49 protein-coding genes (1 of these 49 only partly in view) are annotated in these 57,165 nt (G+C 65.7%); 29 read left to right on the top strand and 20 right to left on the bottom strand.

Annotated features, from left to right (window positions below):
* The 3 genes from BDW41_RS20480 to mutM all read left to right on the top strand — a co-directional run.
* Window positions 1-451: the 3' portion of a hypothetical protein gene (locus BDW41_RS20480; RefSeq protein ID WP_074551931.1), read on the top strand. The gene continues 56 nt to the left of window position 1, outside the view; the window shows 451 of its 507 coding nt (coding positions 57-507); its start codon lies off the left edge, out of view; the stop codon is at window positions 449-451.
* 122 nt (window positions 452-573) lie between these two features.
* On the top strand, window positions 574-1,983 hold the full coding sequence (gndA, locus tag BDW41_RS20475) for an NADP-dependent phosphogluconate dehydrogenase (protein WP_074551932.1): 1,410 nt from the start codon (window positions 574-576) through the stop codon (window positions 1,981-1,983).
* 76 nt (window positions 1,984-2,059) lie between these two features.
* Entirely contained in the window at window positions 2,060-2,887 is an 828-nt protein-coding gene (gene mutM, locus BDW41_RS20470) for a bifunctional DNA-formamidopyrimidine glycosylase/DNA-(apurinic or apyrimidinic site) lyase (RefSeq protein WP_074551933.1), read from the top strand.
* A gap of 765 nt (window positions 2,888-3,652) precedes the next feature.
* On the opposite strand, the gene BDW41_RS20465 is transcribed toward mutM, so the two are convergent.
* The 4 genes from BDW41_RS20465 to BDW41_RS20450 all read right to left on the bottom strand — a co-directional run bounded on the left by BDW41_RS20465 (window position 3,653) and on the right by BDW41_RS20450 (window position 7,392).
* The gene (locus tag BDW41_RS20465) at window positions 3,653-4,411 is read right to left on the bottom strand and encodes a hypothetical protein (protein WP_074551934.1); all 759 of its coding nucleotides are present in this window, start codon (window positions 4,409-4,411) and stop codon (window positions 3,653-3,655) included.
* 27 nt (window positions 4,412-4,438) lie between these two features.
* Window positions 4,439-5,071 (bottom strand): thymidine kinase, encoded by a 633-nt coding sequence (locus BDW41_RS20460; protein ID WP_074551935.1) that lies wholly within the window; start codon window positions 5,069-5,071, stop codon window positions 4,439-4,441.
* Window positions 5,072-5,169: 98 nt separating this feature from the next.
* A complete protein-coding gene (locus BDW41_RS20455) occupies window positions 5,170-6,510 on the bottom strand; it encodes an NAD(P)/FAD-dependent oxidoreductase (protein WP_074551936.1) in 1,341 nt (446 codons plus the stop codon).
* Between the two features lie 78 nt (window positions 6,511-6,588).
* Window positions 6,589-7,392, bottom strand: a complete 804-nt coding sequence (locus BDW41_RS20450) for a sel1 repeat family protein (RefSeq protein WP_074551937.1) — start codon at window positions 7,390-7,392, stop codon at window positions 6,589-6,591.
* 145 nt (window positions 7,393-7,537) lie between these two features.
* Between BDW41_RS20450 and BDW41_RS20445 the strand changes: the two genes are divergently transcribed.
* The gene (locus BDW41_RS20445; protein ID WP_074551938.1) at window positions 7,538-9,517 is read left to right on the top strand and encodes a UvrD-helicase domain-containing protein; all 1,980 of its coding nucleotides are present in this window, start codon (window positions 7,538-7,540) and stop codon (window positions 9,515-9,517) included.
* Window positions 9,518-9,574: 57 nt separating this feature from the next.
* Window positions 9,575-11,152, top strand: a complete 1,578-nt coding sequence (locus tag BDW41_RS20440; RefSeq protein ID WP_074551939.1) for a sulfotransferase — start codon at window positions 9,575-9,577, stop codon at window positions 11,150-11,152.
* 68 nt (window positions 11,153-11,220) lie between these two features.
* On the opposite strand, the gene BDW41_RS20435 is transcribed toward BDW41_RS20440, so the two are convergent.
* Together BDW41_RS20435 and BDW41_RS20430 are read right to left on the bottom strand one after the other, a co-directional pair.
* Window positions 11,221-14,043, bottom strand: a complete 2,823-nt coding sequence (locus BDW41_RS20435) for a TonB-dependent receptor (protein ID WP_074551940.1) — start codon at window positions 14,041-14,043, stop codon at window positions 11,221-11,223.
* Between the two features lie 396 nt (window positions 14,044-14,439).
* Window positions 14,440-15,468 (bottom strand): AI-2E family transporter, encoded by a 1,029-nt coding sequence (locus BDW41_RS20430; RefSeq protein ID WP_074551941.1) that lies wholly within the window; start codon window positions 15,466-15,468, stop codon window positions 14,440-14,442.
* A 171-nt stretch (window positions 15,469-15,639) separates the two neighbouring features.
* On the opposite strand from BDW41_RS20430, the gene BDW41_RS20425 reads away from it, so the two are divergent.
* The 8 genes from BDW41_RS20425 (at window position 15,640) to BDW41_RS20390 (ending at window position 25,781) form a co-directional block, all read left to right on the top strand.
* Window positions 15,640-16,539 carry an HAD family acid phosphatase gene (locus tag BDW41_RS20425; RefSeq protein WP_074551942.1) on the top strand — a complete coding sequence of 300 codons (900 nt, stop codon included), beginning with the start codon at window positions 15,640-15,642 and terminating at the stop codon, window positions 16,537-16,539.
* 336 nt (window positions 16,540-16,875) lie between these two features.
* Window positions 16,876-17,862 carry a hypothetical protein gene (locus BDW41_RS20420; RefSeq protein WP_074551943.1) on the top strand — a complete coding sequence of 329 codons (987 nt, stop codon included), beginning with the start codon at window positions 16,876-16,878 and terminating at the stop codon, window positions 17,860-17,862.
* A 150-nt stretch (window positions 17,863-18,012) separates the two neighbouring features.
* Complete coding sequence (gene plsB / locus BDW41_RS20415) at window positions 18,013-20,646, top strand: glycerol-3-phosphate 1-O-acyltransferase PlsB (RefSeq protein ID WP_074551972.1); 2,634 nt, start codon at window positions 18,013-18,015, stop codon at window positions 20,644-20,646.
* 268 nt (window positions 20,647-20,914) lie between these two features.
* Window positions 20,915-22,276, top strand: a complete 1,362-nt coding sequence (locus BDW41_RS20410; protein WP_083337799.1) for an amidohydrolase family protein — start codon at window positions 20,915-20,917, stop codon at window positions 22,274-22,276.
* An 88-nt stretch (window positions 22,277-22,364) separates the two neighbouring features.
* Entirely contained in the window at window positions 22,365-23,117 is a 753-nt protein-coding gene (ubiE, locus tag BDW41_RS20405) for a bifunctional demethylmenaquinone methyltransferase/2-methoxy-6-polyprenyl-1,4-benzoquinol methylase UbiE (RefSeq protein ID WP_074551944.1), read from the top strand.
* 36 nt (window positions 23,118-23,153) lie between these two features.
* The gene (locus BDW41_RS20400) at window positions 23,154-24,449 is read left to right on the top strand and encodes an NAD-dependent epimerase/dehydratase family protein (protein ID WP_074551945.1); all 1,296 of its coding nucleotides are present in this window, start codon (window positions 23,154-23,156) and stop codon (window positions 24,447-24,449) included.
* Window positions 24,446-24,922, top strand: coding sequence for a DUF2269 domain-containing protein (locus tag BDW41_RS20395; protein ID WP_074551946.1), 477 nt, complete (start codon window positions 24,446-24,448; stop codon window positions 24,920-24,922). The genes BDW41_RS20400 and BDW41_RS20395 overlap by 4 nt, the downstream gene beginning before the upstream one ends.
* Before the next feature lie 205 nt (window positions 24,923-25,127).
* On the top strand, window positions 25,128-25,781 hold the full coding sequence (locus BDW41_RS20390; protein WP_074551947.1) for a Pr6Pr family membrane protein: 654 nt from the start codon (window positions 25,128-25,130) through the stop codon (window positions 25,779-25,781).
* 7 nt (window positions 25,782-25,788) lie between these two features.
* Here BDW41_RS20390 and BDW41_RS20385 read toward each other — a convergent pair whose 3' ends face one another.
* Together BDW41_RS20385 and BDW41_RS20380 are read right to left on the bottom strand one after the other, a co-directional pair.
* The gene (locus BDW41_RS20385) at window positions 25,789-26,085 is read right to left on the bottom strand and encodes a cupin domain-containing protein (protein ID WP_074551948.1); all 297 of its coding nucleotides are present in this window, start codon (window positions 26,083-26,085) and stop codon (window positions 25,789-25,791) included.
* Between the two features lie 4 nt (window positions 26,086-26,089).
* Window positions 26,090-27,010 carry an EamA family transporter gene (locus BDW41_RS20380; protein WP_074551949.1) on the bottom strand — a complete coding sequence of 307 codons (921 nt, stop codon included), beginning with the start codon at window positions 27,008-27,010 and terminating at the stop codon, window positions 26,090-26,092.
* Window positions 27,011-27,118: 108 nt separating this feature from the next.
* Between BDW41_RS20380 and BDW41_RS20375 the strand changes: the two genes are divergently transcribed.
* The 4 genes from BDW41_RS20375 to BDW41_RS20360 all read left to right on the top strand — a co-directional run bounded on the left by BDW41_RS20375 (window position 27,119) and on the right by BDW41_RS20360 (window position 30,981).
* Window positions 27,119-27,628 carry an Lrp/AsnC family transcriptional regulator gene (locus tag BDW41_RS20375; RefSeq protein ID WP_074551974.1) on the top strand — a complete coding sequence of 170 codons (510 nt, stop codon included), beginning with the start codon at window positions 27,119-27,121 and terminating at the stop codon, window positions 27,626-27,628.
* A 116-nt stretch (window positions 27,629-27,744) separates the two neighbouring features.
* Window positions 27,745-29,100: a diguanylate cyclase gene (locus BDW41_RS20370; RefSeq protein WP_074551950.1), complete on the top strand. Its 1,356-nt coding sequence runs from the start codon at window positions 27,745-27,747 to the stop codon at window positions 29,098-29,100.
* A 151-nt stretch (window positions 29,101-29,251) separates the two neighbouring features.
* Window positions 29,252-30,316: a hypothetical protein gene (locus BDW41_RS20365; RefSeq protein WP_233496969.1), complete on the top strand. Its 1,065-nt coding sequence runs from the start codon at window positions 29,252-29,254 to the stop codon at window positions 30,314-30,316.
* Between the two features lie 212 nt (window positions 30,317-30,528).
* Window positions 30,529-30,981: a VOC family protein gene (locus BDW41_RS20360; protein ID WP_083337800.1), complete on the top strand. Its 453-nt coding sequence runs from the start codon at window positions 30,529-30,531 to the stop codon at window positions 30,979-30,981.
* 144 nt (window positions 30,982-31,125) lie between these two features.
* Here BDW41_RS20360 and BDW41_RS20355 read toward each other — a convergent pair whose 3' ends face one another.
* Both BDW41_RS20355 and BDW41_RS20350 read right to left on the bottom strand, forming a co-directional pair.
* Window positions 31,126-32,928, bottom strand: coding sequence for an alpha-L-fucosidase (locus BDW41_RS20355; protein WP_233496967.1), 1,803 nt, complete (start codon window positions 32,926-32,928; stop codon window positions 31,126-31,128).
* A 276-nt stretch (window positions 32,929-33,204) separates the two neighbouring features.
* On the bottom strand, window positions 33,205-33,984 hold the full coding sequence (locus BDW41_RS20350; protein WP_199535399.1) for an alpha/beta hydrolase: 780 nt from the start codon (window positions 33,982-33,984) through the stop codon (window positions 33,205-33,207).
* A 167-nt stretch (window positions 33,985-34,151) separates the two neighbouring features.
* On the opposite strand from BDW41_RS20350, the gene BDW41_RS20345 reads away from it, so the two are divergent.
* Complete coding sequence (locus BDW41_RS20345; RefSeq protein ID WP_074551951.1) at window positions 34,152-35,636, top strand: HD domain-containing phosphohydrolase; 1,485 nt, start codon at window positions 34,152-34,154, stop codon at window positions 35,634-35,636.
* A gap of 30 nt (window positions 35,637-35,666) precedes the next feature.
* On the opposite strand, the gene BDW41_RS20340 is transcribed toward BDW41_RS20345, so the two are convergent.
* Entirely contained in the window at window positions 35,667-36,803 is a 1,137-nt protein-coding gene (locus tag BDW41_RS20340; protein WP_083337802.1) for an alpha/beta hydrolase, read from the bottom strand.
* On the opposite strand from BDW41_RS20340, the gene gcvA reads away from it, so the two are divergent.
* Window positions 36,781-37,656, top strand: a complete 876-nt coding sequence (gene gcvA / locus BDW41_RS20335; protein WP_074551953.1) for a transcriptional regulator GcvA — start codon at window positions 36,781-36,783, stop codon at window positions 37,654-37,656. The two genes, BDW41_RS20340 and gcvA, sit on opposite strands and share 23 nt — an antisense overlap.
* 22 nt (window positions 37,657-37,678) lie before the next feature.
* Here the strand turns inward: gcvA and BDW41_RS23875 are convergent, their stop codons facing one another.
* The 3 genes from BDW41_RS23875 to BDW41_RS23255 form a co-directional block, all read right to left on the bottom strand.
* The gene (locus tag BDW41_RS23875) at window positions 37,679-37,807 is read right to left on the bottom strand and encodes a hypothetical protein (RefSeq protein WP_255412987.1); all 129 of its coding nucleotides are present in this window, start codon (window positions 37,805-37,807) and stop codon (window positions 37,679-37,681) included.
* 630 nt (window positions 37,808-38,437) lie between these two features.
* Complete coding sequence (locus tag BDW41_RS20330; protein WP_074551954.1) at window positions 38,438-39,097, bottom strand: hypothetical protein; 660 nt, start codon at window positions 39,095-39,097, stop codon at window positions 38,438-38,440.
* A gap of 60 nt (window positions 39,098-39,157) precedes the next feature.
* Entirely contained in the window at window positions 39,158-39,721 is a 564-nt protein-coding gene (locus tag BDW41_RS23255) for a hypothetical protein (RefSeq protein ID WP_146217395.1), read from the bottom strand.
* 38 nt (window positions 39,722-39,759) lie between these two features.
* Between BDW41_RS23255 and BDW41_RS20325 the strand changes: the two genes are divergently transcribed.
* The 4 genes from BDW41_RS20325 (at window position 39,760) to BDW41_RS20310 (ending at window position 41,717) form a co-directional block, all read left to right on the top strand.
* Window positions 39,760-40,446, top strand: coding sequence for an SUKH-4 family immunity protein (locus BDW41_RS20325; protein WP_083337803.1), 687 nt, complete (start codon window positions 39,760-39,762; stop codon window positions 40,444-40,446).
* Window positions 40,447-40,523: 77 nt separating this feature from the next.
* The gene (locus tag BDW41_RS20320; protein WP_074551956.1) at window positions 40,524-40,871 is read left to right on the top strand and encodes a hypothetical protein; all 348 of its coding nucleotides are present in this window, start codon (window positions 40,524-40,526) and stop codon (window positions 40,869-40,871) included.
* Between the two features lie 23 nt (window positions 40,872-40,894).
* Window positions 40,895-41,203, top strand: coding sequence for a hypothetical protein (locus BDW41_RS20315; protein WP_074551957.1), 309 nt, complete (start codon window positions 40,895-40,897; stop codon window positions 41,201-41,203).
* 157 nt (window positions 41,204-41,360) lie between these two features.
* On the top strand, window positions 41,361-41,717 hold the full coding sequence (locus BDW41_RS20310; RefSeq protein WP_074551958.1) for a DUF1428 domain-containing protein: 357 nt from the start codon (window positions 41,361-41,363) through the stop codon (window positions 41,715-41,717).
* Window positions 41,718-41,870: 153 nt separating this feature from the next.
* Here BDW41_RS20310 and BDW41_RS23250 read toward each other — a convergent pair whose 3' ends face one another.
* The 6 genes from BDW41_RS23250 to glk form a co-directional block, all read right to left on the bottom strand.
* On the bottom strand, window positions 41,871-42,188 hold the full coding sequence (locus BDW41_RS23250) for a hypothetical protein (RefSeq protein ID WP_146217394.1): 318 nt from the start codon (window positions 42,186-42,188) through the stop codon (window positions 41,871-41,873).
* Window positions 42,189-42,423: 235 nt separating this feature from the next.
* The gene (locus tag BDW41_RS20300; protein WP_074551960.1) at window positions 42,424-43,488 is read right to left on the bottom strand and encodes a heparan-alpha-glucosaminide N-acetyltransferase domain-containing protein; all 1,065 of its coding nucleotides are present in this window, start codon (window positions 43,486-43,488) and stop codon (window positions 42,424-42,426) included.
* Window positions 43,489-43,493: 5 nt separating this feature from the next.
* Window positions 43,494-45,794, bottom strand: a complete 2,301-nt coding sequence (locus BDW41_RS20295) for a family 20 glycosylhydrolase (protein ID WP_074551961.1) — start codon at window positions 45,792-45,794, stop codon at window positions 43,494-43,496.
* Window positions 45,795-45,825: 31 nt separating this feature from the next.
* Window positions 45,826-47,658 (bottom strand): glycoside hydrolase family 9 protein, encoded by a 1,833-nt coding sequence (locus BDW41_RS20290; RefSeq protein ID WP_074551962.1) that lies wholly within the window; start codon window positions 47,656-47,658, stop codon window positions 45,826-45,828.
* Between the two features lie 104 nt (window positions 47,659-47,762).
* Window positions 47,763-50,534: a TonB-dependent receptor gene (locus BDW41_RS20285; protein ID WP_074551963.1), complete on the bottom strand. Its 2,772-nt coding sequence runs from the start codon at window positions 50,532-50,534 to the stop codon at window positions 47,763-47,765.
* 125 nt (window positions 50,535-50,659) lie between these two features.
* Window positions 50,660-51,682 carry a glucokinase gene (gene glk / locus BDW41_RS20280; protein ID WP_074551964.1) on the bottom strand — a complete coding sequence of 341 codons (1,023 nt, stop codon included), beginning with the start codon at window positions 51,680-51,682 and terminating at the stop codon, window positions 50,660-50,662.
* A gap of 500 nt (window positions 51,683-52,182) precedes the next feature.
* Between glk and pxpB the strand changes: the two genes are divergently transcribed.
* Genes pxpB through pcp form a run of 6 tightly spaced genes read left to right on the top strand, consistent with a single transcriptional unit; the run spans window position 52,183 to window position 57,073 of the window.
* Entirely contained in the window at window positions 52,183-52,965 is a 783-nt protein-coding gene (gene pxpB, locus BDW41_RS20275; RefSeq protein ID WP_233496962.1) for a 5-oxoprolinase subunit PxpB, read from the top strand.
* Entirely contained in the window at window positions 52,962-53,945 is a 984-nt protein-coding gene (locus BDW41_RS20270) for a biotin-dependent carboxyltransferase family protein (protein WP_074551965.1), read from the top strand. Before pxpB ends, BDW41_RS20270 begins: the two co-directional genes overlap by 4 nt.
* On the top strand, window positions 53,942-54,733 hold the full coding sequence (locus tag BDW41_RS20265) for a 5-oxoprolinase subunit PxpA (protein ID WP_074551966.1): 792 nt from the start codon (window positions 53,942-53,944) through the stop codon (window positions 54,731-54,733). Before BDW41_RS20270 ends, BDW41_RS20265 begins: the two co-directional genes overlap by 4 nt.
* Window positions 54,730-55,422, top strand: a complete 693-nt coding sequence (locus BDW41_RS20260; RefSeq protein ID WP_074551967.1) for a DUF969 domain-containing protein — start codon at window positions 54,730-54,732, stop codon at window positions 55,420-55,422. Before BDW41_RS20265 ends, BDW41_RS20260 begins: the two co-directional genes overlap by 4 nt.
* Window positions 55,423-55,424: 2 nt before the next feature.
* Window positions 55,425-56,393: a DUF979 family protein gene (locus BDW41_RS20255; RefSeq protein ID WP_074551968.1), complete on the top strand. Its 969-nt coding sequence runs from the start codon at window positions 55,425-55,427 to the stop codon at window positions 56,391-56,393.
* Between the two features lie 29 nt (window positions 56,394-56,422).
* Window positions 56,423-57,073 carry a pyroglutamyl-peptidase I gene (pcp, locus tag BDW41_RS20250; RefSeq protein WP_074551969.1) on the top strand — a complete coding sequence of 217 codons (651 nt, stop codon included), beginning with the start codon at window positions 56,423-56,425 and terminating at the stop codon, window positions 57,071-57,073.
* Window positions 57,074-57,165 lie beyond the last annotated feature (92 nt).

Here is a 57,165-nt window from a genome sequence, read left to right as displayed (position 1 = left end):
CGCCGCCGCCGGCTGGCAATGGGGGCGCGATGCAGCCGCGGCGCCGGGAACATTGCTGCCGCTCGATCCTTCCGCCATCTCGCGCATCGAGCTCGTCATCGGCCAGGGCGCGCCATCGCACTACGCGCGGCGTGACGGCCACTGGTGGCGCATCGACGGCACGCCCACGCGCGCGGACGACGGCCGGCTGGGCGAACTGGCCGACACGGCCAGCGCCGCCGTTCTGAACTGGCGTCCCGCCAGCGATTTCGACCCGGCCCGCATCGGGCTGGCCGCACCCGTCGCCGTGCTCACACTGGACGGCCAGCGGCTGGAATTCGGCGAAACATCGGTCACCGGGCCGCAGCGCTACGTGCGTGTCGGCGACCGCATCGCGCTGATTTCCCTGCGCTATACGCCGCGCGCGCCGGCGTCGGACAGCCATGCGGTGAACGCCGGCATGACCCGCTGAAGCGTTGCGGGCACGCGCGAACGCCAACGCCCTGCCTTCACCTTATTCTTCGCCCGGCAGCGTACCTTGCACCGACGCGTGGACTCCCCATATGGAATCCAACCCTCCACAGGAGCGAGCAGATGAGCAAGCAGGCGATCGGCGTCGTAGGCATGGCAGTGATGGGCAGCAACCTTGCCCTCAATATCGAAAGTCGCGGCCACGCCGTGTCGATCTACAACCGGCATCGCGACCGTACGGATGAGGTCGTTGCGCAGAATCCCGGCAAGCGCCTGGCGCCCACCTACACGCTCGAGGAATTCGTCGACTCGCTGGAAAAGCCGCGCAGGATCCTGCTGATGGTGAAGGCCGGCGAACCCACCGACGCCACGCTGGCGCAGCTGAAGCCGCTGCTCGACAAGGGCGACATCGTCATCGACGGCGGCAACACGTTCTTCAAGGACACCATGCGCCGCGAAAGCGAGATGAGCGCGGCCGGCCTGCACTTCATCGGCACCGGTGTATCCGGCGGCGAGGAAGGCGCGCTGCACGGCCCGTCCATCATGCCGGGCGGTCCGCGCGAAGCGTATGACCTGGTGGCGCCCATCCTCACCGAAATCGCCGCACGCGCACCCGACGGCGAACCCTGCGTGGCCTACATGGGTCCGAACGGCGCCGGCCATTACGTGAAGATGGTGCACAACGGCATCGAGTACGGCGACATGCAGCTCATCGCGGAAAGCTATGCCGTGCTGCGCGACGTGCTCGGCCTGTCCAACGAGGAACTCGCCGAGGTCTACGCGGACTGGAACAAGGGCGAGCTCGACAGCTACCTCATCAGCATCACAGCCGACATCTTCACCAAGAAGGACAAGGACACCGGCAAGGCGATGGTCGACATCATCCTCGACCGTGCCGCGCAGAAGGGTACCGGCAAGTGGACCAGCCAGAGCGCGCTGGACCTTGGCGTGCCGCTGCCGCTGATCACCGAATCGGTATTCGCGCGCCTGCTGTCCGCGCTGAAGGACGAACGCGTCGCTGCCAGCAAGGTACTGAAGGGTCCGGCACCCCATAAGTTCGACGGCGACCGCAAGGCCTTCATCGAATCCGTGCGCCGCGCGCTGTACCTGAGCAAGATCGTCTCCTACGCCCAGGGCTTCGCACAGCTGCGCGCCGCATCCGACGAATACCAGTGGAACCTGCCCTACGGCACCATCGCGCGCATCTTCCGCGCCGGCTGCATCATCCGCGCGCGCTTCCTGCAGAAGATCACCGACGCGTACGAGCGCGACCCGCAAGTGAGGAACCTGCTGCTCGACCCGTACTTCCGCGATATCGCCGCCGAATACCAGGGCGCGCTGCGCGAGGTGGTCGCCGCCGCGGTAAAGGCCGGCGTAGCGGTTCCGTGCTTCTCCTCTGCCATCGCGTACTACGACGGCTACCGCTCGGAACAACTGCCGGCGAATCTGCTGCAGGCGCAGCGCGACTACTTCGGCGCACACACCTTCGAGCGCGTGGACAAGCCCGGCAGTTTCCATAACGACTGGAGCTGAGGCGGCGACAAGCGTCGCCATCGACACGACGCGGTCGCGCGAAATAGCGCGGCCGCATTTTCCATCGAGATCCGCAGTGCCCGAACTCCCCGAAGTCGAAACCACCCGCCGAGGCATCGCCCCGCACCTGATCGGCCGTCGCGTCACCGCCGTGACCCTGCGCCGCCCCGACCTGCGCTGGCCGATTCCGCCGGAGATCAGCACGCAGCTGCCGGGACAGCGCATCGTCGATGTCGAGCGACGCGCGAAATACCTGTTGCTGCACACCTCCATCGGCAGCGCCCTGCTCCACCTCGGCATGACCGGCGTGCTGCGCGTGCTTCCACCGGATGCGCTGGTCGGCAAGCACGATCACGTGGACATCGCCCTGGAGCCCACTGCGACTGAAGGCCCGCGCGTACTGCGCTTCACCGACGCCCGCCGCTTCGGCTGCCTGCTGTGGCAGCCGGCCGGCGAAACCCACGAACTGCTCGCCGACCTCGGCCCCGAACCCCTCACCGATGATTTCGATGGCGACCTGCTGTGGAAACTCTCGCGCGGCCGCACCGCCGCGGTGAAGCTGTTTCTGATGGACAACGCCATCGTGGTCGGCGTCGGCAACATCTACGCCAGCGAAGCCCTGTTCGCCGCCGGCATCGACCCACGCAAGCCCGCAGGTTCGATCTCACGCGCGCGCTACGCGCGACTGGCCGCCGAGGTGAAACGCATCCTGGCCTGGGCCATCGAACGCGGCGGCACCACCTTGCGCGACTTCATCAACCCCGATGGCGCACCGGGGTACTTCTTTCGCGAGCTGCAGGTGTATGGGCGCGAGGATGAGCCGTGCCGGGTGTGCGGCACGCCGGTGCGGCAGGTGGTGCTCGGGCAGCGGTCGACGTTTTGGTGTCCGAGGTGTCAGAGGTAATTGGGTTGATGGGATTTGGCGTGAGTGACACCGGAACGCGCTTTCCTTGCTGATTTGTGAGTGCGGCATCTCCCGCTTTGCGATGCAAGCGCCAATCACATCGATTGCGCCCAGCTTGGTTTTCATAACCTGGCCTTATCGCTCATGCTTTCATCGTCATTCCTGCGAAGACAGGAGGCGCTCCGCGCCTGCCGCGACGCGATGTGCCGCGCAGCGGCACGAGCCGTCGGCTCATGCTCTTGATCTTCCGGGCCCCGTATGAGGCGGCGGACGGGTGGAGGAATAGCCCGAAGGGTGGCTCGCAGGGATGCGAGCCAGTTTGTCGTCAGGGCAGGATGCCCTGTCGACAAACCCCGCAGCCCGTCCGCGAACCTATCGGGCTTCAGCCCGATAGGCGCCGATTCCGGGGGGCCCTTCTCTTTGGTTACTTTCTCTTGGGCAAGCAAGAGAAAGTAACCCGGCCTCCGGCAGGAGGTCGGAACGCCCGCCGCGTAGGCGGCCAGGTCGCTGAAACGCTGGTAAGAGCCGATCAACCTCTACGCGACAACCGAGCATAAAGTCGCTGGATGACTCGCTTCGCTCGCCCCTTCGGGGCCGCCCTACGGGCGTTCTGCGCGCTTCGCGCTTGTCCTGCCTCCGCAGGGATGACGGCTAAAGAATGAAGCGGTGAGGCGAGCACCCGGCGCTCATCACCGCAAAGGTGGCAATGCCACCATAAAGGCGGAAATGCCCCAACCCTCTCCCCAAAGGAGAGAGGACCCAACATCACTCCGGCCAGCGAAACTCAACAAACGTATTGTTGAACTCCGCATCCTCCACCCCACCCCCCAACGCGGCGACAAACGTCATCCCGTCCGCCTCCAACTCCTGCCCCTCCTCGAAGCGCGCACCCAGCGCCTCCAGTTCCACCAGCCGCTCGCACAGCATGCCCGCCCGATCGCTGTCGGCTTCCGGCACGTTGCGGATGCTGATGTCGGGGCGGCCGAATTTGCGCATGCCGCGCGTGTGCACCCAGTAGTGGCCTTGCTTCTCTTCCGCGTCGCGGAGGATCAGCAGGTGGTTGCGGATGGGCGCGCCATCGCGCACGACAAACTGGCGGCGCCAAGTGTCGGCGTCGTAAAGGTTGAGCGTCTGCGGATCGAGGATGGCCACGCCGCCCACGTCGAGCAGCGCGGCGAGCACGCCCAGGGTGTCGCGCAGGTAGCCGGTGTCGGCGCTGTCGGGAAGACGGCCGCGAATCACCAGCACTTCGGGCGCATCGAGGGCCTGCCGGTAGGCTTCCGGCGAGTCGTCCTTGAACATGCGGCCGACGCTGCCCTTGAGCGGATAGCCTTCCCACTGGCGCAACTGGGTGTGGTTGTGGCTGGTCAGTTCCACGCCTTCGGGCAGGCCTTCGCTACCGTAATCCAGCGAGGGAGCGCGTCCGGACTGGAATTTGCCGAACACGAAGAACTGCAGCAGGATCTCTTCGTTGCTCGATTGCCAGTGCGGGCGTTGCCAGGCGGGAAAGGGGATCTTGGTCATACCGGTCCTTAGGTGAGTGGAAGAGGCTCAGTGCCCCTCGCCCAGCGGCAGCACGGGCTGCTGCAGTTCTATCCTGCCGTGCCCTTCCGTAATGTTCTTGAACTCGGCGCGGCTCACGGAGACATAGCGGTCGTTGCCGCCGATCTCAACCTGGGGACCTTCGGTGACCGCGCGGCCCTGTTCATCCACGCGCACCACCATGGTGGCCTTGCGGCCGGTATGGCAGATGGTCTTGATTTCCTCGAGGTTGTCCGCCCAGGCCAGCAGGTAGCGGCTGCCCTCGAACAGCTCGCCGCGGAAATCCGTGCGCAGGCCGAAGGCCAGCACCGGGATGTTGAGCTTGTCCACCACGTCACTGAGCTGCCACACCTGGGCCTTGCTCAGGAATTGCGCCTCGTCCACGAACACGCAATGCAGGGGGCCGCGCGCGGCCATGTCCGCCTGCACCAGCGCCAGCAGATCCTCTTCCGCGCCGAAGCGGCGCGCGTTGGCCTTCAGGCCGATGCGCGAGGCCACCACGCCGTCGCCGTAGCGGTTGTCCAGCGCGGGCGTGAGGATGACCGTGCGCATGCCGCGCTCGTGGTAGTTGTAGGCGCTCTGCAGCAGCGTCGTGGTCTTGCCGGCATTCATTGCCGAGTAATAGAAGTACAGCTTGGCCATGGAATGTCCCGGTAACGAGCGCACATAGTACTGCGCGCGCCAACTCTGTTCCGACGATTATCCGCGCGGGCCGGTTCCGGCGGGCCCAGCCGCGGCGCTCACTCCTTGTCCAGCGGCGTCGTGCCTCCGGTGAACTGCGTGCGTGCCTGGGCGAGCCGGTAGCGCCGCTCCGCGTTCCAGCGCCGCCAGCCCAGCACCGCCATCACGTTGTATACGGCGCGGAAGGCAAGGATGCGCGACCACACCTTGAACGAGTCGAACACATCGCCGGCGAGCATGGAGATCACGCCCTGCTCGATCTGGAACACGTTGTTCGGCGACCAGAACAGCTCGCGCATGATCGGGCCGTTGAAGCGGTAGATGAAGAACGCGAAGCGACGCATGCCGCGGCGCTGCCGCCGTTCCAGGCGGCGCTGCAATGCTGCTTCGCGGCGCGGTTCGCGCAGCGCCGTGTCGACCACTTCCACTGCCTGCTCGGCGCCGCTCATCGCCAGGTAGACGCCGGAGGAGAACACCGGATCGAGAAAGGCGAACGCATCGCCCACCAGGATCCAGCCGGGGCCGCCCATGCGCGCGGAGTCGTAGGAGTAGTTGCCCGTCACGCGCACTTCGTTGTCGATCAGCTCGGCGTGCTCGATGCGCCGCCACAGGCCGGCGTTCTTCTTCAACGTCTCCCGCAGGAATTCCACGGTGCGGCCGCGTCGCTGCTTGAGGTAGTCCGGGCGGCACACCGCGCCGACGCTCATCACACCGTCGGGCAGCGGAATCATCCACATCCAGCCATGCTCGAAGCGGTAGATGCTTATGTTGCCCGCGTCCGCGCCCGGACGCCGCTCCGCGCCACGGAAATGCCCGAAGATCGCGGCGCTCTGATGTTCGGGGTTCTTGCGCTTGAGCTTGCGCTTGCCGGCGAGAAAGGCATCGCGACCGGACGCATCGACAACGTAGCGAGCGCGAATGGCGTATTGCCTGCCGTCATCCGTGGCGACCTGCACGCGCCAGTCGTGATGGCCCAGTTCTTCCACGCTGCGCACTTCCTGGCCTTCCCGCGCGTCGGCGCCCTGTTCGCGGGCGTGCTCGTAGAGCATGCGGTCGAAATCCTGGCGCCACACCTGGAAGGCATGCGGCGGGCTGCTGCCCAGCGCGCGCGAAAAATCGAAGGTGTTGTAGCCGCGTTCGTTGCCCGCCTCGAAATCCGCGCCAGGCTTGTAGACGCCCAGCGCCCGCACTTTTTCCATGACGCCCAGCCGCTCGAAGATCGGCAGGTTCATCGGCAATAGCGATTCGCCGATGTGGAAACGCGGGTGCCTGTCCTTTTCCAGGGCAATCACGCGATGGCCGCGCCGCGCCAGCAGCGTCGCCGCCGTGCTGCCGGCGGGGCCGCCACCGATGACGATCACGTCGCACTGCTCCGCGACGTCCGGGCTTGTCTCTACCATGCTGCATCCTTACGCATTGAAGAACGGGCACGGATTATGGCGGGCCGCGCCGCCTGATGGCGCAACCGGGCCGCGCGATTACGCGGGCGGTTGCGTCTCGCTGGCGGAAGGACGCACGGCCTGCAGCGGCCCCACCTCGACATTGCCCTGCAGCGGCCCCTTCAGCTGCCACTGGCGATCCTTCAGGCTGAGGTACTGGTCGGCGTTCCAGAGCGTGCTGCCGTAAAGGTCCTGGAGGTTGAACCGGTTGGCATCCAGGTCCAGATGCGCGCCGGAGGCGCGATCCAGGGTCATGAGCGAGCTGTAGGCGCCCGAGGCCATGCCGTTGCCGACGTAGCCGGCGTGGCTGCCCGTGATCCGGCGGCCGCCACGGCCGAGCTGAAGCGCCAGCCGCCGACGGCCTTGCTCGTCCGAATACTCGGCGTAGACCTCCTGTCCGATCTTCAGGGCTTCCTCGCGCTCGGCGTCGTTGAGGCGGCTCCAGTACAGCTCGCGCTGGACGATCAGGTCGCGGTAGCCGCGGTCGGCGGCGAGATCCATCCACGCATAGGCGCGCGGGCGATCGACATCCACGCCATCGCCGTTCCAGTACATGGCGGCGATCATCGCCTGCGAGGGCTTGTCCCCGTAGCGCGACGCCTCCAGCAGCATGCCCAGCGCGCGCTGCTTGCTGCCGCTGCGGTAGGCCTCAGTGCCCAGCTCCCGATAGCGTAGGTCCGGATGGGCCCAAACGATGTCGGGCTCGCTCAGCACCTGCTGCTGGCGCTCCAGCCTGGCCTTGTCCGCGGCAGTCAGCGGGGTCTGGCCTTCCTGGGCCCGTGCAAGGCAAGGCAGGCCGATCAGCAGGCCAAGGGAAACCACAAAGCATGCCGTCTTCGTCATATCACGCGCTCCCTGGTGATGTGGCGCCGCCTGCAAGGCTTGCCAGGGCCGGCGGCCGGGCCCCATCGCAAGAATATACGACACGCTCCGGCCGGGGTATCCGGCTCTGCTACCATCGTGCGCCGCCTTCGCCGACGCGTTTCCTATGCTCAACCCCCAACAATTGGCCGCCGTCGAACACTGCGACGGCCCGCTGCTGGTATTGGCTGGCGCAGGTTCTGGCAAGACCTCGGTGATCACGCAGAAGATCGCCTATCTCATCGCACGCAAGAAGCTCGCGCCCTCGCGCATCGCCGCCATCACCTTCACCAACAAGGCGGCGAAGGAAATGCGCGAGCGCGTGGCCAAGCTGATCAGCACCGAGGACGCCGCCGCGCTGACCGTGTGCACCTTCCACGCGCTGGGCCTGAAGTTCCTGCAGATGGAGCACGCGCGCGCGGGCCTGCGCAAGGGCTTTTCGGTACTCGACGCCGACGACAGCGAAGGCATCATCAAGGAGCTGGCGCCCAAGGGCATCAAGCCCGATGCGCTGTTCGCCATCCGCAACCTGGTCAGCCGCGCGAAGAACGCCGCGCTGTCGCCCGAGGAAGCCCTGGCCGCCGCGCGCAGCCCGCGCGAGCTCGATGCCGCGACCATCTACCAGCTCTACCAGCAGCGCCTGAACGCGTTCAACGCGGTGGACTTCGACGACCTGATCCGCCTGCCGCTGCGCATCCTGGAAACCGACGAGGAATGCCGCACCGTCTGGCGCGAGCGCCTGCGCTACCTGCTGGTGGACGAGTACCAGGACACCAACGACGCGCAGTACCGCCTGCTCAAGGCGCTGGCCGGCGAACGCGGCAGCTTCACCTGCGTGGGTGACGATGACCAGTCGATCTATGCGTGGCGTGGCGCGAACCCGGAGAACATCGACCAGCTCGGCAAGGACTGGCCGAACCTGCGCGTGATCAAGCTGGAACAGAACTACCGCTGCGGCAAGCGCATCCTGCGCGCCGCCAACAAGCTGATCGCCAACAATCCGCATCTTCATGAAAAGAAGCTGTGGAGCGAGCACCCGGAAGGCCCGCAGATCCGCGTGCTGGAATGCAAGGAAAACGAGCACGAGGCCGAGCGCGTGGCCGCCATCGCCGCCACGCTGGCCGAGAAACACAAGGCGCGCTGGCACGACATCGCCATCCTCTATCGCGGCAATTTCCAGGCGCGTCCGCTGGAAAAGGCGCTGCGCCTGGCGCGCGTGCCCTATCACCTGTCTGGCGCGCTGAGCTTTCTCGACCGCGCGGAAGTGAAAGACCTGCTGTGCTACCTGCGCCTGCTGACCAACCCCAGCGATGACGCGGCCTTCCTGCGCGTGGTGAACGTGCCCAAGCGCGAGATCGGCGCCACCACGCTGGAAAAGCTGGGCGAGATCGCGCAGACGCGTCACGCGCCCCTGCTGGAAGCCGCCCGCAGCGATGCAGTGCTACGCCAGCTGTCGCCGCGGCCGGCCTCGGCGCTGGCCTCCTTCACCCAGCTGATGGACGAGCTGCGCAGCGCGTCGCTGCACCAGAGCGCCGCCGATCTGGTGAACACCGTGCTCGAACGCACCGGCTACGCCGCCCAGATCGCCGCCAGCACCACCGATGCCACGCTGCGCGAGCGGCGCCTGGGCAACCTGCGCGAGCTCGCCGAGTGGTTCCGCGCCATGCAGCGCAACGACAACACCACCGGCGACCTTGCCGCCCAGCTCGCCCTGCTCACCCACGCCGACCGCGACGAACCCGGCAACGCCGTGCGCATGATGACCCTGCACGCGGCCAAGGGCCTGGAATTCCGCTTCGTCTTCATCGTCGGCTGCGAGGAAGGCACCCTGCCGCACGACGGCGCCATCGACGAAGGCCGCATCGATGAAGAACGCCGCCTCATGTACGTAGGCATCACCCGCGCCAAGGAAATGCTCACCCTGTCCTGGTCCGCCAAGACCAAGCGCTACGGCGAAGTGCACAGCAACCAGCCCAGCCGCTTCCTCCACGAACTGCCGCAGGACGACCTGCACTGGCAAGGCAAGGACCCGGACGCGGACAAGGAAGTGGTGCGCGAGACGGCGGAGTCGCACATGGCGAAGATCAAGGCGATGCTGGCGGGATAGCGCATTGGCGGCCTGCGGTTACTATCCGGTTTCGCGCGCCCTCCGCCACCGGCAGCCATGACCGACCTAGCCAAGATCTACGATCAGACCCTTTCCGCGTTCAACGGGCGGGAATGGCAGCGCGTGCTCCAACTTGGCATGCCGCTGCTGCGCACAATGTCGGAGAACGCCGGGCTGCACTACATGCTCGGCGTGGCGTCCCTGGAGCTCGGGCAGCTTCAGGCCGCTGCGCGGCACATGGGCTATGCGGCCACGCTGGAACCTGGCAACAGCCTCTACGGCAGCCAGTTCGCGCGGATACTGTCTGCTTGCCATCTCACCGCGGAGGCTCTTGCCGAGGCTGATCGCACATTGGCGCTGGCGCCCGCCGACGCCATGCAGCTCGATACACTGGGCGTGGTCTACACGCTGGCCAACGCGCACCAGAAAGCATGCGAGGCGTTCACCCGCGCCACCACGCTGGCTCCGCATAGCGCGCACTACCACTACAACCTGGCATCGTCACTGATCGCCATGGGGCGCCTGGACGACGCCGAGCGCGAACTGGAAACCTGCATAGCGCTCGATCCGAGCGCCTGGCGCGCGCACTTCACCCTGGCGCACGCGCGGCGACAGACGCCTCAGCGCCATCACCGCGACCGCCTGGAGCAACGGCTTGCCGACGCCGCCGACAATGACTTGGCGCGGATGTACATGCAGCTGGCGCTGGCCAAGGAGTGCGAGGATCTGGGGGACTATGGCGCCGCATTCGATCACCTTTCCAAGGGCAAGGCAGCCGGCGGGCGGGGACGCGGCTATCGCCGCGAACGCGACCGTGCGCTCTTCGACGCGCTGATCAAGGCCTTTCCTGGAACGGATGCCGCCGCCGAGGGACACGACAGCGGCGAGCCGTTGTTCATCATCGGCATGCCCCGCTCCGGGACCACGCTGGTAGAACGCATCGTCAGCAATCATCCTGACGTACAGACGGCGAGCGAGCTGCAGAATTTCGGCCTGGTCCTGAAGCGTCTGTCGGGCAGCCGCACGCCGCTGCTGCTGGATGAAGACACCATTATGCGTGCGCTCTCGGTGGACCCGGCACAACTGGGGCGACATTACATCGCGAGCACACGGCCGGGCACCGGCGCTCGTCCGCGCTTCATCGACAAGCTGCCGCAGAACTTCCTCTATGCAGGCTTCATCGCACGTGCATTGCCAAACGCACGGATCATCTGCCTGCGGCGCGACCCCATGGACACCTGCCTGAGCAATTTCAGGCAGCTTTTCAGCCTGACGACACCGCACTATGACTACTCGTTCGACCTAGAGGACACCGGGCACTACTACGTGGGATTCGATCGCCTGATGGCCCATTGGCAGCGCGTGCTGCCCGGTCGCATCCTCGAAGTCGACTACGAGGCGCTCGTCGACGACCAGGCGGGCCAGTCGCGACGCATCATCGACTTCTGCGGCCTGGACTGGAACGACGCCTGCCTCCATTTCCACGAAAACAGTTCGCCGGTGTCGACCGCAAGCGCCGTACAAGTGCGCGAGCCCATGAACCGTCGGTCGCTGCAACGCTGGAAGCGCTACGGCGCACCCATGGATGCCCTGCGCCTCTTGCTTGAACACGAGGGCATCGCCGTTCGTGACTGAAGATGAACCGTGCAACAAAAAGGCCCCGCACGTGCGGGGCCTTTTTGCATGGCAACGTCGGAAGCGGCTTAGAACTTGTAGTTCGCTTCGACGTAGTACGCGCGGCCGTACACGTTGTAGTTCGTGTCGTTGTACGCCGATGCCGTGGTGCCCGGGTAGCTGTGATCTTCCGGCGGCATCTTGTTGAACACGTTGTTGACCAGGAACGACAGACCCAGGTTCTTGATCGGGTTGTAGGTCACGCTGGCGTTGTAGATGATCCACGGAGCCAGCCTGCCGGTGCCTGCCACCGTATAGTTGTCGGCCACGGTCGCCAGGTAGTTCGGCGTCGAACCGTAACGGTTGAAATACACCGTGCCGCTCCACTGGTCGTTCGGCGTCCACGTCAGCGAGCCGTTGACCTTGGTCTTGAAGTCGGTGCTGTAGTACGGATGGCGCAGCACGTCGATCAGCGGGTCGCCCGGGTACTGCTGGATCTGGTGCTTGAGCACGTCGCTGTAGGAGGTGTCGAAAGACATGTTGCCCAGGCTGCCCATGCTCCAGCCGTAGCTGAACTCGGCAACGAGCGCATTGTCGCGCTCGCTCGCCACGTTCACCTTCGGCGTCAGGATCGACTGGATCTGGCCCAGCAGCGCCGGATTGGTCGAGATGTTGCGGGTGATCTTGGCGAACGCATTCGCGCACGTGGGAGAGTTCTTGTCGAGCGTGCCGATATCGCACAGGTATTCCGCCTGCGAGAGCTTGTCGGCGTCTTCGATCGCCACCTCATTGGTGATGTTGTAGTGGTAGTAGTCCACGCTGAAGGACATGCGTGCGACTGGCGACCACACGAAGCCGTAGCTCCACACGTTGGCAGTGATCGGCTTCAACGCCGTATTGCCCGACTGCTCGCCGTGGTACTGGGTGTTGTCGTACGGCGCCGGGCAGTTGGCAATGTCCGCGGGCGAATGGCCCAGCCGGGCGCAGTTGAGATAGTCGGGAACGAAGGCGTAGTAGCCGCTCTCGCCCTGGAACTCGTCCGACAGCGTGGGCACCTTGAATGCCGTGCCATAGCGGCCGCGCAGCAGCAAGGATTCGAACGGCCGGTATTCCAGGCCCAGGTTGTAGGTGCCATGGCTCACGTCGTGGCCATCGACGCTGTAGCTGTCGTAACGGCCCGCGGCGTCCAGCGTCAGCTGGTTGAGCAGCGGCAGGCGCAACTCGGTGGTGAGCGCGTAGCGCGAGCGGTGGCCACCGCCCTGCACGTCCGAACGACCCCAGATGTCGCCATCGAGCAGGCGCTGGTCGGGAACGTAGGACCAACCCTGGTTGCCGCCTTCGGCCACCACCGCGATACCGGCGTCGCCACCCGGCAGCACGAACAGCGAACTGTTGGTGACCTGGCCGCGGATCATGTTGTCCCAGGTCTTCGCATTGGTCGTGGTGTAGCCGGTCATGGCCTTGAAATCGGCCGGCGAAATGGTCTTGTAGAAATTCGCGTAGTTCGGCGAAAAGACCGGATAACTGTTGTAGTACGGGTCCAGGCCCTGCTGCGGACCCAGCACGTTCTTCTGGAAGTAGGCGTCCATCGCGCCGGCGAAGCGGTCGAAGTTGCGCACTTCCAATTTGTCGTCCGAGTGGGTGAAGCCGAGGTCGTAATCCCAGTTGGACTGGCCGAAGGTGCCCTTGGCACCCAGGGTCAGCATGTAGGAGTTCTCCGTCTGCTTGTCCATGATGTTGTGGAAGCCGCCCACTTCCTCCGGCGCGAATGCGCGCTGCAGCGACACGAAGTCGTCGAGATTCGGATCGTAGAAGGCGTTGCCGAAGTCGCTGCTGCCCCACCAGGTGTACTGCGCACCCGAGGTGAACTTCTGCTCCTGGTAGTTGTAGAGGAAATCACCGTACAGCTGCAGGTTCTCGTTCACGTCGAACGTGGCGTGCGTATAGACGTTGGCCGTCTTGGCGTCGTTCTTCAGCGTGCGGTAGCCCGGCGAATAGAACGTGCCGCAATAGGTGCGTCCGCCGCTGCGATGCTGCAGGCCTTCCGTGCCGTGGAACAGGCTGGTGGTGTTGGAGCAGTTGTCCGGATCTTCAAAGTAGTAGTGACCGGAGAACGGGCTGTACACCAGGAAGTCGCGCGAGGCCGTGGCGGCGCTGGTGCCCTTGGTGAAGTACTGCTTGGTCAGGTCGCGATCGAAGGCCCAGATCGGCTGCGAACTCTCGAACTGTCCGCCGGCGAGAATATTGAGTTTGCCCACGTTCCAGCTGTCGGCGAAGCTGATGCGGCGATCGGCGCCGCCGCCACCGGAATACCAGCCGTAACGGGCATCGATGGTCGGCGCATCGATCTTCTTCTTGAGCACGATGTTGATCACGCCGGCGATGGCGTCCGAACCGTACAGCGACGACTGGCCACCTGGCAGGATGTCGATATGATCGACCATGTCCATCGGGATGCCGCTGAGGTTGTTGAACGAATCGCTGCCGTTGTACAGCGCCGGGAAGTTGCCCAACGGGCGACCGTCGATGAGGTACTTCACGAAGCCCACTGGCAGGCCGAATATGCTGAGCGTCTGCGCACCCTGGGTGAAGCTCGCGGATGTACTGGCGCCCTGCACGCTACCGGTGGCGAACGAGGATTGCTGCAACGCTTCGGCGACGGAGTTGAAGCCGCGCACCTTCATGTCTTCGGCGGTGATCGTGGTGACCGGCGCCGACGTTTCGATCTGCGATTGCGGAATGAGCGAACCGGTGACGGTCACGGCCTCGAGCTTCTTGGCCTTGTCGCTCTGCGCGGTGTCCTGCGAACTCGACGTATCTTGCGGGTCGGGCGTTGCGGTGGCCGCATAAGCGTGCGAATAGGCCAACGCCATGGCTGCCAGCACGGCAACCGTGAGCTTAGACTTCAACATGTTGTCTCCCCAAGTAAAGCAATGATGTCCCGATCGTTGCTGCCGCACTTCAGAACACGTGGCGGCTCCCTCCCGACACGGTTCCGTCGTAGAAAAATCCTTACGACAGCGGCACCCCATTGAGTTACGGCTAGCTGAATTGGCCGCAAGATCAGGTGTAGCACGGAACAAAATTTTTACTCAACCGTTTGTTTTTGCGATATCGCAAGTGCATGATTTTCCGCAAAATTCGCGAGAAAATGTGACAGGAAGCATGTAGGGCTTTTCCTACAATTGCATCTCAAGAGGCTCCGGCGCCTCCTTCTGCGCGCCAAAAGCAAGAAGCCCTGCCACGGAATGGCAGGGCTTCTCTCTCTTGTCAGCTAGGCAAGGCCGCGTGATCGGATCGTCGGCAGATCAGATCAACCGCTCCGCCTCCAGCTCGCTCTTCAGATAGGCGTAGTAGATCGGCGCGGCGATGAGGCCGGCGAGTCCGAAGGCGGCTTCCATCAGCAGCATCGCCACCAGCAGTTCCCATGCGCGGGCGCGGATCTGGCCGCCGACGATGCGTGCGTTGAGGAAGTACTCGAGCTTGTGGATGAGGATGAGGAAGCCGAGCGCAGCGACGCCGACGCCGAGGGAAATGGAAAGTCCCGCGATGGTGATGGCGGTGTTGGAGATGAGGTTGCCGATGACAGGCAGCAGCCCGGCGATGAAGGTGACTACCACCAGCGTTTTCGCCAGCGGCACATGGATGTCCATCAACGGCAGCACGCCGAGCAGGAAGATGGCGGTGAATGCGGTGTTGAGCAGGGAGATCTTGATCTGCGCGAACACGATGTTGTGGAACGCCTCCGCCAGGCGCTGCGCGCGCAGGCCGAGCGCCGCGGCGAGTGGGCCGACCTGGTGCGCGGGCCGCGTGCGGCTGAGCGCCACGATGGCGCCCAGCACCATGCCGATCAGGATGTGCACGAACACGCGCGCCGCTTCCTTGCCGATGGTCTGCAGGCTCACGGAATGCTTGCGGGTCAGTTCCATCGCCATCACGCGCAGATCGTCCACGCTGTCGGGCAGCCAGCCGACGACCGTGGCTGGCAATTGCTCGCGCGCCTTTTCCACCAGCGGCATCAGCTGCTGTTGCCAGAGCAATTCCGGGTTGCCGATTTCGTTGCGCAGGAAGCTCACCGCGCCGAGGATCAACAACACTAGCAAGCCGACCACGATGGTGCCCAGCAGGGCCACCACCAGCACGCGGGCGCGATCGCTGGGTACGCGCTTGCCCAGCAGGGGCGCGGTGGACTGCACCAGTTCGTAGACCAGCAGGCCCGCAAACAGCGCCGGCAGCAGGCGCAGCCCCAGCACCAGGACGAGGGCGATGGCCGCCAGCACGTAGCTCGCGATGCGGATGGCGGGTGACGGCGCGGGAGCGATCGGGGCGGGTTCCATGCAATTTCGTGCGACGGGGGATGGGCGGAGTCTGTCAGCAGCGCCTGAGCGCTGCCAGCCCCGGCTTCTTTCCTACACTTGGCGACGTCGAGCGCCTACGCCAAGGGCATGGACATGCCTCTGTCGTAAACTTGTTCGATTCTGCGCGCTTTGTTTATCCGGGAATCCACCATGTCCGTACGTCTGCCGGCGGCGCTTGCCGCCTTGATCCTGCTTGCCGGTTGCACCAGCGGCTCGCCCACCAAGCCCGCCGCACCGGCCGCCTCCTCGGCGCCAATTACGGTCCCCGTCGCCACCACGCCCGCCGACGACAACCTCAATGCGGTGGCCTGGAGCCAGACGGCGATCGAGCACGACCTGATCTACCTGCAGACCTATCGCGACGCCCAGTCGCGCCTGCTGGCGGCGCTGGCCGACAAGCAGTGGGACGCCCTGCCCAAGGACGACCGCGTCGCCCCGGCCAAGGGCCTCAAGCCGGCCGTGGTGCTCGACATCGACGAAACCGTGCTGGACAACTCGCCCTACCAGGCCCGCCTGGTGAAGAGCGGCGGCGAGTACAACGAAGCCGACTGGGCCGCCTGGTGCAACGAGCAGCGCGCCCGCGCCTTGCCCGGCGTGGTGGCCTTTACCCAGTTCGCCGCCGAGCACGGCATCGCGGTGATCTACATCTCCAACCGCGCCAAGGATCTGGATCAGGCCACGCTGGCCAACCTGCGCAAGGAAGGCCTGCCGGTGTCGGGCCCGGATGCCTTCCTCGGCCTGGGCACGTTTGTCGAGGACTGCGAGCAGATCGGCACGGAGAAGGGCTGCCGCCGGCAGCTGATCAGCCACAAATACCGCGTGTTGATGCAGTTTGGCGACCAGATCGGCGATTTTGTCACCGTACTCGCCAACAACGCCGAGGGTCGCCAGAAGGCCATGAAGCCCTATATGGACTGGATCGGCACCCGCTGGTTCGTGCTGCCCAACCCGACCTATGGCGCATGGGAGCCGGCATTGTTTAATAATGACTGGACGGCCCCGCGCGACGAGCGCCGCCGCCAGAAGATCCAGTCGCTGCGTTTCAACTAATTGCGATTCAATAAAAACAAAGACTTACGCAGCACAAGCTAACGTATTGCTTTAAGTTTAACGGGGAAGTAAGATCCTCCCCGCCAACACCTGCTGACCTTGATAATTCCGCAGGCAAGGCCATTTCCCTTCCGGCTCTGCCGGATTACCCCGCGAGGCCCAACGCCCGCGGGGTTTTCTTTTGGCGCTCCCGCTCCCTGCCCATGAACAGGCTCTAAGGAGTACTTGAGCCGCCTCTCAATCCCGGGTTCCGGCTCTTGTTCACCTGGAGCCGCGGCCCTTACGCTCCGCCGACCGCCCCGCGCAGGCCGCCGGGCCATTCGACAACGAGACCCCATGCGTCGCTCATCCGTCTTCTACGCCGTTGGTGCGTTTATTGCCCTGCTGGCGCTGGCCACGGCCACCGCGTTGTTCATGACCACGCACAAGCCCGGGCCGCCGCCCGTGGTGGTGGGCGGCGACACGCCGGAGCAGTCGGTCCAGCAGTCGCTGGCGCTGATCAAGGTGGGCGACTTCGCCGGCTTCTGGAAGCATGCCCTGCCGCCGGCGGACTACGACACGCTGCGCGCCGACTGGACCCGCCCGCGTCCTGACGAACATCCGCTGACGCCCGAAGAGCGCGCCGACTTCGTCAAGAACATGCAGCAGCTCACCGAACCGGACGCGGAAACCAAGCTCTACGCCCTGGCCCGGCCCAAGCTGGCGCAGTTGCAGGCGCAGTACCAGGACCAGGTGCCGGTGATGATCGGCATCTTCCAGGCCATTGCCGCCACCGGCGTGTCGCAGAGCAAGGAACTCACCAACGTGCAGAAGCAGCAGGCCACGGCGGTGATCAACGTGCTCGCGCCGTGGGCGCAGAAAGTGCCATGGTTCGACCAGGCCCGCGCCAAGCAGGCCATCGGCGTGGCCGTGGCCACCGCGCGCAAGCTCGACCTGAAGACGCCGGAGCAGCTGAAGGCCATGGACTTCGACACGGCCATGCAGAAGTACAGCATCGGCTTCCTCGGCATCAAACAGGCGCTGGCCATCTATGGCCTGTCGATCGACGAGACGCTGGACTCGGTGAAGATCACCACGGTGGACAACCGCAACGGCCATGCCCACGTGCGCATCGACTACACCCTGCTCGGCCAGCCGCTTTCCACCGAGTCGGACCTGATCGAACAGGGCGGCCGCTGGTACAGCCAGGACATGCTGCAGAACGTGCGCGAGGCCCACGAGCGCCTGCTCGCACCGCCGGCACCCGCGGGCAGCGTGCCCGCGCCGGCCGCCACCGCCGCCGCCATCCAGGCGATGACGCCGGCGCCCGCCGGCAAGCACTGAGCCGGGCGGCAGAACACCTTGTTTACGATCGCTCCGGTAAAAGGCCGGAGCGATGCGCGGGCACTCTGGCCGGGTCGCAGGGGGAAACACTTGCAACCCGCAAAAACCGGATAAACCCGGCCCACCAGTTACAATCAGTAAATGCTGAATATGTCGACCACGGACACCTCCGCCCGTAGCCGCGCGCCCTGGTGGTTCAACCTGGCCGGGCAGTTGCTCGAACCCTGGGTGCGCATCCGCCGCGATCCCGCCGAACCCGCCACGCTGCTCGAGCCGGGCGTGCCGGTGTGCTACGTGATCGAGCGCGACGGCCTCACCGACGGCCTGATTCTGGAACGCGCCTGCCGCGAAGCCGGCCTGCCCACGCCCCTGCAACCGCTGGCGGGAACGCGCCGCAAGCGCTCGGTGGTGGCCCTGGCCCGCCGCGACAGCCTGATCCTCGGAAGCAGCCGCAAGCGTTCGCCCACCGACGCGCTGGGCCAGCTGGTCCGCCTGATGGAAGGCGACCCGGAACGCGACGTGCAGATCGTGCCCGTGTCCATCTACGTCGGCCGCGCGCCCACCCGCGAATCGGGCTGGTTCAGCGTGCTGTTCTCGGAAAACTGGGTGGTGGTCGGCCGCTTCCGCCGCATGCTGGCCCTGCTGCTCAACGGTCGCGACACGGTGGTGCATTTCTCCGCGCCGGTTTCGTTGCGCACGGTGGTCAACGAGTCGGGCGACCTGCGCCCGGAACGCCTCACCCGCAAGATAGGGCGCGTGCTGCGCACGCATTTCCGCCGCATCCGCGCGGCCGTGATCGGTCCCGACCTGTCGCACCGCCGCACCGTGGTCGACTCGGTGTTGAACGCCGAACCGGTGCGCGCCGCCATTGCCGCGACCGCCACCAAGGAAAACATCAGCCAGGCCAAGGCGTGGCGCCGCGCGCACGACATGATGATGGAGATCGCCGCCGACTACTCGCACCCGGTGGTGCGTTCGGCGTCGTTCCTGCTCTCCAACTTCTGGAACAAGCTGTACGACGGCATCGCCATGCACCACTTCGAGAAGGCACGCGCCGCCGCGCCCGGCCACGAAGTGGTGTACGTGCCCTGCCATCGCAGCCATGCCGACTACCTGCTGCTGTCCTACCAGCTGCACATGTCCGGCGTGGTGGTGCCGCACATCGCCGCCGGCGTGAACCTCAACCTGCCGGTGATCGGCCCCATCCTGCGCCGCGGCGGCGCGTTCTTCCTGCGCCGCAGCTTCAAGGGCAATGCGCTGTATTCGGTGGTATTCAACGAGTACGTGGCGCAGCTGATCGACCGCGGCGTACCGATGGAATACTTCATCGAAGGCGGCCGCTCGCGCACGGGCCGCCTGCTGGCGCCGCGCGCCGGCATGCTGGCCATGACGGTGCGCGCCTTCCTGCGCGCGCCGCGCCGCCCGGTGCTGTTCCAGCCGGTGTACATCGGCTACGAGAAGCTGATGGAAGGCAAGAGCTACATCGGCGAACTCTCCGGCAAGCCCAAGGAGAAGGAATCGCTGCTCGGCCTGCTGCGCGGCCTGAAGGTGCTGCGCCAGCGCTACGGCCACGTGGCGCTGAACTTCGGCGAGCCGATCGAGCTCAACCCGCTGCTCGATGCCGCCAGCGCCGACTGGCGCGCCGCCATCGACGATCCGGAGGCCAAGCCCGAATGGCTGGGCCGCGTGGTGGATCAGCTGGCCGATAAGATCCAGATCAACATCAACCGCGCCGCGGATGTGAACCCCATCAACCTGCTCGCGCTGGCCCTGCTCGCCACGCCCAAGCACGCGATGGCGGAGAACGACCTGCTCTCGCAGCTGGAACTGATGAAGGCGCTGCTGGAAGAGCTGCCCTACTCCGACCGCATGACCATGACCTCGATGGACCCGGCCGGCATCATCGCCTACGGCGAGCAGATGGGCTGGATCCGCCGCGTGCGCCATCCGCTGGGCGACGTGCTGGTCACCGAGGACGAGCAGGCGGTGCTGCTCAGCTACTTCCGCAACAACGTGCTGCACCTCACCGCCACGGCGGCGTGGGTGGCCTCATGCTTCCTCAACAACCGCCGCATGTCGCGCGCCTCGGTGCTGCGCCTGGGCCGCATCATCTACCCGTTCATCCAGGGCGAACTGTTCCTGCCGTGGGATGCCGATGGCTTCTGCCAGCAGTTGCAGGCGACCATCGACTTCTTCGTGCGCCGCGGTCTGCTGGAAGCCACCGGCGAAGGCCGCGTGCTGGAGCGCGGCCCCGGCCAGGACGATGCGGCCTTCCAGCTCAAGATCATCGCGCGCAGCCTGATCCAGGCCTTCGAGCGCTACTACATCACCATCGCCGCCTTGGTGAAGAACGGCCCGCACACGCTCACTTCAGCGGAACTGGAAAACGCCTGCACGCTCACCGCGCAGCGCCTGAGCCTGCTCAACGAACTGTCCGCACCGGAGTTCTTCGACAAGGCGCTGTTCCGCGGCTTCATCCAGAAGCTGCGCGAAAACCGCATCGTGTGGACCGACGACGCCGGCAAGCTCGACTACGACAAGGGCCTGGAAGACATGGTGCGCGACGCGCGCGTGATCCTGGCCCGCGAAGTGCGCCACTCCATCCTCAAGATCACCCCTGGTGGCGATGGCGAGAAGGAAGCGCCGGCGGAAAAGCCGCTGCCCACTGACGCCACCAGCGAGGCGCTGCACGAACGCCATGTGGCGGCCGAGCATCATGAGCATGCGCTGGTGGAGGCGACGGTGGTGGAGGAAGAGGCCGGCGAGCCGCACGATAAGCGTTAGTCTCCCGCTTCTACGCTCGTCATCCCGGCGCAGGCCGGGATCCAGTAGCGATGCGATTCGGTTTTCGCAGAGCATCCAGCGGTCCGCGCTTTGGCGAAAACCTGGCGATACGGCTACTGGATCCCGGCCTGCGCCGGGATGACGGCTCTTTTGCCGCGCACGGCATATGGAAGCCCGTGTTGTGGGCCTTCCCTCCATAGGCAGTTCGTCATGGGCCCACCCGGCCCCACTGACCCTATGATGGCCGCTCCATCCGGGGAGCCTCATCATGACCAAGCGCGTTGCCTTCGCCATCGCCGCAGCCCTTGCGCTGCCCGCCGCCCTCGCCGCCGAACCGGCCCAGACCGCGCAGCCCGCACAGACCATTACCGTGCTGCAATGCGCGCGCATGCTCGATGCGGCGGCAGGAAAGATGCTGGGTCCGACGACGCTGGTCATCGAAGGCAAGCGCATCAAGGAGATCAGGCCCGGCGCGGACCCCAAGCCCTCGCAGGATGCGGCCGCGGCGACCGGCGCGAACGTCCACGTCGCCATCATGGCCGACGCCACCTGCCTGCCCGGCCTGATCGATTCGCACACCCACCTCACCGGCGAAACCAGCCCCACCGGCTACACCGACCAGTTCCGCTGGAATGTCGCCGACTACGCCATTCGCTCCACCGTCTACGCCAGGCGCACCCTGCTCGCCGGCTTCACCACCGTGCGCAATGTGGGCGACCAGGCCAACGAATCCATCGCGTTGCGCAACGCGATCAATGCCGGCATCGTGCCCGGCCCGCGCATCTTCACTGCCGGCAAGGCCATCGGCACCACCGGCGGCCATGCCGACCCCACCGACGGCTATCGTTCCGACCTCGCCGGCGACCCCGGCCCGAAGGACGGCATCATCAACAACGTCGACGACGCCTACAAAGCCATCCGCCAGCACTACAAGGACGGCGTAGACGTCATCAAGATCATGCCATCCGGCGGCGTGCTCGATGAAAGCAGCAGCGCCGACAACGCGCAGATGACCATCGAGGAGATCAAGGCCATCGTGAGCGCCGCCCACGACTACGGCTTCACCGTGGCCGCGCACGCGCACGGCGCCGAAGCGATCCGCCGCGCCGTGCTCGGCGGCGTCGACTCCATCGAACATGGCACCTTCATGAACGACGAGGACATGAAGCTGATGAAGGAACACGGCACCTGGTACGTGCCCACCATCATCGCCGGCAAATACGTGCAGGAAATGGCCGCCAAACCCGGCTACTACCCGCCCCAGGTCGCCGCCAAGGCGATGCAGGTCGGCCCCATCATCCAGGCCACCGCCGGCAAGGCGTACAAGGCCGGCGTGAAGATCGCCTTCGGCACCGACGCCGCCGTCTACCCGCACGGCCAGAACGCCAAGGAGTTCGAATACATGGTGCAGGCCGGCATGCCGCCGATGTTCGTGCTGCAGGCCGCCACCACCCACGCCGCCGAACTGCTGCACAAGCAGGACCAGCTGGGGCAGATCGCGGTGGGCCGCGTCGCGGACGTGATCGCGGTGCCGGGCAATCCGCTGGACGACATCACCGTGATGCAGAAGGTGGAGTTCGTGATGAAGGAAGGGACGATCTACAAGGAGAGTGGCAGGCCGGCGATGTGACGCGCCGCCGGTCCTTCCGCTGGAGGGGCACGAGGAGAAACAGCCGCCCACCAGGAATCCCATGCCCCCAATCCGTTACCATTAGCCCATGAGCGACCAACCCCAGACCACCCATTTCGGTTTCCGCGACGTGCCCGTCGCCGACAAGCAGAAGCTCGTCGGCCAGGTGTTCACCTCCGTCGCGCGCAACTACGACCTGATGAACGACCTGATGTCGTTCGGCATCCATCGCCTGTGGAAGCGCCATTTCGTGGCGATCAGCGGCGTGCGCCGGGGTGATCGCGTGCTCGACCTGGCCGGCGGCACGGGCGACATCGCCGCGCTGCTCAAGCCGGTGGTCGGCGGCGAGGGCGAGGTGGTGGTGGGCGACATCAATGCCGCGATGCTCGGCGTGGGGCGTGACCGCCTGACCGATCGCGGCCTGGTCTCGGGCCTGCGCTGGGCGCAGCTCAATGCCGAATGCCTGCCGTTCCCGGACAACAGCTTCGACGCGGTGACCATGGCCTTCGGCCTGCGCAACGTCACCGACAAGGACAAGGCGCTGGCGGACATCTGCCGCGTGCTCAAGCCGGGCGGCCGCGCGCTGGTGCTGGAGTTCTCGCGCGTGCAGAGCGACCTCTTCAGCAAGCTCTACGATTTCCATTCGTTCAAGGTGCTGCCCAAGCTCGGCCAGCTCTTTGCCGGTGACGCCGACAGCTACCAGTACCTTGCGGAATCGATCCGCAAGCATCCGGACCAGCAGACGCTGAAGGGCATGATGGAACGCGCGGGCTTCGGCCGCGTGGACGTGCGCAATCTCAGCAACGGCATCGTCGCCATCCACCGCGCGTACAAGTTCTAGCGTTCACCCGCGGTCCTCATTGGAAGAGGCCATCTCATGCGCGTTCTGGTCACCGGGGCTTACGGCTTCATCGGTTCGCATATCGTCGCTGCACTCTCCGCCGCCGGCCACGAGGTGGTGTGCGCGGTACGCGGCGCGCGCGTGGATTCGCGTTTTCCCGGTTTGCGCGCCGTGGCCTGCGACATGTCGCGCGACGTGGCGCCGGAAACGTGGCTGCCGCGGTTGGAAGGCATCGATGTGGTGGTGAACTGCGCCGGCATCCTGCGCGAACACGGCAGCGACCGTTTCGACACGGTCCACGTGCGCGCCCCGCAAGCCTTGTATGAAGCCTGCGTGCGCGCGGGCATGCGTCATGTCGTGCAGATCTCCGCCCTGGGGCACGCCGACGATGGCGAGTTCATCGCCAGCAAGCATCGCGGCGACGCGTTGCTCGCGTCCATGCCCTTGAACGCCACGATCCTGCGCCCTTCGTTGGTCTACAGCGCGCGCGGTTCGTATGGCGGCACCTCGCTGTTGCGCGCCATGGCGGCCATGCCCGGCGTCATCGCCGTGCCGCGCGCCGCCGTGACGCCTTGCGTGCAACCCATCGCGGCGGAGGACGTCGCGCTGGCGGTGGTGGCCGCACTATCACGGCGCGCTGACGGCGCGGAGATCCTGCAACTGGTCGGCCCAAAGGCGATGGGGCTGGCGGAATACCTGCAGCACTGGCGCCGCTGGCTCGGTCTGCGCGCGGCGCGGCTGTGGATCGTGCCGACGTCGCTGGTGCGCATCGCCTGCCGCATCGGCGAGCGCCTTGGACAAGGCCCGCTCGGCGAAACCATGCAGCGCATGCTGGAGCACGGCAATCTCGGTGACGCCGGCGCACTGACAACCATGCGCGAACGGCTCAACCTGTCGCCTCGCACGCTGGAGCGCGCCCTGGCCGAAGCGCCCAGCCATGTACAGGACCGCTGGCACGCGCGCCTCTACCTCGCGCTGCCGCTGCTGCGCGTGACGCTGGCCCTGTTGTGGCTGGCGTCGGGCGTGGTCGGCTGGACGCTTTCGGCCGATGCCGTCGCCGCCTCCGCGCAGGGCGGACCGTTGTCCGCAGAAGCCTCGCTGGTGCTTGCGCGGGCCACCGCCACGCTCGATCTGCTGCTCGGCGCGCTGTGCCTGCTGCGCTGGCGGCCGCGGCTCGTGCTGGGCGGCATGCTGCTGATGCTGCTGGGCTACACCGTCGGCATTGGCGCGATGTGGCCAGCGCACTGGCTCGATCCGCTGGGCGGCCTGCTGAAGAACGTGCCGCTGATGGCGGCCATCGCCGCTCTGCTGCTCACGGAGGAAAAGCGATGACGGCCTATGTGCTGCTGAAACTGGTGCACATCCTGTCGTCCACGCTGCTGTTCGGCACGGGCCTGGGCACGGCGTTCTTCATGTGGTTCACCTGGCGCACCGGCAACGTGCAGGCCATTGCGGCAGCGTCGCGGCTCACCGTGCGCGCGGACTGGTGCTTCACCACGCCAGCGGTGATCGTGCAGCCCATCACCGGCATCGCACTGGTGCACCTGATGGGTTTTCCGTGGAACAGCCCTTGGCTGGTCGCGGCGATGGTGCTGTATGCGCTGACGGGCCTTTGCTGGATACCGGTGGTGGTGCTGCAGATGCGCGTGCGCAATGCGGCCGCGCTCGCCGTGCGCACCGGCCAGCCGTTGCCGGCGTGTTGCGCGGTGTGGATGCGCTGGTGGTTTGCGCTGGGCTGGCCGGCGTTTCTGGCCGTGATGGGCATCTTCTGGATGATGGTGGCGAAGCCGGCGCTGTGGGGTTGAAGCGGCTTGGTCTAAGCGCTTCACCGTTCCTCGCCCGTGTCTCACCTCACCGTCATCCCAGCGAAAGCTGGGATGACGGTGAGGAAACCTGGAGCACTTCAGCCCACCACCACGACGCACCCCAACAACTTCTTGCGATACAGCACCCATCGCCACCCAGTGGCATAGTGCGAATTCACCCCACGCGAGCCACCCCATCGTGAGCATGCGCCATCGCCCTCTTGCCGCCTTCGCCGCCCTGCTTGGCGCGTTCGGGCTGGCGCTGCAGCTGTGGTTTTCCGTTCGCCTCTCGCTGGATCGCGGCGATACGGCGTGGCAAGGCGTATGGGTGTACCTGGGCTACTTCACCATCCTCACCAACGGGCTGGTCGCCGGCGTGCTGACCGCCGCGTCGTTCGATACGCGCAGCGCGCTGCCGCGGTTCCTGCAGCGACCGGGCGTGCAGACGGCGGCGGCGATGAGCATCGTGATCGTCAGCGCCGTCTACAACCTGATGCTGCGCCAGTTGTGGAACCCGTCGGGCTGGATGCTGGTGGCCGACATGATCGTGCACGACATCATGCCGCCGCTCTATCTGCTGTACTGGTGGCTGGCGGTGCCCAAGGGCAGCCTGCGCTGGTCGCAGGTGATCGCCTGGCAAAGCTATCCGGCGGGCTACTTCGCCTACGTGCTGCTGCGCGGCGCCGTGAATGGCTGGTATCCCTACCCGTTTCTCGACGTGAAATCCCTGGGCTACCTGCAAGTGCTGATCGATGCCGTCGCCGTGCTGGTGGCGTTTGTCGTGGTGGCACTGCTGCTCGTCGCGCTTGGCCGGTGGCAGGCGCGACGTCGCAGCGATGCCGTGGTGGAAGCGGCCTGATCGGGCCTCAGGTGTCGAGGATCAGCAGCGTGCCATGGCTGCCGGCCTCCACGCTGTGCGGCGTGCCCGCAGGGATCACGCACAGCTCGCCCGCGCCCACGCGCACGGTGCTGCCGTGGATGCGCAGCACCATCACGCCATCGAGCACGAGCAGGCCTTCGTCATCGTCGTGCACTTCTTCCGGATAGGCCGTTTCGTCCATGCGCACCAGCTTCAGGCGCGCGCCGCCGAACTGCGCGAACACGCGCGAGGACCAGGCTTGCGGCAACTGCGAGGCCGCATCCAGCAAACGGATCGGCGTCATGGCTTCAGCACTGTTTGGCAGGAGTGGCCGCCACGGATGCGGGCGCCGCAGCGCGCCGGCGCGCATTGGCCAGCACCACGCCGCCCACGGTGATCACACCGCCCACCAGGGTCAGCAAGGTCGGGCGCTCGCCCAGCCACACCCAGCCGATCAGCACGGCGATGGGCGGCGAGAAGTAGATGAAGCTGCTCACCTGCGAGGCAGGCGCACGATGCAGCGCGGCGTTCCAGGCGATGTAGCCGATGAAGGTAGGCGCAATGCCCAGCCACAGCAGCGCGGCGATGTGCGCAGACGGTGCGTGCGCCAGCGCCTGCGGTAACCCAAGGCCAAACGGCAGCGCGCCCAGCGTGCCGGCGAAGAAGGTGAAGCCGGTGACGCCCAGCATGCTGTTTCGGGCGAACAGCGGCTTCTGCCCCACGAAGAAGATGGAGCATGCCACCACGCTGACCAGCACCATCGCGGCCATGGGTTCCACCTTCACGTCCTTGCCGCTGGTGAGCACCACCACGACCACGCCCACCAGGGCCACGCCCAGCCCGGTCAGCGTGCGCGGCGACAGGCGCTCGCGCAGCCAGATGGCCGACAGCGCCGCCGTGGTTGCCGGCACCAGCGAGATCAGGATGGCCGCCGTGCCGCTGGCCACGCGGGTTTCCGCCGTATTGAGGCACAAGTGGTACACGGTGAGGCCGATGATGCCGAGCAGCGTCAGCACCGGCCAGTCGCGCCGGGCCGGCAGCGGCACGCGCTTGACCGCCAGCAGCACGGCAAAGCACAGCGAGCCGATGGCCAGGCGCGCCAGCGCCACTTCGCCCGGCGTGAACGAGGCCAGGGCATAGGCGATCGCGGCATAGGCCGACGACCAGGTGAGCAGGGCGATGCCGATATAGGCAAGGGCACGCCCGTCCAGGCGTTCCGGGGTTTGCATGGGACGGTTTTCCGATGGGGAATGCTGCGCATCGTAAGGTTCGGCGCGGTGCGCTTGAATGATGAATCAGCGTAGGATGGCGATGTTTCGCCAACGAACGAAATGTCCATGAACGCTGCCACCTTTGAATCGAAACCGATCTGGGACGCCACGGACTGGCTGCTGCTGGAGGCCCTGCAACAGGACGCCCGCCTGGGCTACGCCGAACTGGGACGCAAGGTGAAGCTCTCCGCGCCGGCCGTGGCCGAGCGCGTGCGGCGGCTGGAAGAAGCCGGCGTCATCGCCGGCTACCGCGCCGTGCTCAACCCGCGCAAGCTGGGCTACGAGATCGACGCGATGATCCGCCTGCGCTGCGACGGCGGCATCTGCGCCCGCGTCGGCGCACTGGTCGCGGATATCCCCGAAGTGCTGGATTGCCGCCGCCTGGCCGGCGAGGACTCGGCCCTGCTGCGCGTGGTCGCCATGTCCATTCCCCACCTGGAAACCGTGCTGGACCGCCTGCTGAAGATCCACGCCAGCATCAGCACGACCACCCTGGTGGTGCTGCAGACGCCCCACGAGAACCGCCCGCTGACCCGCACCATGTGGAACACGGCGCGCGCCCTGCTGGAGGAGTAGTTCCCGTCCTTCCGCGCTGCCCATCGCGGCGCGGAGGGAAGCGGCCAACAGGACGGCACACATCTTGCTGACGCTGGAAACCACCAGCACCCGCAGACTCAGCCGTCCAGACGCCCATGGAACCTGTCGCACTCAGCAAGATCATGGACCTCCTGTGGGACGCCATCTGCGTCGTCGACGCGGAGGGTCGCTACGTGTTCGTCAGCGCCTCGTACGAGCGCATCTTCGGCTACCGGCCCGAGGAAGTGATCGGCCGGCGCATGATCGAACTGGTGCATCCCGACGACCGCGAAGCCACGCTGGAGGTGGCCGCGGCCATCATGGCTGGTCATCCGCAATCGCACTTCCAGAACCGCTACATCCGCAAGGACGGCGCCGTCGTGCACATCATGTGGTCGGCGCGCTGGTCGGAGGCGGACCGCGTGCGCATCGCCGTGGCGCGCGACATCACCGCGCTCAAGCGCGCCGAGTCCATGACGTCGGCGCTGCACGCGATCTCCGAGGCCGCCCACACCGCGGACAACCTGCCGGCGCTCTATGAAGAGATCCACCGCATCATCGGCACACTGCTGCCGGCCAACAATTTCTTTGTCGCGCTGTACGACCCGCAGCACGCGGAACTGAGCTTTCCCTACTTCGTGGACGAGCGCGACCACACGCCGCCCTCCCTCAGCCTGGACTCGGGTACGCTCACCGCACAATTGATTCGCAGCGGACAGGCCTTGCTGGTCACACCGAATGCACCGTCCGATCCATCGCTGCCCATCATCGGCACCGACGCGCGGCACTGGCTGGGCGTACCGCTGTGTTCGCAGGGCGCCACGGTGGGCGCTTTGGTAGTGCAGAGCTATTCCGATGCCACGCGCTACACCGATTCGGACAAGGAACTGCTGCAGTTCGTGTCCACCCAGGTGGCGGCGGCCATCGAGCGCAAGCAGGCGGAAGAACGGCTGCATCACATCGCGCGCCACGACCCGCTCACCGACCTCGCCAACCGCGACCTGTTCCACCAGCAGTTTGAAGCCGCGCTGGAGAACGTGTCGCGCTTCGGCGGCAACCTCGCCCTGCTCTATATCGACCTGGACAAGTTCAAGCAGGTGAACGACCGCTTCGGACACCACACCGGCGACCTGCTGCTGTGCGAAGTCGCGCAGCGCATACGCGGCCACCTGCGCGAAGGCGACGTGGTGGGCCGCATGGGCGGCGACGAGTTCGTGGTGCTGCTGTGCCGGCTGCAATCGATTGCCGACAGCATCAGTGTGGCGGAGAAGCTGCGTGCGGCCATCCATGCGCCTTTCCGGCTGGCCGACCGCACGCTGCGCGCGTCGACCAGTGTGGGCGTTGCCACTTATCCACTGCATGGGCAGAGCACGCGCGAGCTGATGCGCGCGGCCGACGCCGCGATGTACCGCGTCAAGAAAGACGGCGGCAACCGCGTGAACGTGGCGGATGCGCAGGACGGCAAGATCTAGCGCGCAGTAGTGCACGTGCATTCGCAGGTTCTAACGTCACCGGATCAAGGGAACCCTGAAGCAAAGAGCCGGTCTACTCAGGCTGGTCGCAACGCGCGCAGACATGCATGCGCATGTTTCGTGGGGGCAACGGGCTTGGGTCAAGGGTGACATGCAGCGTTCTGGATTGACCCGGCAGCGGCAGGACCGCGATCGCACGCGCGGCCTGGCGTGGCTCGACAGCGAGACACAGGAAATCCTGGGCCGCCGGCGCTGGCGACAACCACCGCTGACCCGCCCGGCGCTGACGCTGGCACTGCTGATCGTAGTGGTGTTGCACGCGCTGTTCGCGCTGGCGCTGTGGTACGAGATGCAACCCCGGGCGCCGCGCATCGTCGAAATGAACAGGGAGCAGGCGTTGATCGTGCGCCTGATCGATCATTCCAGCGAACCGCGCATCGCGCCGCCTCCGGCGCTGCCCGAGCTTCCCGCGCCATCCGCCCCGACACCGAAAGCGCCGGCCGCCCGCGTCGCGCCGGTCACGCATGAGCCGCCTCGCCGCGACGCGATGGTGGTGCAGGATCACCAGGCGGTTCCCGCCACGGCGGCCACCGTGGCAACGCCGTCCTCGATCAGCCTGTTCGCGAAAGACGGTTCCATCCGGATCCCGCCGTCCACCGCATCGAGCACGGCGACCGCAAGCGCGAGCACCGATCAAGCCAAGCCTGCGGACGATCGCCAGATCATGCAACACGACAGCAACCGCATGAAGTACAAGGCCACGCGGTTCGAGAAATACTTCCCGCCGCCGAACGAAACAGCCGGCGGCGCGGTGGGACGCCATATCGGCGATGTGATCAACGAAGTGGTGAAGAGTACCTGCGATCCCGCCAAGCGAAGCACCGCGACCAACCTGCTGTGCGGCGCGCCACCCCTGCCCCCTTCCGAGAAAAACAAGGACGAGCGGCTCAACCTGCCGCCCGCGCCGCTGGTCAGGAATCCGAATCCTCCCGCGACGCCGCCCTTGTCGAGCTGCATCGACGAGTACCGGGCCGGCAAACCGCTGTCCTACGGTTGCCCGGTGGATACGCCCGACCTGGCCTTCAAGGCCGAGATGCGCGAGTGCATCGACCTGTACCGCGCGGGCAAGCGCTTGAAGACATGGTGTCCCGCGGACACCGCCAGGCGCGCCGCGGCCGAGCCGCCTGCGGCAGCGTCGAGCGCCGGAGCGCCTTGAATACGGCATCGTCGTGATGCATGCCGGGCGTCGAGCGAGTGGGATATCCTGCGGGCTTGCCAGGCCGAGCCCTCGGCAAAAACCGATTTGCCGCAATTTCTTGCACACAGCTTTTACCGCTCGTTCGCGCAACCAACCGTCGTCGCGTCCGCCAGCGCCCCGCGCGGACACGAAGCCAGCATGGGGCACTCACACAAACCGGGAGCATATCGATGGAGCGGCGATGGATACTCTTGCTGGGTCTGAGCCTGCTTTCCATGGTCGGCACGGCATCGGCCGACTCCGCGCCACCGCCGGGACACGTCACTGGCGTCGGCGGCATCTTCTTCAAGGCCAAGGATCCCAAGGCGCTCGCCGCGTGGTATCGCGACGTGCTCGGCCTGCCGGTGGAAGCCTGGGGCGGCGCGGCGCTGCACTACGACGCGCCCAAGCACCCGCCCGTGCTGGCGTGGAACGCGTTCCCCGCGACGACGAAATACTTCGCACCCTCGGAGAGCGGCCTGATGATCAACTACGCCGTCGACGACATGGACGCCCTGCTCGCGCGGTTGAAGGCCAAGAACGTCACGGTGATCAAGCGCGATGACAAGGATCCGAACGGCCGCTTTGCGTGGATCCTCGATCCCGAGGGCAACAAGGTCGAGCTCTGGGAACCCAAGCGCTAGAAATGCCCTTCGTAGCCCGGATGGAGCGGAGCGGAATCCGGGAGGGCGAAGCCTGCGGTTGTCTTCGCGCCTAGGCACCATGCACCGCGCGATCCCGGATTCCGCTGCGCTCCATCCGGGCTACGTCGGCTACGGTCGCTACGGTCAACGCGTTGGTGGAAGCTCCACGGCATGGATGGCTACCGGCAAGCGGCTGCCCTGCTCGAACGGCGACGGCGGGGTGATCTCCACCTGCATCACATACGGCTGCGCCGCGCGATTTCGCTGCACATGGATCGCCTGACTGGCGATCTCCTTCGTGCCCGATGCGGCGCCCGGCAGTTCCAGCGGATAGCGCTTGCCGTCGATCCATAGATCCACGCGCGTGCGTTGCGGCAGCGGCGCGTAGCTGACGATGCACGTGTAATCCGATGCCTGGGCATCGATTTTCCACGTCAGCTTGTAGAGCGTGGCGGGATCTTCATAGCCTTCGCCGTTGTAGTTGAGATAGTGCGAGGCTTGTTCGGGCTGCAGACGGAAGCGGCCGTCGCTTGCGGCGGCGATGGCCTTCGAGCGCACGTGCAACGTGCCCTTGAAAGGCAGCACGATGACGGGCATGAAGTAATCCGCTTTCGCGTCGCCGGAATTCGATGGCTCCAGGGCGAAACGATCCAGCGGGATGCTTGCGCCGCCGTCGTCGTGGCGCACGTCCACTGCGGTTTCGGGCGCGCCGAGCCGATAAGCACGGCCGAGTTCGGTGTCGATGAGGCCGGGAAGGCGAAGCTGGTGATCCGCGGGCGGCTTCGCCACGAACAGGTAGATCGCGTGCGATCCCAGCGTCGCGTAGCCAAAATCCAGCGTGTCGAAGGGCTGCTTGCGCGTGTTGTAGATGGCCTCGCCGTTGCGCTTCAGCCACGCGCCGATGCCATGCAGCACCTGCGCTTCATACGGCACCACGGAGCCGTCGCCTTCGGGCCCGATATTGAGGATGTAGTTGCCGCCCTGGCTAACCACGCGCACCAGTCGCGTGATGTTCTCGCGGATCTTGCCGGGCAGATCGTTCCGCTGCTGCCAGGATCGATAGCCCCAGGTCTCGGGGAACATCGACGCGGGCGCCTGCCACGGCAGTTCCATGCCCACTTCGGGCTCGCTGTTGTCGCCCATCACGGCGAAATCGCCGCGGCTGTTCCAGACGCGCCCGGAGATCATCGTCTGCGGCTGCAGGGCGTGCACGGTCTGCGCGAAGTGCGTGCTCTGCGCGGGCGTGGGCTTGCCCATGTCGAACCAGATTTCCGAGATGGGGCCGTAGTGGCTCATCAGCTCCTTCAGCTGCGCAACGTTGAATGCCTCCTGCGCCGGCGTGATCGGATTGCTGTTGCCTTCGATATACGTGTTGCCGCCCGGATGGTGCCAGTCGATCGTGGAGTAGTAGACGCCGAACTTCAGGCCCGCCCGCGCGCAGGCATCCGCCAGCTGCTTGACGATGTCCTGGTGATACGGCGTGCCGTCCACCGTGTTGTACGGCGTCTGCGCCGTCTGGAAAAGATTGAAGCCGTCGTGGTGCTTGGCCGTGACCACGATGAACTTCATGCCCGCGGCCTTGGCGAGCGCGGCGATGGCGTCGGCATCGAAGTTCACGGGATCGAAGCGGCCCGCCAGCGCTTCGTATTGCGCGGGCGGTATCGGCGCGTTCGCGAGAATCTGCTCGCTGTAGCCGTTGTCCACGCGATGGCCGTCCCACATGCCACCCGCGAGCGAATACAAGCCAAAGTGGATGAACATGCCGAACTTGCGGTCCTGCCATGCATCGATCGTCGCGGCGCTGGGTCCGGGGCCGGGTGGCGGTTGCGGTTCGTCCAGCGGGCGCCGCACCGGCGTGGTCCCATCGACCATGGGAGAGGCTGCCGGCGCAGCCGTCACGCCTTGCGACAACACCGCCATGGCCATGCCGGCCAGCAGACACCGCATGACTGCCTTCCTGTCAGCTCTGTTCACCCTTCGCTCCGCTCGCGTTGCCGCAACCCATGGACGCTGGCCGACGTGCGCGAAACACGTATTTGGATCGATCCAGCTTCGATGTCCAAAAAAAGGCCATGTCGTAATGGCCCCGATAACTCGGCTGGACTGTAACCCGGTTTCGCAGCGCGATGCTTGTTGCGTTGCAGAAACGCGCATTCGCCCTTTGCGGTATAGCCGTCCAAACAGGAGAGCGGAGCGCCATCGCGCCCCGCTCCTTCCCTGCGATCACTTCTTGCCGTGCGAGGCCTGCTCGATGAGCTTGGCGACGACTTCCGGCTTGGAGACATAGATGGCATGGCTGCCTGCGGTTTCCACCACTGTCGCGCCTGCGCGCTTGGCCATCATGTGCTGCGCCTGCTGCGGGATCATGCGGTCGTCGCGGGTCACCAGATACCAGCTGGGCTTGGACTTCCACGCCGGCACCGTCACCTGCCCGGCCAGCGCCTGGACACCCCACGGCACCTGCGAATCGGCCATGAAGCTGGCTTCGGCGGGGGACACGTCGCCAGCGAAGGCGGCCGCGAACTTCGCGCGATCCAGGAACAGGAAGCCATCCTGCGGCGGCAGGATCGGCGGCTGCGCTGCGCCCGGCGGCGGGTTGGCGATCAGGCTCTGCACCGACTCGCCCGTATCCGGCGCAAAGGCGGCGATGTACACCAGGCGCTGCACCTTGGGGTCGGTGCCGGCTTCGGACACCACCACGCCGCCGTACGAGTGCCCGACCAGCACCACCGGGCCGTTCTGCTGGGCAATGGCGCGCTTGGTGACGGCGACGTCGTCGGGCAGCGAGGTGGTGGGGTTCTGGACGATGGTGACGTTGTAGCCGTCCTTCCTGAGGATGTCGTACACCTTCTGCCAGCCGGAACCATCCACGAAGCCGCCGTGCACCAGCACGACATTCCTGATGGTGTCCTGGGAGGCGGGCGCCACGTCGGTGGCGGCGTGGGCGGCGGATGCGAGGGTCATGGCGGCCAGGGCGGCGAGACCGAAAGCTTTGATCTTCATCAGAATCTCCAAAGGTTATTTGACGAAAGGAAGCGGGACGTACATCGCGGAAGGCGGACACGTCGTGCGGTCGACCTTGGAGCGCAGCTTGCGCGCCGGTATCCGCGCAAACCATCGGATGAATGACCGAGGCCGTGGCGAGAACCCTGGCGCTATGCTCCCTGCCCATGAACCTGTCCCAATCTGACGCAGAGGTGTCCGCCGTTGCCCTGCTCGACGTGATCCGCTCGATCGCGTTCGTGGGCGACCTGGCCATGGGCCAGCCCACCGATCACTCCCCGCGCGCCGCATGGATCGCCGGGCAACTGGCCAAGGCGGCCGGCGCCGATGAGGAAGCCTGCGCGGAGGCAGCCACCGTCGCGCTGCTGCGCTGGTCCGGCTGCACCGCCAATGCGCCGGAGCTGGCGCGATTGGTCGGCGATGACGTCAGCGCGCGCAAGGCGCTGCTTGCCATTCGCTCGCCCGGCAGCGGCTTTCGCGCCGGCACCAAGGGGAACGGCTCGGCGTTCCACTCGCTGTCGCGTATCCATTGCGAAGTCTCCGGGGACATCGCCAGGGAGCTGGGCCTCAGCGACCCCGCGCAATTCGCGCTGCGCCATCTGTTCGAAAGCTACAACGGCGCCGGCGCGCCGGATGGTTTGCAGGGCGAGCAGATTCCCGCCTCGGTCTACATGGCATCGCTCGCCGGCGACCTGGACGTTTTCCATCGCCTCTATGGTTTCGAGCAGGCCTGCGAGCTCATCGGACAACGCGCCGACGTGCTCTACTCCGTCGGCCTTGCCTCCTTGCTGATCGCCAACGCCGCGCACTGGCTGGCGGAACTGGAGAGCGACCCCACGTTATGCGGCGCCTGTTCGCTCGGCGACGTGTTCGCTGGCCGCACCACGTCGCTGGAAATACTGGCCGACGTCATCGACCTGAAACTGCCGTGGATGACCGGGCATTCCCGGCGCGTCGCGCAGCTGGCCAGGGACACGGCCATCGCGCTGGAACTGGACGAAGCCCGCCAGCAGAAGGTGTACCGGGCCGCGCTTATCCATGGCATCGGCCGCGCCGCCGTACCGAACATGGTCTGGGATACGCCCGGCAAACTGCTGGACCCGGAGTGGGAGCGCGTGCGCCTTGTCCCCTACTGGTCCGGACGCGCGGCGCGCCAACTCGGCAGCCTGGCCGGCGAGGCCGACATCGCGTCCTATGCGTACGAACGGCCGGACGGCTCCGGCTACTACCGGGAAGCCACGAGCGGAAACATCCCCATCGAAGGGCGCATCCTCTCCGCAGCCACCGCATGGGCGGCCTTGCGCGCGGCCCGGCCCTGGCGCGAAGCCATGGATGAAAGCGCCGCCCAGGCCGTGATGCAGGCGGAAGCCGCCGCCGGACGCCACGACGCCGATGTGGTGCGCGCGCTCTTCAAAGGCCCGCGCGCGAACCGAAACAAACCGGCCGTCGCCGCGCTGACCAGCCTGCTGACGCCGCGCGAACGCGACGTGCTGCGCTGGATCAGCCTGGGCGCCAGTAACAAGGAAGCCGCGCGCAAGCTGGGCATCAGCCCCAGCACCGTGCGCACGCACGTCGAAAGCGCCTTCCGCAAGCTGGAGTGCACCACCCGCGCTGCGGCTACCTTGAAGGCGACGCAGTTGGGCTTGCTTTAACATCGGCATCGGTGCACCGGCGTGCCGCGATTATTTCAACGCATCACGATGCGCCGCGAGAAATTCATTCACCAGACCAGCCACCGTATCGGGCGCATCGAGCGTGGCGAAATGCGTGGAGTCGAGGATATGAATCTCCGCCTGCGGTGCATCGCGCTTATAGGCAAACGCGCCCGGCGTGGTGAAGAACTGATCCTTGTTGCCCCACAGGACAAGCACCGGAACGTTCAGCCGCTTGAGCAGTGATTGCCACGCGGGGTAGCGCTTCACGTTGTTGCCGTAGTCGAACCACAGATCGTTTCGCGCATCGATGATGCCTGGTCGCTGCGCGGCGGCGGTCATCTGCATCAGCGCGTCCGGGCCGGCGTGATCCTCGTCGTCCCGGTCGGCGGCGCTGGGATAAGGCAGGGATCGCACATAGGCGGCGCGGCGGCTGTCCACGGCAGCGTTGCGATGCTCCCAATGCTGCCGCAGCTCTCCCTGCGGATCCTGCGCGGAAGGAAAGCCATCGAGGTGAATCACCCCGTTCTGCACCATCACGGCGGCGATGGAGTCCGGATGCATAGTCATCAGGCGGAAGCCCACGGGCACGCCGTAATCCTGCATGTAAAGGCTGTAGCGCGTGATGTGACGCGCCTTCAGAAAGCCGTCCACCGTCTGCGCGAGGTGATCGAACGTATAGGCGTAGCGCTGGTGGTCCGGCGCATCCGAGTAGCCGAAGGACGGATAGTCCATGGCGATGACATGCACGTGGCCGGTACGGGCCAACGTCTCCATCACGTCGACGTACATGAGGGATGACAGCGGGTTCCCGTGAAGAAACACCACCGTCGGGTCGTCGGGATTGCCGCCTTCGCGGTAGAAGATCTGCAGACCATCGACGGGTTGCCAACCCTCGTGCAGCGGCGTGGCCTGCGAGGACGGCGCCAACGCGCACAACAGCAGGAAGGATAGAAGCACGGCAAGTCGCATATAGTCTCCATCGGGCATACGGAATGGCAGGGCGTGACAACGCCATGCGACGTGCCCGCCTCGCGACAAGGCGGCCTGATCCCATGGCGTTGCCAGTATTCGGGTGGCGCGCGCCCGCGTGAATCGATATTTTTTCAAGCGCCGTTGAACGCCCTTCAACCTTGGACACGCCATGCCTTTCGCCTTGCCGCCCATGCACACGCTCCGCACCTTCGAAAGCGTCAGCCGCCTGCGAAGCTTTACCGGGGCCGCGGAGGAACTTCACCTGACCGTCAGCGCGGTCAGCCACCAGATACGCGCACTGGAAGCGTTCTACGGCACCCGTCTGCTCCTGCGAAACCATCGCGACGTCGCCCTCACCAAAGCCGGCGACATGCTGCGGGAAGTCGTTGCCGAGTTCCTCGAGAAACTCTCGGCCACCGGCCGCTCGCTACGCAGCCAGCCTACCAACCGGCTATCGCTCAGCGCACCGCCATCCCTGGTGAGCCGATGGCTGATGCCCAGGCTCGCCGGTTTTCTCGGCGCCCACCCCGACGTGGACTTCAAGCTGCACGCCACAGCCGACCTGATCGACCTGGAAGCCGACGAGGTCGATTTCGCCATCCGCTACGGCAAAGGGAACTGGCCGGGACTGACGTGCGAAGCACTCTTCGACGAAACCGTTTTCCCCGTGGCGTCTCCGGCCTTCCTCGAGAAGCGCAATGTGCGCAGCCTGCAAGACATGACGCAGGACATGCTGCTGCGTGACGACTTCTTCAGCTGGAGCCACTGGCAGGACCAGATCGGCGGCGCCCTTGCAGCAAACCCGTCTGGCCCGCTCTACAGCGACTCCTCCCTGCTGCTGCAAGCGGCGGAGTCGGGCCAAGGCATCGCGCTGGGACGCAGCGTGCTGGTGCAAGACGCGCTGGCTTCCGGCCGGCTGGTGCGTATCGGCTCCCAGGCCATGAAGGCCGATGGCAGCTACTACCTGGTGCGCGCATCGTCGACACCCGCCACCGCGGCGATGGATGCATTCCGGGTGTGGTTGATGGCAGAAGCGAACGGCTAGACGCTCCCTCAAGGAACGCGATTCAGAACCAATAGTCGGTGACGCAACGACCGTCCCGCGGCAGGTCGTCCGTGGTGTCGAGCCCGTCGTGACGCACAATGGGAATCGACGCGACACTTTCCCGATTCGCCATCCGCAGGTTGACTCCCATGGGGCGCTTCCCGTCTTGGGAGCTCGGAGAGAGCACTGAAACCGCACGCCGTGACTGGTGTAGCCGTTGGATTCGCATTTTTCGTTAATGCACCTGGTTATCGATGCAAGATGGGGCAGCATGCATTCGACCACCGGGTTGCTCTTGGGCGCTGGTGTATGGATCCGCTTCCGCGGACAGGGCGGACATCAACAACTGGCTCAGATAGAGCCCAGTGAAACTGCGAGTGCGATTGTATGGTGGCTTCGCTCCACAGGTGTATCGATGGGGCGGAACTCTGCGCTCAGGCCCGCTGAGCCGACTCCGAATAGGCAATGCTAATTACTTGTTTTTGCCGCATTCGCATTCAAGATGCCGATCGACTGCATGCCCTTCTGCAGTGCGGGAAGGTTTCCGCCTTTGGGCCAGCCGATCACGGTGTCCTTCAACACTCCGTCGCGATAGAAATAGAAAACCGGTGTCTCCCAGGTTGATATGCCTTTCCAGGAGTCTCGGGAGTAGGCGATATCGAACTTGATGGAAGCGTGGTTGTCGTTCCACTCTTGAACGGCTTGGTTGTCCAGGTTTCGCGAGGGTGGAGTGATCCAAATAGCGCGTCTACGAAAAACGTCGTTGAGTGTTGGATTGCCTTCAATGACCGCGACAGCATTTTGCGAAAAAAAAATGACAATACGGGTGTCCCACGACGACGATCATGGGGCCTTTACTAACATCAACGTGAGCACTTGAAACAGAGCCGTCGATGGGCGACACCTGGAGCACTTCTTGCTCGCCGGGGCTCATGTCCATTATTGAGAGCTTGGGCAGCGCAGGAACTGTCATGCCGGGGTGCGCATCTTTCAGGCTCACTGCCTTATCGAATTGCCGTAGTTCTATGTATGCGCCGTACAACTCAGCAAAGTCGACGTCCTTGGCTGCGCCACGCGACTCCAGAGCTTGCAAATCAAGCTCCATGTCCGTGACGTACCGCTGTTCAACTAGGTAGAACGAAGCTGTATCTGCGGCCCGGAAGATCAAAGTGAGGTCATCGATGCCCAATTTCGCAAGCTTTCCGGCTATTTGAAATGGCGAGATTTTTTCTTCGTACAACGCAGCGATACGTTGCGCCTTGATCGGCACATCGACGGCGTCGAGATTCAACGCATTAATTTGGTTGTAAGCGTCTTGGATGGTCGTTGTATCGGCGACAGATGCCGGCGCGGCCGTCACCTTCAATGCGGTTCCTGTGGCAAGGGTCAGCGCCAAGACCATGCTGGCCGTTAGCGCATGCTTGGTGAAATGTCGGATCACCGCTTACTCCTGTTTGAAGATGCACGCCAACGAAGCGGCGTGCATCGATTCCATGGGAAATTAGCAGTTACTGGTACAGATCGCCTGCATCGTTTGGAGACAGGTTCCGCGAGACTGACAGCGATACCCATCGTGGTCACAGCCACCACTGCCGGGATCCACGGTGTGGCCCGGGCCGCAGGTCATGGGTGACGCATGAATCAAAGCATCAGTTGCGGTATCGATTCGAGCCCCCTTGGAAGCGGTCGGCGCCAGTCGTTGAACGCCGAATAGGCTCAGCAACTGATAGATATCGCTAGGGGTTAGTTCCCGCTCGATATCGGCGTAGCTAAAGCCTGTGAGGCCATTTTCATTGAAGGTCAAACTGGCCAGGAATCGCTGCTTGGCGGCAGGAGAGAGCTTGTCGAACGCTGTTCCCGATACCTTTGACGAGAGCAATATCCGATTTACATCGAGCACGGAATGTATTGGTGCAAACTGTAACGCAAGCTGGTTGTCCGTGCTTTCGCGTGTCAGGAATTGATTGACCAGTTGGCTTTCGCCAGTAATCGCAGTTTGAGCCAATGTGCTCAGAGAACATGAGCCGAAAGCGAGTCCAGCCGCTACTAATAGCGCAAGTTTCATAGCTTTCTCCATATCCGAACTTGATTGGTGCGCTAACCATGCGCATCCGAGCTCTTCAGACTGTGAGAGACGGTTGGAGCAAGATGTCTCATCGCACTCGTCAGTGCAGTGACTCCTGTCGGTGTCAGTATTCTTATGAAGCGCTGCGGATTGGCGCTGTGGCGACGCGCGGGGCGGATGTCAGCAGTTATGGGTGCAAATCGCGCCCATGGCTTCCACACATGTGCCTGGCGAGGCACATCGGTATCCATCATGGTCTGTCCACAACGGCCGCGGCTTTCCTTCGAGATGTTGGGTTACCCGCATCGGTTGCGCCTTTCCTAGACTTTCGGCCACCCAAGTCAGGTCCCCTCCCAACCGTCGATCAGCTATGGCGATTGAAAGACGGCAAATTCGGCAACTTTTACGTCATTGGCTCCAACGGTTCCGGGGACTCTATCGCCATAGCGCTGTCAGGATCAGTTGTTTATCTGAACCATGACGATGGCTTTCGACCTTGTTATATCAACAAGGACGTCTTGGCCCTGTCCGAGACGCTTTTGCGATTTCGCGAGATGATTCAAGAGGCCGCCAAGCGCAACGGCTCTACTTTCGTATATGGACAGGTGCCGAGGGAGGCAGTGGATACGATGCGCGAACACCTGCGATCCTACGATCCAACGGCTCTCGATGAGGGGGCAATGTGGGCCGATGAACTGGACGAGATCGACAGCGAGCGGACGTAGATCAGCCGTCTGCTTTCGACCTAAAACGGACCTCGGATCGGTGGTCAATCGCCGGATACCCGCAGGAGCTTTGAATAATGGACCCAGTCACCCGCGCTTCCTGGAAAACGTTACCCGCTCCCGAAAAGCGCGAACGCCTGGATGTGCCGGATATTTTCTCGGACGCTGTCGCCGCCCGCATGCGCGGTGGCCATGTTCCCGTCGATATGGATGACAGGTGGTTCATCTACTTCGAGGATGGCTGGCTGCACTTTCATCGCAGTTGGACGGGGGCGCACATCTTTGCCATCAAGCTGGATGGTTGCGCGGCGGGTGTTCGGGTGATCGATGGCTGGGCGAGTCGGGATACGGAGCAATATCGTTCGTCGGGGATTGAGCATGACCGTCAGACGGTGGTGAAGCTTATTCACAGCCACTTCGGTTGATGATGCGGAAGGGGCGATAGGGCGTGGAAAAGGAACGCGGACTCGCATGGAACAAGGTCTGGGGCGTCTTCGTCGCGCTGGTGATGGGGCCTGTTTCGCTGCTGCTTTTTGAACCGCCGCGGTCCTACCTGTTGTCCTGCGCAATGCTGTGCTTCGGATGGTACGAAGTCTTTGGGGCTCTTCCCAACGTGAGTAGCAACGCAACCCTTTCGGACGTCTATCGTGCGTTTCGTGCCATGCCGGCGGGACGTAGTGGCCGGGGCAGCCGCCTTGTCGGCTTGCTGGGTCTGGTGCTGGCTATCGCCGCGCTGCTGGTGCGGCCATGGTGGTAGAGGCGGACGAGGCCGCATCTTCGGTCACCGGGTGTTGCAAGGCAGCGCCGCCAGCGGGCCGCATGCTCCGCAAGGCCCATGTCGATCCCGCAGGCGCCCGTTCGTCGCTTAGGTGAAGGCGGCCCTGTCGGTCGCCGTTTCTGCCGAGGAGAGCGTCATGTCGTACATCGATGGTTTCGTGATCGCCGTGCCCCATGCCAACCGCGAGCGGTTTATCGAGCATGCGCGTACCTTTGACGCCATTTTCATGGAGTACGGGGCCACGCGGGTGGTGGAGTGCTGGGGCGATGACGTGCCCGATGGCAAGCTCACCGATTTCCGCCGCGCGGTACAGGCGCAGCAGGACGAAGCGGTGGTGTTTTCCTGGGTGGAATGGCCGGACAAGGCCACGCGCGATGCCGGCATGGCGAAGTTCATGAAGGACCCGCGCATGGAGGCCGCGGCCGACTGCCCGTTCGACGGCAAGCGCATGATCTTTGGCGGCTTCAAGGCGGTGGTGAGCCTGCCCGCCTAGGCGCGATGGCACGGCTGCTGTCGGGTGCGGGCAAGCGTGCGCTGCGTAGATTTGCGATGTGGCGTGTAGGGGAATCTACCCGTCCGTGATCGCCCCAGGTGTGGCGCATCGACCCGTGAACCGATGCGCCACGGGGACGATCAACGGGCGGGGTTAAGCGTTCACGACGCGCCGATGGGATGGCGCGCCGGCGGACAGCTCGATGCAGTGCACGGCAATATCGAGCGCCGCCGACATTTCACTCGTCAACGACCCGACGATGGGGTCGCCCGGCATGCCCGAGATGACCAGCCATTCACGCTTTTCCAGGCGATCACGCAGGTACGTGAGCACGCGGAGCGCCGTGGTTTGCGGGTCATACGGGAGTGTCGGATCGAGCCCGGAAGCGTCCGGGTCGTGCGGTGAAGGTGTTTGGCTGCCGTCGTCAGCTAACGACGGACGTGGCCCTGCCTTATGATCGCGGTTAGCCATGATCAACTCTGCTTCAGTTGGTTATGGTTAGCGGGTCGTCGGTGTTGGTAGCACCGGCGGCCCGCGCCTCACGGCATCACTGCCGTGGTCACCCGCGCAGCCCGGAAGAAGATGGAGCAGACGGCGCGGGTGACGAGCACAGCTTACGCCCATGTGCCGGGAACAGGCACGCCGGGCGAGGGCTTGAGATGGGTGCGGCGAAGGCCTACGGCGTGCCCGTGAAGGTGGGCACGCCTCAGAGCTTGAGATAGAGCTTACGGCGGTCCATGACCGCCACCACCGCCCACCACATCGCGACGAAGACAACGGCATAGGCCAGGGAGGCGATGTACGGCCCGGCCAGCGGCGTGATCCAGTCGGCGAATGCGTGCTGGTAGAGCGGGCCCTGCACGCCGAGCGCCGGCAGCAGGATCTGCATCAGCTCCGAGCCGGCATAGGCGGCCACGGCGTTCACGCCGAAGCGCCGGCCGATGGCTGGCCAGCCGCGCCGGTCGATCAGCCAGTGGAACAGCAGCAGGGCCAGCGTGGCCCAGCCGGCCGTCCACAGCACGAACGAGGACGACCACAGGTTCTTGTTGAGCGGAAACACCAGCGACCACGCCAAGCCCAGCAGCAACCAGGCGATGCCCGAGAGCATCAACGCGCGGGTGTTGCGCTGGCGCAGCCATTGGCCGGCGCGCAGGCCGAGCAGGCTGGTGGCGAGCGAAGGGAAGCTGCTCAGCAGCCCTTCCGGGTCGTGGCCGCGGCCGGTGATCGGGTCGATCTGGTAGACGGTGTGGCCGAAAAGGGCGAAGTCCGTGCGGCTGGCGATATTGGCGAATGGTTCCAGCGAACCGCCGGCCAGCAGCACGCCCCAATAGCCCAGCAGCAGCGTAGCGATGGCCGCCCATTGCACGCGCGGCGGCGTGTAGATCGCAAACAGCGCCGCGCCGGCGAAACACACGCCAATGCGTTGCAACACGCCAAGCAAGCGCAGGTGCGCGCCCGGCAAGAGCAGCCACGCGATCACGTTGATGGCCAGGCCCAGCAGCACGATGCGCAGCGCACGCTTGAGCGCGGCCTGCATCAGCGCATGCGAATCCGCGCCCTGCTCCACGCGCGGCCCGATGGCCAGCGCGATGGACACGCCGACCACGAACAGGAAGAACGGAAACACCAGATCCGTCGGCGTGCAGCCGTTCCATTCCGCGTGCTTCAGCGGCCAATACGTGTGCACCCAGTCGCCGGGATCGTTGACCAGCAGCATCAACGCCACGGTGCAGCCGCGCAGCGCATCGACGGAGCCCAGGCGCTTGAGCATGGCGTTCAGGGCGCGGCCTTGTCCGCCGGCAACAGCGTCACCGCGCCCACGCCCCAGATGGGGCCGGTGATTGGCGAGGTGAACACCAGGCACAGGTCATGCGTGCCGGCCTGCTTCGCCAGCGCGCCCTGCAAGGTGAAGGTGGCCGGCGCATCGGCGGGCAGTGGCAGCGAGGCGACTTCCCTGCCCTTGCAGCTGTCCAGATGCACGACCAGTTCGCCCTGCGGCGTGCTTGCCTTGTGCGACACCACCAGCTTGGCGTCGTGCGCCAGTGCGTAGTTGCGCGGCAAGGTGGCGGTATCCACGCGGATGCCGGCGATGCCGTCGAGCTTCGCCGCCTTGTAGACGCGGCAGTTGTCGAACACGTTGATGAGGTAGGTGGGCGCCATGCTGGTGGCGTCCGGCGTGGGCTGCACGCGCAGGCGGAAATCGCTGCCCGCGCAGTTCTCCAGCTCGCCGGTGCCGCGCGTGCGCAGCGAAGGCAGGTCGAGCACGCGCGTGCGCGCGGCGGCCAGCGGCGTACCGTCGTCGGCCAGGGCCACGGCCTTGACGGTGGTGGGCAGGTTCACGTTGAACGGGCGCACGTACAGCGGCGAGGACGCGCTCGGCTCGCTGCCGTCGATGGTGTAGTGCACGTTGCCGAACCTGGCCTGGTTGGACAGCGTGACGCTGGCGCGGCCGCTGGCGATGGCGGCGTTGCGATCCACGTCGATGGACGGCGCGAAGGCGCTGTCGGCATAGGCGATGTCCTGCACGCGATAACGCGCGAGCTGCGACGGCATGCGCTCGAGGAAACCGTGCCAGTCGCGCACCTTCACCGGCGTCCATGCCGCTTCGGCCAAGGCATCCATGCGCGGGAAGGCCGCGTACTCCACATGGCGCATCGTGGGCATGTGCTCGGTGAAAATCGTGGCCTGCATGCCGAGCACGTGCTTGGCCTGCGCGGCGTTCAGTTCCTTGGGCACCGCTTCAAACGTGTAGTAGCTCTGCAGCGACATCGACGGCAGGCGGCCGGTGGTTTCGTCCGCGCGGTCGCTTTGCATGGAATCCATGTAAAGCTGCGGCGCAGGCGCCAGCACCACGTCGTGGCCGAGCTTGGCCGCATCGATGGCGCCCTTGGTGCCGCGCCACGACATCACGGTGGCGCTGGGCGGCACGCCGCCTTCGAGGATTTCGTCCCAGCCGATCAGCCGGCGATTGTGCGCGGCGAGGTACTTGCCCATCTGTTCGATGAACCAGCTTTGCATGGCGTCTTCGGTCTTGATGTTCAGCGCACGCATGCGCGCCTGCACGGCGGCGGAGGCTTTCCACTGGTCCTTCACCGCCTCGTCGCCGCCCACGTGGATATAGGTGGACGGGAACAGCGCCATCACCTCGTCCAGCACGTTGTGCAGGAACTCAATGGTGTGGTCGTCGACGTTGTAGAGGTACGGGTTCACGCCCCAATCCGCAGATACCGGCGGACGCGTGCCGGTGACGCCCAGCTCCGGGTAGGAGGCGATGGCCGCCTGCGCATGGCCGGGCATGTCGATCTCCGGCACCACGGTGATGTGCCGCTCGGCGGCATAGGCCACCACGGCGCGGATGTCGTCCTGCGTATAGAAGCCGCCGTAGGGCTTGGGCGCGGGCTGCTTGCCGGTGGTGGGCGGCGTGCGCCATGCGCCGATGCGCGTGAGGTCCGGATAGCGCTTTATCTCGATGCGCCAGCCCTGGTCGTCGGCAAGGTGCCAGTGCAGCACGTTGAGTTTGTGCTGGGCCATCTGGTCGATCAGCGTGCGCACTTCGTCGGGCGTCTGGAAGTGGCGCGCGGAGTCGAGCATCAGGCCGCGCCACGCGAAGCGCGGCTGGTCGCGGATATGCACAGGCTGCACGTGCACGTCGCCTTCGCCGGGTGCGGGCGTAAGCAGCTGCCACGCGGTGATGGCGCCGTAGAACAGGCCGGCCTCGTCGCGGGCGACCACGCGGATGCCTTGCGGCGTGACGTCGAGCGCATAGCCTTCCTCGTTCGCCACCGGCGCCTGCGGATCGCGCTTGAGCACGATGGCGCCGTTCTCCGGCGCGCCGGTTTTCACCTGCAACTGCAGGTGGCGCGTGTGCGCGGTAAGCGAGGCCAGGTATTCCGCCGTGCGGCGCGCGTCGGCGTCGCTGCCGTCGACCACGATGGGCGTCTGCGCGCTGACAGTGAAGGTGTCGCCGGAGACGCTGAGCTGTGCCGGCATGGGGATCAGGTTCACCGGCGCCGCGCCGTGGGCGAAGGCGGTGATGCCGCACAGGGCAAGGGCGAGCGCGTAGCGTGTCTTCTTCATCAGGGTTCTCGCTGCAACGTTCAGTGTTGCCTTAATCATGGGGAAGGCTGATGGCGAACAGATACCACGCATCGTGCGGCAGCCATTGCTCGGTCCAGCGCCAGTCGTCGTCCTTGCCGGTCTGGGCGTAGCCCAGGTCGAAGGCGATGCCGTCGTCGTCGGTGAGGCCGGAGGTGATGCCGTTGATGATCGCTCCGGGCGCGTTGGTGTACGCGTAGGAGTCGAAGAACATGTACGGCGCATTGTTGTGACCGCTGCCCATCAGCATGCTGCTGTCATACGGGTTGCGGCCAAGGATCCAGTGCAGCTGGTTCCACGCATACGCCTGCAGCTGCCGGCGGAAGGCATCGTCGCCTGCGTACAACGGTGCTGCGAGCCGCGCGGCAGCGGCCAGCGACGCGAGGCGCGCGTTCTCGCCCTGCCACCACGGTGCGGCTTCCGTGTCGTGCGGAAAGAAGAACGCCGTGCGCACGCGGCCGTCGCCGTAGCGCACCAGCTGCCGCGCGTAGCCGAAGGGGTTATTCGTGTCGGCCGTGACTGCAAGCTCGGCCTGCAGCGAACGCTTCACCGTGTCGCGCACTTTCGCCTGCCGCTCGGCGTCGGTGATGGCGGCGTATTCCACCAGCGCGACGACCGGCAACCCGGCGTCGGCGGGATGGAAGAACGGGCGCGTGCCGTCGTCGGCGCGCCAGTAGTCGCGATGGCCATCGTGCGTGATCAGCCGCGCCATCAAACGATCGGCACGGCCATCGGCGGCCTTGCGCCATGCCTCGTCATGCGTTGCGCGGTACAGCTCCACGGCCGCCAGCAGCGCGCAGTAGTCGTCGACGATGTTTTCCTTGCCGTCGTTGATCAGCTCGCGGTTGTGCGCGTCGAGAAAGCGGTAGGCATCCTCGGCGGCCTTGAGGTAATCCTGGCGGCCGAAGTCGCCGTCCACGCCCGTGCCCGCCGCCAGCGCCAGCGCGGCAATGGCCATGCCGCCGCCACCGCGGAAACTGGCTTCGTACGCGTGCGGGCCGTGCGCCGGCTGCTCGATGTTCTCGGTGTGGTCGCCGGGCTTCAGCTTGATCTGCGTGCGCCAGTTGGGGTCGCCGATAAGGCGGTCCTGCGGCAGCTTGCCGGGGCCGGGGCCATCGATGGATTGATAGAACGAACCGTCCGGCCGTTTGTCGCGCACGAGGAAGTCGGCGCCGAACAGGCCTTCGTCGAGCAGGCGGCGGTTGTATTCGCGGAAGTTCTTGTCCTTGCGCGCTTCCAGCTGCTGCCAGGTGCGCAGCAGGCTCCACGCCGCCAGCGGCACCTGCTGCGGATTGAAGTAGCTGGTGAGGTTCTGGTGCGACAGGTGGATGCCGTAATCGCCGGTGGCGTCGTACCAGCCGCCGTGGATGTCGAGCGTGCCGGGCGAGCCGTCGGGATGCGCCAGATGCGTGTCGGCCTTGTCGATGAGCCCGCTGGATCGCTGGCCCTTGAAGTAATACACGACGTTGGAGAGCGTGTGGCGCTCCAGCACGTTGTCCTGCACGTCGAAGGTCCACGAGCGCACGTCGTGGCCGCCCATTGGCAACTCGACGTAGTAGTGGCCGGGCGTGCGCACGCTGCTGAAATCGGCAACGGCGTAGCTGCCGTTCCATCGCGCGACCGGTGCGGTGGCCGTGGTCGTGCCTTGCAGCACGACGTTGCCGGTGTCGGCATTCACCACGCGAAAGGCTTGCGGGGCGGCACCCGTCGCGCCCATGACGATGGCCTGCTTGATGGCGCCGGTGTCGTAGCCGACCTGGTCGACCAGCACCTTGGCATCCGACGCGGCGGCCGCGTTGGCGGCAAGCAGCAAGGGGACAACCGCGAGACGGCGACAGGGCTTCATACCATCGGCTCCAGCAGGTGTTTCGATGTACGGACCCCCGAAGAAAAAGCGGGCCCGGCAAGCACGCCGGGCCCGTTTCGGGGAGAAAAAAGTACTACACGGGATCAGAACTTGAAGTTGGCCTTCAGCATGTACTGGCGGCCGGTCACGTATTCCGCGGACATCTGCGTCTTGCTGCCCAGGTACGCGTAGTACTTGGAGTTCAGCAGGTTGAGCATGTTCAGGCTGAGCGAGAAGTTCTTGTTGATCTCGTAGCCCAGGGTGGCGTCCAGTTCCTTGAAGCCGTCGATGTAGGTCGACGGCGCACCGGCCACGTAACCACCGGCGAGGTAGCTCGAACGGTAGGTGTAGGCCAGGCTGGCGCTGTACGGGCCCTGCTCGTAGTACGGGGCGACCGTGTACGAGTTCTTGGAGTTGTACGGCAGCGCGCCGCCGGACTTGGTGGACGCGTCGGAGTACGTGTAGTTGGCACGCAGGCCGAAGCCGTAGCCGTAGGTCTGCTGGTAGCTGATGGTGCCGCCCTTGACCTTGGCGGTGCCGCCGTCGACCGGTGCGGTGACGTCGTAGGCGCACATGCCCGAGGCCGTACACGCGCCCGAGGCAACCAGCGCCGCGGCGTTGGTGGCGAAGCCCGGCTGGGTCCACGAACCGTTCTGGCGCTCTTCCGTGGTGGCCGCGTTGACGATGTAGTTCAGCACGTGCTTGTAGAAGAACGACACGGCAACCAGCGATTCCGGATTGAAGTACCACTCCGCCGAACCGTCGAAGTTCACCGAACGATACGGCTTGATGTTCGGGTTGCCGGCCGCGGCCGTGAGCACCGTGTCGTTGGCGGCGAAGTACGGCGCCATCTGGTTGTACGGGGCGTAGGCCAGGGTTTCCGACGCGGCACCGCGCAGGATCACGTCAGGCGTGACGTTCCAGGCGATGTTGAACGACGGCAGCCAGTTGTTGTGCGTGCTGTCCTGCGTGACGTAGCCGAAGCCGCTCGGGAACGCGCAGTCCCAGGTGTCCGCCGCGGCGCACGGCTGCGGGATCACCCAGCCGCTGCTGACGTTCTTGGTGTGCACGTAGCGCACGCCCAGGTTGCCGTGCACGGTGTCGGTGCCGAAGTTGGCCTGCAGGTAGGCGGCCTCGTTCTCCTGGGTGGTGGCCCAGGTGTTGTCCCAGTACGAGTTCGGATCCTGCGTGGAACCGAAGCCCGGCGTGCTGGTGACCGCGTTGAAGATGGCGTTGGCGCCGGCGGTCTGCACGTGCTGGATGGCCGTCTGGCTCAGCCCCAGGCTCTTGGCGCCATTGAGGTCGGTAAGGCCGCCGAAGCCGATCTGGTTGAGCGTGAGCGCCTGCGGACCGGTGTAGACGTTGAGCGTCTGGCTTTCCCAGTGCTTGGCATAGCGCACGCCGGCCTGGATGTTGTTGAGGAAGCCGTCGAAGTCCTTGGTGAAGTCCAGCTGGCCGTAGGTGTCCTTGGCCTTGTAGAGCTCCTTGCCGAGGTTGCCGCCCCAGCCGTTGTCGGCCCAGTAGCTCGGGTCGTTGGCGGTAGTCGGGTCGGTGTACTGCGGGCCCTTGCTGATGGACCAGTCGAAGCCGCCGCCGTAGTAGATCTCCTTCACGGCCGCCTGCATCGGGTTGCGCGAGGTGCTCACGCCGGCCTGGCCGTCCAGGCGCCAGCCGTCACCCTTGTACTCGCCGGAGAGATCCACGCCCTTGGTGGTGATGACCGACTTGCGGGCGTTGTTGTCGGCGTAGGTGTCGGCCGTGCTGACGCAGTTGAGGTTGTTCTGGCACGGCGTGCCGGCCTGGCTGCCGCTGGTGATGATGCCGTTCGGGCCTTCGTTGAGCGAAGTGATGCCGGCCGGGTTGTGCAGCGACCAGGGGTACAGCGACTGGTTGACGTTGCTCAGGTTGTCGCGGGCGTACATCAGGCCGAGGTTGAAGCTCAGGTTGTCCATCGGCTTCCACTGCACGTTCGAGGTGACGCTGTCGCGCTTCTCGGTCTGCTGGAAGTTGGACACGCTGATCTGGTTCGGGATCTGGTCGCTCAGCTTGATCTTGCCGGCCGCCACTTCAGCCGCCGCCACCGGGCTCTTGCTGACGATGTCGGCCACCGAGGAGTAGCCGTAGTTTTCCAGGCCCTGGCGGTTCTGGAACTGCTCGTAGTGCTGCGCGGACACGTCGACGCCGAAGGTCTTGTCGTCGTTGTGCCAGCTGTAGAACACCGAGCCGGACGGACGGCTGTCCTTGACCATGTCGTTGTAGTTCACGCCGAACGAACCGCTGACCGTGTTGGACGGCACGTCGAGCGGCTTGACCGTGTGCATGATGATGGTGCCGCCGAGGGCGCCTTCGGGCAGGCGGGCTTCGGGGCTCTTGTAGATCTCCAGGCGGCCGACCACTTCGGGCGCGAGCAGCGAGTAGTTGAAGCCGCGGTTCGGCGCGTCGTCGTACAGCCACACCGCCTGGGCCACCGGGTGGCCATCGAGCAGGGTCAGGTTGAGGCTGGGATCCATGCCGTTGATGCTCACGCGCTGCGTGGCGCCAAGCTGGCGGTCGAGCGTGACGCCCGGCACCTGGGCGAGCGCTTCGGCCACGTTGCTGGCCGGGAACTTGCCGATGTCTTCGGACGTGATGGCGTCCACGATGGCGTCGGCGTTGCGCTTGGTGTCCATCGAAGCCTGCAGGCTGGCGCGGATACCGGTGACGGTGACGGTTTCCAGCTCCTTGGCCTTGGACTGGTCAGGCGCCTGGTCCGACGACTGCGACTGCGACTGCGGCGCCGGGCCGGAGGCCGGAGCGGCGGTCTGCGCGTAAAGCGAACCGGACAGACAGAGTCCGGCAACGATGCTGGCGGCTAGAAGCGTCTTGCGATGTGACATGGTGTCCTCCCCTCGAAGGCATTTCGGCAGCGGAAGTTGTGGGTCGTCCGGCTGCTGCGTGGCGGTCTGGGCTTGCGCCCGGCTCAATGCAACGGTTGTTACTCGGGTGTTGCTCTCCCCTGGTCTTACGTATGCCCGTCCAGGTACAGGCCGGCCGCACCGATCACACCGTGCTGGCCGTGCTCCATCAGTCGTACGGGAACCTGCTGCAGAAAGGCGCGCATCACGCCCTTGTTGAAAAAGCGCTGGCGGAAGCTGCTGGTCAGCAGCACGTCGCGGATCTGCGGAAGAATGCCGCCGGCGAGGAACACGCCGCCGCGCGCGCCGTAGAGCAGGCACAGGTCGCCCACGAAGCTGCCCAGCAGGCCGCAGAACACGTCCAGGGCTTCCACCGCCGCCGCGTCGCTGCGCTCCAGCGCCGCCTGCGTGACCTGCGCCGGCTGCGCCAGCACCGGCGACTGCCCGCGCAGCGCGCACAGCGCGCGATACAGGTTGAGCAGGCCCGGGCCCGACAGGGCGTGTTCGAACGACACGTAGGCGCGGTCGCGCGCCAGGTAGCGGAGTATCTCGATCTCGCGTTCGTTGCCCGGCGCCAGCGCGATCTGGCCGGCTTCGGTGGCAAGCACGGTGGCGTGCGGATGGCCCGGCAGCAGCACCGCCGAGCCCAGGCCGGTGCCCGGGCCCATCACCAGCACAGGGCCTTCGGCCGGCGGCGCTTCGCTTTCGATCACGGCGGTGGTGTCGGCCGTGCTCAGGAACTGCGTGGCATAGGCCACGGCTTCGAAATCATTGACGACGGCGAGCTGCTCGATGCCGAGGCTGTCGCGGATATCGCGGATGGAGACCGGCCACGGCAGGTTGTCGTTGACGATGGCGTCGCCCAGCACGTAGCCGGCGCTGGCGACGGCGCAGCGGTCCACACGCACGGAGCGATCCAGCTGGCCGACGAAGTCCTGCAGCACGGCCGTGAGGCTCGGCCACTCGGCGCAGGCATAGCGGTGGTACTGCAACACCGTCACCGGGCGCGAGCCGTCCGGCTGGCGACTCACCAGCCCGATGCGGGCATGCGTGCCTCCGACGTCCGCAGCGAGAAACATGGCTTCGTTCGCCAGGAACTCGCGTGCGCTGTGGCTGACCCCTTCGACCACTGCGATCCCCTCGTCATCCTCGTGTCACGTTCCTGTGAACGCGATCCATGATGGCCGAGTCTGGGTAATGCCTGACAACGTTGTCAACAATCCACAAGTCATGTGCAGGAAAGACCTGTGCGGCAGGGCAGCATGCGGCGTTGAGGCGGGCCGTTTTGCCCGCGCCTCGTTTTCATGTAATTCATTGTTTGTCATGCATCTTTTGTCGTTTATGGGCGACGAATAGGCCATTTCGCAATGCGCCACGACAACGATGTTGAGCCATGACCCGATGCGGCCAAATGGCAGTCCGAAAGGGGGGATTTCCGGCCTTGTTACAGCTGCCCAGGCAGGTGACTGCGTCGCGGATTGACAACGTTAGGCCATCAACTCGTCCGGAATTTTCCGATGCAGGCTCGCGCTCCGGCGATGTGCTCGGGCCATATGAAGCGCCTGCGCGCGGATCGGCAAACGCGGGCCGTTCTGCAACACTCCCCGCGAACACGCGATGGTCCACCACGATGACGCACCCCCCTGGCGCCGACCCGCACGATCCATCACCCGCCCCGGCGCGCGCGGACGGCGACGCCATGACCGGCATGCCGTCCGACATCCGCCTTGAAGCGCTCGCGGAAGGCGCCTGGCTATGGCGCTTCGGCGACACCATCGACGCCACCGTGAATGCGCGCGTGCACGAGGCCGCCGCGCGGCTGCGCGCGCATCTGCCTCACGTCGAATGCGTGCCTGCGTATGCGAGCCTGCTGCTGCGTGTCGACCTTGCGGAATGGGAAGCGCACGGCGGCCCGTTGACCGCGGAACGCCTGCGCGCAGCGATCGAGGCGGCATGGCGGAAGGATGCGTCGACCAACGTCGTCGCGCGCGAAGTGACAGTGCCGGTGTGGTACGCCGGCATGGACCTGGCCGACATCGCCGCCCATGCGCGCCTGTCGACGGACGAAGTGATCGCACGCCACAGCGCGCCGACCTACCGCGTGGCCATGCTGGGCTTTGCGCCGGGCTTCCCGTATCTGCTCGGGCTCGATCCTGCCCTCGCCATGCCGCGCCGCAGCCAGCCGCGCATCAGCGTGCCGGCCGGCAGCATTGCGATTGGCGGGTTGCAGACCGGCATCTATCCGCAGGCGCTGCCGGGCGGCTGGCATGTACTCGGCCGCACGCCGCTGCGGCTGTTCGACCTCGACGCCGATCCACCGTCGCGGCTGCTACCCGGCGACCACGTGCGCTTTCAGCCTATCGATGAAGACACGTACCGGCAGTTCGCCGCGGAAGCGGGCGTGACGCCATGAGTGTCGAGGTCATCAAACCCGGCCTGCTCAGCAGCCTGCAGGACGGCGGCCGCAGCGGCTACGCACACCTGGGGCTGGGGCGCGCGGGCGTGATGGACGAACCCGCCTGGCGCCTGGCCAATGCCCTGGTCGGCAACGACGCGAACGAAGCGGCGCTGGAGATCACGCTGGCCGGCCCCACGCTGCGCTTGCAGCGCGACGCGGTGGTGGCGCTTACCGGCGGCATCATCGATGCACGCGCGGATGGCCAGCCGCTGCCGCCGTGGACCACCTGTTTCCTGCCGGCCGGTACGCCGCTGCGCCTGGGCGGCATGCGCCACGGCTGCCGCAGTTACCTCGCCATTCGCGGCGGCTTTGCCGTCGCGCCGGTGCTGGGCAGCCGCAGCACCGACCTGCACGCGCGCACCGGCCCGCTGGACGGACGCGCCTTGCAGGCGGGTGACGTCATCGATACGGGAAACGCGGAACACGCGCCATGGTTCCGCTCGCGGCGCACCGTGCAGGCGTTGCGCTGGGGGCTCGATCCGCAACCGTGGCTCGACTATGCACGCGCGCCGCTGGCCTTGCTGCGCGGCCATCATTACGACGCACTGGATGTGCCATCGCAGCGCGCGCTGTTCACGCAGCGCTTCGCGGTGAGCAAGGACAGCAATCGCACCGGCTGTCGCATGGATGGCGCGCCGCTGCAGCTGTCGCATCCACTCGAACTGATCTCCGAAGCCACCCTGCCCGGCACGCTGCAATTGCCGCCATCGGGACAGCCGATCCTGCTGCTGGCCGAGGCACCGGTGACGGGCGGCTATCCGCGCATCGGCCAGCTCGCGGTGGTGGACTTGCCGCGCATCGCGCAGCGCCGGCCGGGCGATGCCGTATGCTTCGAGACCATCGCCATGGACGACGCCCTGCAACGCCTGCGCGCGCGGAACGACGCGCTGCAACAACTGATACGACGCATCGCCCAACGGCTGGAATCGCCATGAAAAACCGCTTCGCCAAGACCATCGACATCAACAGCGACCTGGGCGAATCCTTCGGCGCCTGGCGCATGGGCGACGACGCGGCGCTGCTCGCCATCGTCAGCTCGGCCAACATCGCCTGCGGCTTCCATGGTGGCGACCCCGACATCATGCGCGGCACCGTCGCGATGGCCGTGCAGCACGATGTCGCCATCGGCGCCCATGTTTCGCTGCCTGACCTGCAGGGTTTCGGCCGGCGCGAGATGGCGGTGACGCCCAACGAAGCCTATGCACTCACCCTCTATCAGATCGGCGCGCTGCACGGCTTCGCGCAAGCCGCCGGCACGCGCCTGCGCCACGTCAAGCCGCACGGCGCGCTGTACAACATGGCTGCGCGCGACGCGGCGCTGGCCGCGGCCATCGCGCGCGCCGTGCACGATTTCGATCCCACGCTGCGCCTGTTCGGGCTGGCGAATTCCGCCCTCGTCGATGCCGGCGTCGCGCTGGGATTGGCGGTGGCGTCCGAAGCGTTTGCCGACCGCCGCTATCGATCCGATGGCTCGCTGCAACCGCGGCGCGAGCCCGACGCGGTGATCCAGGAAAGCGACGAGGCGATTGCCCAGGCGATGGCCATGGCGCGCGAAGGACAGGTGCGCGCCGTCGATGGCAGCGTCATCGCCTTGCAGGTCGATACCTTGTGCGTGCATGGCGACGGCGCGCATGCGGTCGCCTTTGCGCGGCAATTGCGCGCCGCGCTGGAAGCGGCCGACATCGGCATCGCGGCGCCGCACGCCACGGAGCATCGCGCATGAACTACTGGCCGCTGTTGGGGGTGGCGGTGATCGTCATCGGCTTCGCCCTGCGCTTCAATCCGGTGCCGGTGGTGGTCGGCGCGGCGCTGGTCAGCGGACTGCTGGCCGGTTTGCACGTGCCGGATCTGCTGGCCTTGCTGGGCAAGAGCTTCGTGTCCTCGCGCATGCTGCTGATGTTCGTGCTCACCCTGCCCGCCATTGGCCTGCTCGAACATGCGGGCCTGCGCGAACACGCGCAGCAATGGATGGGACGATTGCGCGGCATGACCCTGGCGCGGTTGCTGATCGGCTACCTGCTGGTGCGCGAAGCGTTGGCCATGTTCGGCTTGACCGGCGTGGCCGGCGCAGCGCAGACGGTGCGCCCGCTGCTGGCGCCGATGGGCGAGGCGGCGGCGGAAAAGATCCATCCCGAACTCGACGCCGCCGACCGCGACGAGGTACGCGCCGTCGCCGCGGCCACCGACAATATCGGCCGCTTTTTCGGCGAGGACGTGTTCATCGCCCTCGGCGCGGTGCTGCTGATCCAGGGTTTCTACGCCCAGCACGGCATCGACCTGACGCCGCTGTCGATTGCTCTGTGGGCCTTGCCCACGGCCATCGCTGCATTCGTGATCCAGTCGGTGCGCATCTGGCTGTTCCAGCGCCGGCTGCAGCGCCGCGCATCGGCGCGCAACGCACAGGAGGGCTGAGCATGCTGCGCATCGAATACGCCTACTGGCTGATCGCGGCCTTCCTGTTCTACACGTCCTGGCGCAAGGCTGGCGAGCGACAGTTCTATTGCGCGGCGTTCTGGGGCTTGCTCGGCCTGCTGTTCGCCGGTGGCGACGCGGTGCTCGCCGCGCAGAAGGCCGGCAACGCCCTGCCCGCGCAACTGGCGGGTTGCGTGGTGATCGCGCTGGCCCTGATCGCGCCGCGCATGCGCCGCAAGGCCCATCCGGAAACGGCGAGCGCGTCGGCGCGACTGGCTTCCGCGCTGCGGCTCGGCCACAAGCTGTTCGTGCCGGCGCTATTGATTCCGCTGGTCACGCTGGTCGTCGCGCTGGTCGGCGAGCACCTGTCGATCGGCGGCCATGCATTGTTAGCCAAACCGCAGATGACCTTGACCGGCCTGATGCTGGCCTGCGTGATCGCCCTGCTCGCGGCAGCGCGCGTGGCGCAGGCGCCGGTGCTTCAAGGCGTATCGGAAGGCCGCCGCCTGCTCGACGCCATCGGCTGGGCGGCGCTGCTGCCGCTGCTGCTGGCCGCGCTGGGCGAAGTGTTCACGCAGAGCGGCGTCGGCGCCGCCATCGCCGCGCTGGCGCAGATGATCCTGCCCGAAGGCAATGCCTTCCTCTGCCTGCTGGTGTTCGCGCTGGGCATGGTGCTGTTCACCGTGATCATGGGCAATGCGTTCGCCGCGTTCCCGGTGATGATGGCGGGCATCGGCCTGCCGCTGCTGGTGCATCGCTATGGCGCGCATCCAGCCATCCTTGGCTCCATGGGCATGCTGTGCGGCTATTGCGGCACGCTGCTCACGCCCATGGCCGCCGACTACAACCTGGTGCCCGCGGCCCTACTGGAATTGCGCAACCCTTACGGCGTAATCCGCGCCCAGGCCTGGAGCGCGGCGGGCATTTTCGCCGCCACTTTCCTCGCCATGTGGGCGCTGGTGTTCCGCTGAGCACGCCGCATGACACGAGAGCTTTGCCCATGACGAAACCACCGCGCATCCTGCTCACCGGCTTCACGCCGTTCGGCAACGAAGACATCAACCCCTCGTGGGAAGCCGTGCGCGAGCTGGACGGCAAGCACATCGGCGGGCACCTCGTGGTGTCGCGCCTGCTGCCCACCGCATTCGCCGATTCGCAGCGCGAGCTGTCGCTCATGGTGGACGAGGTACGGCCGGCGATCCTGCTGGGCGTCGGCCAGGCCGGCGGACGCAGCCGGCTCTCCATCGAGCGCGTGGCCATCAACGTGCAGGATGCGCGCATCCCGGACAACGCCGGCGAGCAACCCATCGATGAGGCCGTGGTGGCCGGCGGCCCCGCGGCGTACTTCAGCACCCTGCCGGTCAAGGCCATGCTCAAGGCGCTGCTGGCGCAGGGCCTGCCGGCGGAGCTGTCGAACACGGCGGGCACCTTCGTGTGCAACCACGTCGCCTACCTGATGCTGCACCTGGCCGCCCCGCATCGCGACCTGCGCGCAGGCTTCATCCATATTCCCTACCTGCCCTCGCAGGCGGCGCGCTTCCCGAATGCGCCAAGCATGAGCAAGGACGACGTGGTGCGCGCACTCACCATCGCGCTCGAGGTGGCAGCCACGCAGCGTGTGGACGAGCGGATGGGCGCTGGCACGCTGTGACCTGCCCCCGGGCTTAGGGCCAAAACCTATTTCGTAGAGTCCAAGGTTGCGAGCTTATCGCTCGGTGATGGGTTGGCAAGGGTTCCTTGATC

This window comes from Dyella sp. AtDHG13 (genome assembly GCF_003201105.1).
Lineage (GTDB): Bacteria > Pseudomonadota > Gammaproteobacteria > Xanthomonadales > Rhodanobacteraceae > Dyella > Dyella jiangningensis_B.
Note: the sequence above shows the minus strand (reverse complement) of the source record. Positions and strands in the feature narration are given on the sequence as shown.

Coding starts and splice junctions, on each gene's coding strand:
- gndA (WP_074551932.1), top strand. CDS start 574: ATGAGCAAGCAGGCGATCGGCGTCGTAGGCATGGCAGTGATGGGCAGC.
- BDW41_RS20465 (WP_074551934.1), bottom strand. CDS start 4,411: ATGACCAAGATCCCCTTTCCCGCCTGGCAACGCCCGCACTGGCAATCG.
- BDW41_RS20460 (WP_074551935.1), bottom strand. CDS start 5,071: ATGGCCAAGCTGTACTTCTATTACTCGGCAATGAATGCCGGCAAGACC.
- BDW41_RS20455 (WP_074551936.1), bottom strand. CDS start 6,510: ATGGTAGAGACAAGCCCGGACGTCGCGGAGCAGTGCGACGTGATCGTC.
- BDW41_RS20450 (WP_074551937.1), bottom strand. CDS start 7,392: ATGACGAAGACGGCATGCTTTGTGGTTTCCCTTGGCCTGCTGATCGGC.
- BDW41_RS20445 (WP_074551938.1), top strand. CDS start 7,538: ATGCTCAACCCCCAACAATTGGCCGCCGTCGAACACTGCGACGGCCCG.
- BDW41_RS20440 (WP_074551939.1), top strand. CDS start 9,575: ATGACCGACCTAGCCAAGATCTACGATCAGACCCTTTCCGCGTTCAAC.
- BDW41_RS20435 (WP_074551940.1), bottom strand. CDS start 14,043: ATGTTGAAGTCTAAGCTCACGGTTGCCGTGCTGGCAGCCATGGCGTTG.
- BDW41_RS20430 (WP_074551941.1), bottom strand. CDS start 15,468: ATGGAACCCGCCCCGATCGCTCCCGCGCCGTCACCCGCCATCCGCATC.
- BDW41_RS20425 (WP_074551942.1), top strand. CDS start 15,640: ATGTCCGTACGTCTGCCGGCGGCGCTTGCCGCCTTGATCCTGCTTGCC.
- BDW41_RS20420 (WP_074551943.1), top strand. CDS start 16,876: ATGCGTCGCTCATCCGTCTTCTACGCCGTTGGTGCGTTTATTGCCCTG.
- plsB (WP_074551972.1), top strand. CDS start 18,013: ATGTCGACCACGGACACCTCCGCCCGTAGCCGCGCGCCCTGGTGGTTC.
- BDW41_RS20410 (WP_083337799.1), top strand. CDS start 20,915: ATGACCAAGCGCGTTGCCTTCGCCATCGCCGCAGCCCTTGCGCTGCCC.
- ubiE (WP_074551944.1), top strand. CDS start 22,365: ATGAGCGACCAACCCCAGACCACCCATTTCGGTTTCCGCGACGTGCCC.
- BDW41_RS20400 (WP_074551945.1), top strand. CDS start 23,154: ATGCGCGTTCTGGTCACCGGGGCTTACGGCTTCATCGGTTCGCATATC.
- BDW41_RS20395 (WP_074551946.1), top strand. CDS start 24,446: ATGACGGCCTATGTGCTGCTGAAACTGGTGCACATCCTGTCGTCCACG.
- BDW41_RS20390 (WP_074551947.1), top strand. CDS start 25,128: ATGCGCCATCGCCCTCTTGCCGCCTTCGCCGCCCTGCTTGGCGCGTTC.
- BDW41_RS20385 (WP_074551948.1), bottom strand. CDS start 26,085: ATGACGCCGATCCGTTTGCTGGATGCGGCCTCGCAGTTGCCGCAAGCC.
- BDW41_RS20380 (WP_074551949.1), bottom strand. CDS start 27,010: ATGCAAACCCCGGAACGCCTGGACGGGCGTGCCCTTGCCTATATCGGC.
- BDW41_RS20375 (WP_074551974.1), top strand. CDS start 27,119: ATGAACGCTGCCACCTTTGAATCGAAACCGATCTGGGACGCCACGGAC.
- BDW41_RS20370 (WP_074551950.1), top strand. CDS start 27,745: ATGGAACCTGTCGCACTCAGCAAGATCATGGACCTCCTGTGGGACGCC.
- BDW41_RS20365 (WP_233496969.1), top strand. CDS start 29,252: ATGCAGCGTTCTGGATTGACCCGGCAGCGGCAGGACCGCGATCGCACG.
- BDW41_RS20360 (WP_083337800.1), top strand. CDS start 30,529: ATGGAGCGGCGATGGATACTCTTGCTGGGTCTGAGCCTGCTTTCCATG.
- BDW41_RS20355 (WP_233496967.1), bottom strand. CDS start 32,928: ATGCGGTGTCTGCTGGCCGGCATGGCCATGGCGGTGTTGTCGCAAGGC.
- BDW41_RS20350 (WP_199535399.1), bottom strand. CDS start 33,984: ATGAAGATCAAAGCTTTCGGTCTCGCCGCCCTGGCCGCCATGACCCTC.
- BDW41_RS20345 (WP_074551951.1), top strand. CDS start 34,152: ATGAACCTGTCCCAATCTGACGCAGAGGTGTCCGCCGTTGCCCTGCTC.
- gcvA (WP_074551953.1), top strand. CDS start 36,781: ATGCCTTTCGCCTTGCCGCCCATGCACACGCTCCGCACCTTCGAAAGC.
- BDW41_RS20340 (WP_083337802.1), bottom strand. CDS start 36,803: ATGGGCGGCAAGGCGAAAGGCATGGCGTGTCCAAGGTTGAAGGGCGTT.
- BDW41_RS23875 (WP_255412987.1), bottom strand. CDS start 37,807: ATGGGAGTCAACCTGCGGATGGCGAATCGGGAAAGTGTCGCGTCGATT.
- BDW41_RS23255 (WP_146217395.1), bottom strand. CDS start 39,721: ATGAAACTTGCGCTATTAGTAGCGGCTGGACTCGCTTTCGGCTCATGT.
- BDW41_RS20325 (WP_083337803.1), top strand. CDS start 39,760: ATGCGCATCCGAGCTCTTCAGACTGTGAGAGACGGTTGGAGCAAGATG.
- BDW41_RS20320 (WP_074551956.1), top strand. CDS start 40,524: ATGGACCCAGTCACCCGCGCTTCCTGGAAAACGTTACCCGCTCCCGAA.
- BDW41_RS20310 (WP_074551958.1), top strand. CDS start 41,361: ATGTCGTACATCGATGGTTTCGTGATCGCCGTGCCCCATGCCAACCGC.
- BDW41_RS23250 (WP_146217394.1), bottom strand. CDS start 42,188: ATGGCTAACCGCGATCATAAGGCAGGGCCACGTCCGTCGTTAGCTGAC.
- BDW41_RS20300 (WP_074551960.1), bottom strand. CDS start 43,488: ATGCTCAAGCGCCTGGGCTCCGTCGATGCGCTGCGCGGCTGCACCGTG.
- BDW41_RS20295 (WP_074551961.1), bottom strand. CDS start 45,794: ATGAAGAAGACACGCTACGCGCTCGCCCTTGCCCTGTGCGGCATCACC.
- BDW41_RS20290 (WP_074551962.1), bottom strand. CDS start 47,658: ATGAAGCCCTGTCGCCGTCTCGCGGTTGTCCCCTTGCTGCTTGCCGCC.
- BDW41_RS20285 (WP_074551963.1), bottom strand. CDS start 50,534: ATGTCACATCGCAAGACGCTTCTAGCCGCCAGCATCGTTGCCGGACTC.
- pxpB (WP_233496962.1), top strand. CDS start 52,183: ATGACGCACCCCCCTGGCGCCGACCCGCACGATCCATCACCCGCCCCG.
- BDW41_RS20270 (WP_074551965.1), top strand. CDS start 52,962: ATGAGTGTCGAGGTCATCAAACCCGGCCTGCTCAGCAGCCTGCAGGAC.
- BDW41_RS20265 (WP_074551966.1), top strand. CDS start 53,942: ATGAAAAACCGCTTCGCCAAGACCATCGACATCAACAGCGACCTGGGC.
- BDW41_RS20260 (WP_074551967.1), top strand. CDS start 54,730: ATGAACTACTGGCCGCTGTTGGGGGTGGCGGTGATCGTCATCGGCTTC.
- BDW41_RS20255 (WP_074551968.1), top strand. CDS start 55,425: ATGCTGCGCATCGAATACGCCTACTGGCTGATCGCGGCCTTCCTGTTC.
- pcp (WP_074551969.1), top strand. CDS start 56,423: ATGACGAAACCACCGCGCATCCTGCTCACCGGCTTCACGCCGTTCGGC.